This window comes from Streptomyces sp. NPDC049040 (assembly GCF_043197715.1).
Classification (GTDB): domain Bacteria; phylum Actinomycetota; class Actinomycetes; order Streptomycetales; family Streptomycetaceae; genus Actinacidiphila.
In genome coordinates this window covers 649,159-705,073 of record NZ_JBICTO010000002.1, presented here as the reverse complement: position 1 = coordinate 705,073, position 55,915 = coordinate 649,159, and the positions used below count along the sequence as shown (strand labels likewise).

At 73.4% G+C, this 55,915-nt stretch carries 49 protein-coding genes and 1 pseudogene (1 of these 50 cut by a window edge); 23 read left to right on the top strand and 27 right to left on the bottom strand.

The window, feature by feature from the left end:
* The 6 genes from panB to ACGFMP_RS08020 form a co-directional block, all read left to right on the top strand.
* A protein-coding gene (gene panB / locus ACGFMP_RS08045; protein ID WP_393671028.1) for a 3-methyl-2-oxobutanoate hydroxymethyltransferase crosses the window boundary here: on the top strand, positions 1-530 show its 3' portion. The gene continues 367 nt to the left of window position 1, outside the view; 530 of the gene's 897 nt are visible here — the last part of the coding sequence; its start codon lies beyond the left edge, outside the window; it ends in the stop codon at positions 528-530.
* A gap of 155 nt (positions 531-685) precedes the next feature.
* Positions 686-1,222 (top strand): hypothetical protein, encoded by a 537-nt coding sequence (locus tag ACGFMP_RS08040; RefSeq protein ID WP_393671027.1) that lies wholly within the window; start codon positions 686-688, stop codon positions 1,220-1,222.
* A complete protein-coding gene (locus ACGFMP_RS08035) occupies positions 1,222-1,830 on the top strand; it encodes a sigma-70 family RNA polymerase sigma factor (RefSeq protein ID WP_393671026.1) in 609 nt (202 codons plus the stop codon). The genes ACGFMP_RS08040 and ACGFMP_RS08035 overlap by 1 nt, the downstream gene beginning before the upstream one ends.
* Positions 1,827-2,510: an anti-sigma factor family protein gene (locus ACGFMP_RS08030; RefSeq protein ID WP_393671025.1), complete on the top strand. Its 684-nt coding sequence runs from the start codon at positions 1,827-1,829 to the stop codon at positions 2,508-2,510. The genes ACGFMP_RS08035 and ACGFMP_RS08030 overlap by 4 nt, the downstream gene beginning before the upstream one ends.
* Before the next feature lie 136 nt (positions 2,511-2,646).
* Positions 2,647-3,669, top strand: a complete 1,023-nt coding sequence (locus ACGFMP_RS08025) for an ATP-binding cassette domain-containing protein (RefSeq protein WP_393671024.1) — start codon at positions 2,647-2,649, stop codon at positions 3,667-3,669.
* Positions 3,666-4,499 (top strand): ABC transporter permease, encoded by an 834-nt coding sequence (locus ACGFMP_RS08020; protein WP_393671023.1) that lies wholly within the window; start codon positions 3,666-3,668, stop codon positions 4,497-4,499. Before ACGFMP_RS08025 ends, ACGFMP_RS08020 begins: the two co-directional genes overlap by 4 nt.
* A gap of 22 nt (positions 4,500-4,521) precedes the next feature.
* Here the strand turns inward: ACGFMP_RS08020 and ACGFMP_RS08015 are convergent, their stop codons facing one another.
* The gene (locus tag ACGFMP_RS08015) at positions 4,522-7,923 is read right to left on the bottom strand and encodes a BTAD domain-containing putative transcriptional regulator (RefSeq protein WP_393671021.1); all 3,402 of its coding nucleotides are present in this window, start codon (positions 7,921-7,923) and stop codon (positions 4,522-4,524) included.
* Positions 7,924-8,048: 125 nt separating this feature from the next.
* On the opposite strand from ACGFMP_RS08015, the gene ACGFMP_RS08010 reads away from it, so the two are divergent.
* Complete coding sequence (locus ACGFMP_RS08010; RefSeq protein ID WP_393671019.1) at positions 8,049-8,834, top strand: site-2 protease family protein; 786 nt, start codon at positions 8,049-8,051, stop codon at positions 8,832-8,834.
* 33 nt (positions 8,835-8,867) lie between these two features.
* Here the strand turns inward: ACGFMP_RS08010 and ACGFMP_RS08005 are convergent, their stop codons facing one another.
* Positions 8,868-9,047: a hypothetical protein gene (locus tag ACGFMP_RS08005; RefSeq protein ID WP_393671017.1), complete on the bottom strand. Its 180-nt coding sequence runs from the start codon at positions 9,045-9,047 to the stop codon at positions 8,868-8,870.
* A 137-nt stretch (positions 9,048-9,184) separates the two neighbouring features.
* Between ACGFMP_RS08005 and ACGFMP_RS08000 the strand changes: the two genes are divergently transcribed.
* Positions 9,185-10,144 carry an NADP-dependent oxidoreductase gene (locus ACGFMP_RS08000; protein ID WP_393671016.1) on the top strand — a complete coding sequence of 320 codons (960 nt, stop codon included), beginning with the start codon at positions 9,185-9,187 and terminating at the stop codon, positions 10,142-10,144.
* A 336-nt stretch (positions 10,145-10,480) separates the two neighbouring features.
* On the opposite strand, the gene npdG is transcribed toward ACGFMP_RS08000, so the two are convergent.
* The 3 genes from npdG to ACGFMP_RS07985 all read right to left on the bottom strand — a co-directional run bounded on the left by npdG (position 10,481) and on the right by ACGFMP_RS07985 (position 13,498).
* The gene (npdG, locus tag ACGFMP_RS07995; RefSeq protein WP_393671015.1) at positions 10,481-11,197 is read right to left on the bottom strand and encodes an NADPH-dependent F420 reductase; all 717 of its coding nucleotides are present in this window, start codon (positions 11,195-11,197) and stop codon (positions 10,481-10,483) included.
* An 81-nt stretch (positions 11,198-11,278) separates the two neighbouring features.
* The gene (gene ddaH, locus ACGFMP_RS07990; protein ID WP_393671014.1) at positions 11,279-12,148 is read right to left on the bottom strand and encodes a dimethylargininase; all 870 of its coding nucleotides are present in this window, start codon (positions 12,146-12,148) and stop codon (positions 11,279-11,281) included.
* A gap of 696 nt (positions 12,149-12,844) precedes the next feature.
* A complete protein-coding gene (locus ACGFMP_RS07985; protein ID WP_393671013.1) occupies positions 12,845-13,498 on the bottom strand; it encodes a heme oxygenase (biliverdin-producing) in 654 nt (217 codons plus the stop codon).
* 217 nt (positions 13,499-13,715) lie between these two features.
* Here ACGFMP_RS07985 and ACGFMP_RS07980 point away from each other — a divergent pair, with 217 nt between their 5' ends.
* Positions 13,716-14,432: a bifunctional DNA primase/polymerase gene (locus ACGFMP_RS07980; protein WP_393671012.1), complete on the top strand. Its 717-nt coding sequence runs from the start codon at positions 13,716-13,718 to the stop codon at positions 14,430-14,432.
* Between the two features lie 16 nt (positions 14,433-14,448).
* Here ACGFMP_RS07980 and ACGFMP_RS07975 read toward each other — a convergent pair whose 3' ends face one another.
* Together ACGFMP_RS07975 and map are read right to left on the bottom strand one after the other, a co-directional pair.
* Positions 14,449-15,414, bottom strand: a complete 966-nt coding sequence (locus ACGFMP_RS07975; protein WP_393671011.1) for a hypothetical protein — start codon at positions 15,412-15,414, stop codon at positions 14,449-14,451.
* A 66-nt stretch (positions 15,415-15,480) separates the two neighbouring features.
* Positions 15,481-16,338 (bottom strand): type I methionyl aminopeptidase, encoded by an 858-nt coding sequence (map, locus tag ACGFMP_RS07970; protein ID WP_393671010.1) that lies wholly within the window; start codon positions 16,336-16,338, stop codon positions 15,481-15,483.
* 77 nt (positions 16,339-16,415) lie between these two features.
* Between map and ACGFMP_RS07965 the strand changes: the two genes are divergently transcribed.
* The 3 genes from ACGFMP_RS07965 (at position 16,416) to corA (ending at position 19,398) form a co-directional block, all read left to right on the top strand.
* Positions 16,416-16,628 (top strand): hypothetical protein, encoded by a 213-nt coding sequence (locus ACGFMP_RS07965; protein WP_393671009.1) that lies wholly within the window; start codon positions 16,416-16,418, stop codon positions 16,626-16,628.
* Between the two features lie 119 nt (positions 16,629-16,747).
* Complete coding sequence (locus ACGFMP_RS07960) at positions 16,748-18,289, top strand: phytoene desaturase family protein (protein WP_393671008.1); 1,542 nt, start codon at positions 16,748-16,750, stop codon at positions 18,287-18,289.
* Positions 18,286-19,398, top strand: a complete 1,113-nt coding sequence (gene corA / locus ACGFMP_RS07955) for a magnesium/cobalt transporter CorA (RefSeq protein ID WP_393671006.1) — start codon at positions 18,286-18,288, stop codon at positions 19,396-19,398. Before ACGFMP_RS07960 ends, corA begins: the two co-directional genes overlap by 4 nt.
* Before the next feature lie 42 nt (positions 19,399-19,440).
* Here the strand turns inward: corA and ACGFMP_RS07950 are convergent, their stop codons facing one another.
* A complete protein-coding gene (locus tag ACGFMP_RS07950; protein WP_393671004.1) occupies positions 19,441-20,463 on the bottom strand; it encodes a small ribosomal subunit Rsm22 family protein in 1,023 nt (340 codons plus the stop codon).
* Positions 20,464-20,984: 521 nt separating this feature from the next.
* Between ACGFMP_RS07950 and ACGFMP_RS07945 the strand changes: the two genes are divergently transcribed.
* Positions 20,985-22,316: a sugar transferase gene (locus tag ACGFMP_RS07945; protein WP_393671371.1), complete on the top strand. Its 1,332-nt coding sequence runs from the start codon at positions 20,985-20,987 to the stop codon at positions 22,314-22,316.
* On the opposite strand, the gene ACGFMP_RS07940 is transcribed toward ACGFMP_RS07945, so the two are convergent.
* Entirely contained in the window at positions 22,313-23,329 is a 1,017-nt protein-coding gene (locus ACGFMP_RS07940) for a GDP-L-fucose synthase family protein (protein ID WP_393671003.1), read from the bottom strand. The genes ACGFMP_RS07945 and ACGFMP_RS07940 overlap by 4 nt on opposite strands.
* Positions 23,330-23,407: 78 nt before the next feature.
* Here ACGFMP_RS07940 and gmd point away from each other — a divergent pair, with 78 nt between their 5' ends.
* The 4 genes from gmd (at position 23,408) to ACGFMP_RS07920 (ending at position 28,400) form a co-directional block, all read left to right on the top strand.
* Positions 23,408-24,421 carry a GDP-mannose 4,6-dehydratase gene (gene gmd, locus ACGFMP_RS07935; protein WP_393671002.1) on the top strand — a complete coding sequence of 338 codons (1,014 nt, stop codon included), beginning with the start codon at positions 23,408-23,410 and terminating at the stop codon, positions 24,419-24,421.
* A gap of 174 nt (positions 24,422-24,595) precedes the next feature.
* Positions 24,596-26,815, top strand: coding sequence for a LamG-like jellyroll fold domain-containing protein (locus ACGFMP_RS07930; protein WP_393671001.1), 2,220 nt, complete (start codon positions 24,596-24,598; stop codon positions 26,813-26,815).
* Positions 26,812-27,570, top strand: coding sequence for a hypothetical protein (locus tag ACGFMP_RS07925; protein ID WP_393671000.1), 759 nt, complete (start codon positions 26,812-26,814; stop codon positions 27,568-27,570). The genes ACGFMP_RS07930 and ACGFMP_RS07925 overlap by 4 nt, the downstream gene beginning before the upstream one ends.
* Positions 27,570-28,400, top strand: coding sequence for a glycosyltransferase family 2 protein (locus ACGFMP_RS07920; RefSeq protein WP_393670999.1), 831 nt, complete (start codon positions 27,570-27,572; stop codon positions 28,398-28,400). Before ACGFMP_RS07925 ends, ACGFMP_RS07920 begins: the two co-directional genes overlap by 1 nt.
* On the opposite strand, the gene ACGFMP_RS07915 is transcribed toward ACGFMP_RS07920, so the two are convergent.
* Entirely contained in the window at positions 28,366-29,532 is a 1,167-nt protein-coding gene (locus ACGFMP_RS07915) for a glycosyltransferase (protein ID WP_393670998.1), read from the bottom strand. The genes ACGFMP_RS07920 and ACGFMP_RS07915 overlap by 35 nt on opposite strands.
* A 283-nt stretch (positions 29,533-29,815) precedes the next feature.
* On the opposite strand from ACGFMP_RS07915, the gene ACGFMP_RS07910 reads away from it, so the two are divergent.
* Positions 29,816-31,240: a hypothetical protein gene (locus ACGFMP_RS07910; RefSeq protein WP_393671370.1), complete on the top strand. Its 1,425-nt coding sequence runs from the start codon at positions 29,816-29,818 to the stop codon at positions 31,238-31,240.
* Here the strand turns inward: ACGFMP_RS07910 and ACGFMP_RS07905 are convergent.
* From ACGFMP_RS07905 to ACGFMP_RS07895, 3 genes are all read right to left on the bottom strand, one after another.
* Complete coding sequence (locus ACGFMP_RS07905) at positions 31,209-32,477, bottom strand: hypothetical protein (RefSeq protein WP_393671369.1); 1,269 nt, start codon at positions 32,475-32,477, stop codon at positions 31,209-31,211. The genes ACGFMP_RS07910 and ACGFMP_RS07905 overlap by 32 nt on opposite strands.
* Before the next feature lie 263 nt (positions 32,478-32,740).
* A complete protein-coding gene (locus ACGFMP_RS07900) occupies positions 32,741-34,417 on the bottom strand; it encodes a lipopolysaccharide biosynthesis protein (protein WP_393670997.1) in 1,677 nt (558 codons plus the stop codon).
* On the bottom strand, positions 34,414-35,679 hold the full coding sequence (locus ACGFMP_RS07895; RefSeq protein ID WP_393671368.1) for a glycosyltransferase: 1,266 nt from the start codon (positions 35,677-35,679) through the stop codon (positions 34,414-34,416). Before ACGFMP_RS07895 ends, ACGFMP_RS07900 begins: the two co-directional genes overlap by 4 nt.
* 236 nt (positions 35,680-35,915) lie before the next feature.
* On the opposite strand from ACGFMP_RS07895, the gene ACGFMP_RS07890 reads away from it, so the two are divergent.
* Positions 35,916-36,392, top strand: coding sequence for an adenylyltransferase/cytidyltransferase family protein (locus ACGFMP_RS07890; RefSeq protein WP_393670996.1), 477 nt, complete (start codon positions 35,916-35,918; stop codon positions 36,390-36,392).
* Here the strand turns inward: ACGFMP_RS07890 and ACGFMP_RS07885 are convergent.
* Complete coding sequence (locus ACGFMP_RS07885; RefSeq protein ID WP_393671367.1) at positions 36,370-37,068, bottom strand: CDP-alcohol phosphatidyltransferase family protein; 699 nt, start codon at positions 37,066-37,068, stop codon at positions 36,370-36,372. The two genes, ACGFMP_RS07890 and ACGFMP_RS07885, sit on opposite strands and share 23 nt — an antisense overlap.
* A gap of 257 nt (positions 37,069-37,325) precedes the next feature.
* Here ACGFMP_RS07885 and ACGFMP_RS07880 point away from each other — a divergent pair, with 257 nt between their 5' ends.
* Together ACGFMP_RS07880 and ACGFMP_RS07875 are read left to right on the top strand one after the other, a co-directional pair.
* Positions 37,326-38,123 (top strand): polysaccharide deacetylase family protein, encoded by a 798-nt coding sequence (locus tag ACGFMP_RS07880; protein WP_393670995.1) that lies wholly within the window; start codon positions 37,326-37,328, stop codon positions 38,121-38,123.
* Complete coding sequence (locus ACGFMP_RS07875) at positions 38,123-39,349, top strand: beta-propeller fold lactonase family protein (RefSeq protein ID WP_393670994.1); 1,227 nt, start codon at positions 38,123-38,125, stop codon at positions 39,347-39,349. Before ACGFMP_RS07880 ends, ACGFMP_RS07875 begins: the two co-directional genes overlap by 1 nt.
* 5 nt (positions 39,350-39,354) lie before the next feature.
* Here the strand turns inward: ACGFMP_RS07875 and ACGFMP_RS07870 are convergent, their stop codons facing one another.
* The 3 genes from ACGFMP_RS07870 to ACGFMP_RS07860 are packed head-to-tail and all read right to left on the bottom strand — an operon-like array spanning position 39,355 to position 41,965.
* Complete coding sequence (locus ACGFMP_RS07870; RefSeq protein WP_393670993.1) at positions 39,355-40,458, bottom strand: serine hydrolase domain-containing protein; 1,104 nt, start codon at positions 40,456-40,458, stop codon at positions 39,355-39,357.
* Positions 40,424-40,618 carry a hypothetical protein gene (locus ACGFMP_RS07865; protein ID WP_393670992.1) on the bottom strand — a complete coding sequence of 65 codons (195 nt, stop codon included), beginning with the start codon at positions 40,616-40,618 and terminating at the stop codon, positions 40,424-40,426. Before ACGFMP_RS07865 ends, ACGFMP_RS07870 begins: the two co-directional genes overlap by 35 nt.
* Before the next feature lie 42 nt (positions 40,619-40,660).
* On the bottom strand, positions 40,661-41,965 hold the full coding sequence (locus ACGFMP_RS07860) for a multidrug effflux MFS transporter (RefSeq protein WP_393670991.1): 1,305 nt from the start codon (positions 41,963-41,965) through the stop codon (positions 40,661-40,663).
* A 70-nt stretch (positions 41,966-42,035) separates the two neighbouring features.
* On the opposite strand from ACGFMP_RS07860, the gene ACGFMP_RS07855 reads away from it, so the two are divergent.
* A complete protein-coding gene (locus ACGFMP_RS07855; protein WP_393670989.1) occupies positions 42,036-43,049 on the top strand; it encodes a Gfo/Idh/MocA family protein in 1,014 nt (337 codons plus the stop codon).
* Positions 43,050-43,057: 8 nt separating this feature from the next.
* On the opposite strand, the gene ACGFMP_RS07850 is transcribed toward ACGFMP_RS07855, so the two are convergent.
* The 9 genes from ACGFMP_RS07850 to ACGFMP_RS07810 form a co-directional block, all read right to left on the bottom strand.
* Positions 43,058-43,369, bottom strand: coding sequence for a 4a-hydroxytetrahydrobiopterin dehydratase (locus tag ACGFMP_RS07850; protein ID WP_393670988.1), 312 nt, complete (start codon positions 43,367-43,369; stop codon positions 43,058-43,060).
* A 64-nt stretch (positions 43,370-43,433) separates the two neighbouring features.
* The gene (locus ACGFMP_RS07845) at positions 43,434-44,645 is read right to left on the bottom strand and encodes a cytochrome P450 (RefSeq protein ID WP_393670987.1); all 1,212 of its coding nucleotides are present in this window, start codon (positions 44,643-44,645) and stop codon (positions 43,434-43,436) included.
* Positions 44,642-45,292, bottom strand: a complete 651-nt coding sequence (locus ACGFMP_RS07840) for an ATP/GTP-binding protein (RefSeq protein ID WP_393670986.1) — start codon at positions 45,290-45,292, stop codon at positions 44,642-44,644. Before ACGFMP_RS07840 ends, ACGFMP_RS07845 begins: the two co-directional genes overlap by 4 nt.
* Positions 45,270-45,683: a DUF742 domain-containing protein gene (locus ACGFMP_RS07835; protein WP_393670985.1), complete on the bottom strand. Its 414-nt coding sequence runs from the start codon at positions 45,681-45,683 to the stop codon at positions 45,270-45,272. Before ACGFMP_RS07835 ends, ACGFMP_RS07840 begins: the two co-directional genes overlap by 23 nt.
* On the bottom strand, positions 45,680-46,105 hold the full coding sequence (locus ACGFMP_RS07830) for a roadblock/LC7 domain-containing protein (protein WP_393670984.1): 426 nt from the start codon (positions 46,103-46,105) through the stop codon (positions 45,680-45,682). Before ACGFMP_RS07830 ends, ACGFMP_RS07835 begins: the two co-directional genes overlap by 4 nt.
* Complete coding sequence (locus tag ACGFMP_RS07825; RefSeq protein WP_393670983.1) at positions 46,102-47,454, bottom strand: ATP-binding protein; 1,353 nt, start codon at positions 47,452-47,454, stop codon at positions 46,102-46,104. The genes ACGFMP_RS07830 and ACGFMP_RS07825 overlap by 4 nt, the downstream gene beginning before the upstream one ends.
* A gap of 192 nt (positions 47,455-47,646) precedes the next feature.
* Positions 47,647-48,879: an ROK family protein gene (locus ACGFMP_RS07820; protein WP_393670982.1), complete on the bottom strand. Its 1,233-nt coding sequence runs from the start codon at positions 48,877-48,879 to the stop codon at positions 47,647-47,649.
* Between the two features lie 59 nt (positions 48,880-48,938).
* Positions 48,939-49,547, bottom strand: a complete 609-nt coding sequence (locus ACGFMP_RS07815) for an ATP-binding protein (protein WP_393670980.1) — start codon at positions 49,545-49,547, stop codon at positions 48,939-48,941.
* A gap of 398 nt (positions 49,548-49,945) precedes the next feature.
* Positions 49,946-53,116, bottom strand: coding sequence for a GH92 family glycosyl hydrolase (locus ACGFMP_RS07810; RefSeq protein WP_393670979.1), 3,171 nt, complete (start codon positions 53,114-53,116; stop codon positions 49,946-49,948).
* 252 nt (positions 53,117-53,368) lie between these two features.
* On the opposite strand from ACGFMP_RS07810, the gene ACGFMP_RS07805 reads away from it, so the two are divergent.
* The gene (locus ACGFMP_RS07805) at positions 53,369-55,417 is read left to right on the top strand and encodes an ATP-binding protein (protein ID WP_393670978.1); all 2,049 of its coding nucleotides are present in this window, start codon (positions 53,369-53,371) and stop codon (positions 55,415-55,417) included.
* A gap of 169 nt (positions 55,418-55,586) precedes the next feature.
* Here ACGFMP_RS07805 and ACGFMP_RS07800 read toward each other — a convergent pair.
* Positions 55,587-55,915 (bottom strand): annotated as a pseudogene (locus tag ACGFMP_RS07800) (hypothetical protein); the annotation flags it as partial.

Here is a 55,915-nt window from a genome sequence, read left to right as displayed (position 1 = left end):
ACCAGGAAGGCCCGGTCCAGGCACTGCGCAGCGCCACCCGGCTGGTCAAGGAGGCCGGGGTCGGCGCGGTGAAGCTGGAGGGCGGCGAGCGGTCGCTGCCGCAGACCGAGACGATCGTGCAGGCCGGCATCCCGGTGATGGCGCACCTCGGGCTGACCCCGCAGTCGGTGAACACGCTCGGCCACCGGGTGCAGGGCCGCGGCGAGGAGGCGGCGCACGTCCTGATCAGGGACGCGAAGGCGGCGCAGGACGCCGGTGCCTTCGCGGTGGTGCTCGAACTGGTGCCGGCCGAGGTGGCGGCCGAGGTCACCCGCTCGCTGCACATCCCGGTGATCGGCATCGGGGCGGGCCCCGACACCGACGCGCAGGTGCTGGTGTGGACCGACATGGTGGGCCTGACCGGCGGGAAGGTGCCGCGCTTCACCAAGCAGTACCTGAACCTGCGGCAGACCCTCGGCGACGCGGCGAAGGCGTACGCGGAAGAGGTCGTCGGCGGGGCCTTCCCCGCCGAGGAGCACACCTTCCACTGACTGCGGCCCGGCGCCGGCTGCGGCGGCAGTCCTGACACTTCGGCGTTTTTCCGAAAGTGCCGTGGTTTCTTTTGAGACAACCTGCCGCCGGGTCCGTATGTGCCGGTGAGCCCCGCCCTCCAGACGGCGGCCACCGGCACACACGGGAAGTCACGATGACCCTCACCACTCGCCGCGGTGCGCTCACCGCGAGCGTCCTCACAGCAGGCCTGCTCCTCGCCGTCTCCGGGTGCGGCGCCTCCGGCTCCTCGGACTCCGCGGGCTCCTCCTCGGCCTCGTCCTCCTCCGGCAGCTCCGCCGGCGGCGCGGGGACCGTGCACACCGTGACCGACGCCACACTCGGCAGCATTCTGGTGAACGGCAAGGGCTTCACGCTCTACCGCTTCGACAAGGACACGGACAACCCGCCCGCCTCGCACTGCGCAGGCACCTGCGCGGCGCTGTGGCCGGCCGCACCGGCCGCCGACGCCGCGTCGGTCAAGGGCGTCGACCCCGCTCTCGTCGGCAGCATCACCGGGGCGGGCGGCGTGAAACAGCTCACCATCGGCGGGTGGCCGATGTACACGTACTCCGCCGACAGCAAGGCCGGAGACACCGGCGGCCAGGGCGTCATGGGCATCTGGTGGGCGGTGACACCCACCGGTGGCAAGGCCGCCGCGACCGCGCCGGCCTCTGGCTCCGACGGCTACTGATGTCCCGGCAGGCTGCACGCGAACTCGACCGGGCGCGCCGGGTAGGGCAGGATGCGCCCGTGGAAGGACCACCACCCGGACCTTCGGGGCCTGCGGGCTCGGCCCCGGAGGAGGAGCTGATGCGGGCGCTGTACCGCGAGCACGCGGGCGCGCTCTACGCCTACGTACTCCGGCTCGTCGCCGGCGACCGCTTCCTGGCCGAGGACGTCGTGCAGGAGACCCTGCTGCGGGCGTGGAAGAGCGCGTCCCGGCTCGACCCTGCCGCCAGGTCGCTGCGGCCCTGGCTGGTCACGGTGGCCCGGCGCATCGTCATCGACGGCCACCGCAGCCGCCAGGCCCGCCCGCCGGAGACGTCGCCCGCGGGGCTGGACCAACTGCCCGCCAATGACGAGATGGAACGCTCGCTGCGGCTGATGACCATCTCGGACGCGCTCCAGGACCTGTCGGACGCGCACCGGGAGGCCCTGATCGAGACGTACTTCCGCGGCCGGACCGTCAACGAGGCCGCACAGGAGCTGGGACTGCCGGCCGGGACCGTGCGGTCCCGGGTGTTCTACGCGCTGCGCGCCCTGCGGAACGCGCTGGAGGAGAGAGGGGTGACCTCATGAACCCGCACATGGACGTGGGCGCCTATCTGCTCGGCGCGCTGGACGACGACGAGATGGCGCGGTTCGAGGCGCACCTCGTGGAGTGCGAGCTGTGCGGGCAGGAGCTGGACGAGCTCAGCGGTGTGGTGCCGGTACTCGAAGAGCTGCGGGCCGACGGTCTCGGCGTCGCGGAGCTGCCCAGCGGCGACGCCATGCTCGAACGGCTGCTCGCGCAGGTCGCGGGCGAGCGCCGGGCGCACCGCCGGCGCCGGCTGGTCTCGGTCGCCGCAGCCGCGGTCCTGGTCGTCGGCGGTCCCGCGGTCGCCGTGCTGGCCGCACAGGACAACGGCGGCGGCTCCCCCGCCGCGGTCCAGAGTTTCGGCTCCGACCAGCACCGGGCCTCCAACCCGGCGACCGGTGTCTCGGCCGTCGTCGCGGTCACCGACAAGGGATGGGGCAGTGCGGTCGACCTCCGGCTCACCGGCGTGCACGGCCCATTGACCTGCAGTCTCATCGCGTTCGGCGGCGACGGCAGCTCTCAGACGGTGGCCACCTGGTCCGTGCCCTCCGCCGGCTACGGCACCGACACGCAGCCCGCGCCCCTCACCGTCCACGGCGCGGCGGGCCTGCACGCCTCCGGCATCACCCACTTCGACGTCCGCACCGACACCGGGGCCCTCCTGGTCACCGTCCCGACCTGACCCCGCCCCTCCCGACCTGGCACCGCACCGCTCCGACGTCGCCTGAGCGGTCCGGGGACGGCCCCGACACCGGACCGATACGGGCTGTCGGTGGGATGTCGGTGCCGTGTCGGGAGGGCAGGGCATCGTTGGGGACATGACGACGCGACCGAAGGAAAAAGGCGCCGCCGTCGAGGTACGGGGGCTGGTCAAGCACTACGGCCAGACCAAGGCACTCGACGGGGTCGACCTCGATGTACGGCAGGGGACGGTGCTCGGGGTGCTCGGGCCCAACGGGGCCGGGAAGACCACCCTGGTCAGGGTGCTCTCCACACTGGTCAAGCCCGACGCGGGCACCGCGAGGGTGGCCGGCTACGACGTGCTCAGGCAGCCGCGGCAGCTGCGCCGGGTGATCGGCCTCACCGGGCAGTACGCCTCGGTGGACGAGAAGCTGTCCGGCCGGGAGAACCTCTACATGATCGGTCGGCTGCTCGACCTGCCGAGCAGGGAGGCCAAGTCCCGGGCGGACGAGCTGCTCGAGCGGTTCTCGCTGACCGAGGCGGCCAAGCGGCCCGCGATGCAGTATTCGGGCGGCATGCGCCGCCGGCTCGACCTCGCGGCGAGCATGATCGGGCACCCCGCGGTGCTGTATCTGGACGAGCCGACCACAGGGCTCGACCCGCGGACCCGCAACGAGGTGTGGGAAGAGGTCCAGCGGATGGTCGCGGAAGGCGCGACCGTACTGCTCACCACGCAGTACATGGAGGAGGCCGAGCAGCTGGCCGGCGAGCTGACGGTCATCGACCGCGGCAAGGTGATCGCCAACGGCAAGGTGGCGGAGCTCAAGGCGAAGGTCGGCGGCCGGACGCTGCAGATCGCGCCCTCGGACCCGGCGATGCTCGGCGCGATGGCCGCGGCCGTCGGCGAGGCGGGCCTCGACGGGATCGCCGGGGTACGGACCGACCCGGCGGCGGGCACGGTCCTGGTGCCGATCCTCACCGACGAGCAGCTGACCGCGGTGGTGGGCCTGCTGGCGGCACGCGGCTTCGGCATCGCCCACATCGGCACCCATCTGCCCAGCCTGGACGAGGTGTTCCTGGCGATCACCGGCAAGAAGGCCGCCCCGCAGACCGCGGCGGAGCCCGCGCTCGCGGACGACAAGGAAGAGGTGACGGTATGACCACGGCCACGGCCGCCTTCGACCGGCCGGCCAAGGCCATCACGGCCGACGAGGGCCGGATCGGGCTGCGGGCGAACCTGCGGCACATCGGCGCCCTGGCCCGGCGCAACATGCTCCAGATCAAGCAGGACCCGGAGTCGATGTTCGACGTCCTGCTGATGCCGATCATCTTCACCCTGCTGTTCGTCTACGTCTTCGGCGGCGCCGTCTCCGGCAAGGGCAACCAGCAGGAGTACGTGAACTACGTGGTGCCCGGCCTGATGGCGATGATGGGCATGAACATCGCGATGGCCGTCGGCACCGGCATCAACGACGACTTCAAGAAGGGGGTCATGGACCGGTTCCGTACGATGCCCATCGCACGGTCCTCGGTACTGATCGCCAAGATCGTCGTCGAGCTGGGCCGCATGATGATCGCCACCGTGATCCTGCTGGGCGTGGGGTTCGCGCTCGGCCTGACCGTCCACACCGATGTGCTGCACCTGCTCGGGGCCGTCGCCCTGGCGGCCGTCTTCGGCGCCTCGCTGATGTGGATCTTCATCCTGCTGGGTCTGACCATGAAAACGCCGCAGGCGGTTCAGGGGGTCGCCATGCTCGTGCTGATGCCGTTGCAGTTCGGCAGCTCGATCTTCGCCAAGCCCACCACGATGCCGGGCTGGCTCGAGGGATTCACCAAGGTCAATCCGCTGTCCAACCTGGCGGACGCGGCCCGCGCGTTGATCAACGGCGGCCCCGTGGCCCACTCGGTGTGGATCACGCTGGCCTGGGCGGTGGGCATCACCGCGGTGACCGCACCGCTCGCGGTGGCGCGCTTCCGCAAGAAGACCTGACGGGCGCCGCGCCCGGCGGCTCTCAGACCACGTCGCGCATCAGGGCGACGGCCTCGTCCGCATCGAGGCCGTCGCCTTCCGCATACGCGGCGGCGTAGCCCTCCTCCCCCAGGACACGCAGCAACCGGTCCTTGGAGCGGGCCAGTTCGAGGGCCTCCGAGGGCGGCACCACTGACGGGCGGAGCCGGTCGTGGGCGTTGGAGAGGATCGCGGCCCGGCGCGCGCGGGCCTCGGCGACCGGGGAGGAGGCGCCCTGCTCGGCCAGCACCCCGAGCAGCTCGATGGTGCCGGGCGTGAGCAGGATGCCGAGCCGCGGGGTGATCACGTGGGCCAGCGGGTGCGCGGCCAGCACCCCGACGCCCTCCTCCATGAGGGCCAGGCCCGCCTCGGGTTCGCCGAGCGTGCCGACCAGATAGCCCTTCAGGCCCATCAGCATGCCGACGACGAAGCCGGGCTGGCCGACGGCGGCCTCGCTGTCCAGCATCGTCTCCTCGACCAGCGCCAGCGCCTCGGCGGCCTTCCCTGTGTGGCTGAGCGCACCGGCGAGCAGGATCCTGCCGTAGAAGCCGGCGCCGTCGCTGTCGTGGCCGAAGCGCCCGGCGTCGTCCACGCCCTCCCAGAGCTTGCGCATGCCCTCCTCGACCCGGCCGGCGTTGACCAGCGAGTCGCCGAGCCTGACGGTGAGGACCGGGACCCGCTGGTGGGAGCCGATCTTGCGGGCCAGCTCGATGCCCTGGACGCAGCACTCGGCGGCGTGCGCCCAGTCGCCGGCGTTGCTCGCTGCCTCGGCCTCCGCCGACAGCGTCTCCGCCATGCCCCACTCGTCGCCGAGCCGCTCGAAGATCCGGCGGCTCTCGCCGACGTCGAGGAGCGAGTCCGCGATGCGCTCGATGACGTCGTTGTTGACCTTCGCCCGAAGTTGCAGCGCGAACGCCAGCTCCCAGTCGCGGTGGTGGCGGCGGCAGGCGTCCACGGTCTCGTCGACCAGGACGGGCAGCTGGTCGAACCGGCCGGTGAAGAAGGCGCCGTAGGGCCGCAGGATGCCGGGTACGCGTGCCGACTGCGGGAGGTGCGGCGGGTAGTTGGCGATCATGGACTCGCCCAGGCCGGCCATGCTCGGCTCCGTCCACCACTCCGTGTCGTTCTCGTTGGCGGCCAGCTGGATCACCCGCACCCAGCGGCGGGCCTCGATCAGCTGCTCGGGGCTGAGCGGCGGCGGGTCCTCCAGCGGCCCGCGCTCGATCGGCTCGGTGATCGGCGGCCCGCCGAAGGGGTCCTCGCCGAGCTCGCTGACCTGCTTGGGCCAGTAGCGCCGCTCGGAGGCGTAGTTGCGCACCTCCCAGAACCAGGCGCAGCCCAGCACCAGCAGCAGCGCCTCCTCCTCGTCCCCGCCGTCCACCGCCCGGCGCAGTGCGGCCCGCAGGTTCTCGTGCTCGCGCTCCAGCCGCTCGAACCAGACCAGCTGGCCCGCCTTCCGCAGCAACGGGTCCGCGATGCGGGCGTATTCGCGGAAGTACGTCATGTGCCGCCGCTCGACCGCGGCCCGCTCGCCCGACTCGTCCAGCCGCTCGGCGGCGTATTCGGAGATGGTCTCCAGCATCCGGTAGCGGTCGCTGTCCGCGGTCAGTTCGGCGAGGACCAGCGACTTGTCGACCAGGGAGGCCAGCAGGGCGGCGACGTCGGGGGCGTCGATCGGCGACGGCCGCCCCGGCCGGCCAGGGGCCGCGGGATCCTCGGCGGGCAGGTCCGTGCAGATCGCCTCGACCGCTTCGAGGGTCCAGCCGCCGCGGAAGACCGCGAGCCGGCGCAGCAGGGTGCGCTCCGGCGGGTCGAGCAGGTCCCAGGACCAGTCGACCACGGCCCGCAGGGTCTGCTGCCGGGGCAGCAGCGTGCGGCTGCCGCCGGTGAGCAGCCGGAAGCGGTCGTCGAGCCGGTCGGCGAGCCCGCGCGGGGACAGGCTGCGCAGCCGGGCCGCGGCCAGCTCGATCGCCAGCGGCAGCCCGTCGAGCCGGTGGCACAGCTCGGCGCAGGCAGCCGGGTCGTCGTCCACCGAGAAGCCGGGGCGGGCGGCGGCTCCCCTGTCGGCCAGCAGCCGCAGCGCGGTGGGTTCCGGCAGCGGGTCGAGCGGGCGCACCAACTCCCCGGGTACGCCGAGCGGTTCACGGCTGGTGGCCAGCACCGCCAGGCCGGGGCAGTCGGCGAGCAGCCGCTCGGCCAGCGTGGCCGCCGCGTCGATCACGTGCTCGCAGTTGTCCAGCACGAGCAATATCTCGCGAGGCGCGAGGTGGTCGGCGAGCCGGCGCAGCGGGTCCTTCGCCTTGGTCTCGACGGCGATCGCCGTCTCCGCCGCGCCGCCGTGCAACTGGGTGTCACGCAGCCCGAGCGAGCTGATCACGGCCTCGGGGAGGGTGCGGGGATCGCTGACCGGGGCGAGTTCGGCATACCAGACGCCGTCCGGCCAGCGCCCGGCGACCAGGTCGCCCGCCTCCTGCGACAGGCGGGTCTTGCCGGTGCCGCCTGGGCCGGTGATCGTCACCAGCCGGGCCCGCGACAAGTCGGCCCCCACCGCCGCGATCTCGGCCTCCCGGCCGACGAAACTGGTCAGCCGGGCACGCGCGTTGCCCCCCGGCCTGCCGGTGCCGCCGCCGGGCCGCGGGCGGGTGACGGCCCGTCCGTCCGGGTGGTCGCGGTGGTCCCGGCGGTCCTCGGGATTGAGCAGTTCGGCGTGCAGCGACCGCAGTTCAGGGCTCGGGTCGGCCCCGAGCCCGTCGGCCAGTGCCCGGCGCACCGACTCGTAAGCCGCCAGCGCGTCCGCGGTGCGGCCGGCCGCGCGCAGCGCGCGGATGTACAGCGCGTGCAGCGGCTCGTCCAGCGGGTGGTCGGCGGCCAGGCCCGCCAGCTCGGGCAACACGTGGGCGGCCCGGCCGAGTTCGAGCTCCGCGGTCAGCCGCAGCCGCCGGGTGTCCAGCCGCAGGGCCTCGCTGCGCACCGCCGCGGTACCGCGGTCCGGCAGGTCGGCGAGCGCGGGGCCGCGCCACAGCGCGAGCGCGTCCGCGAGCAGCCCCGAGGCCTTCACCGGGTCGGCGTCGGCCAGCGCCCGCGCGCCCTCGTCGGCGAGCCGCTCGAAACGGTAGAGGTCGACGTCGTCGTGCGCGGCCGCCAGCCGGTAGCCGCCCTCGACCGAGCCGACCGCGTCGTGCCCCACCGCCCTGCGCAGCCGCCCGACCAGGGCCTGGAGCGCCCCGGTGGCCCCGGCCGGCGGGTCACCGTCCCACACCTCGTCGATCAGCACGTCCGCGGTGACCACCCGGCCGGGCCGCAGCGCGAGCGCCGTGAGCAGCGCACGGAGCCGGCCGCCCGCGAGGGCGACCGGCTCCCCGTCGTCCCGCAGGGCCTGGGTGGTGCCGAGGATCGTGTATCGCACCGCACCATTCTTGCGGAGTCGCCTCGGCGGCGGCGACCAGCCGGCCGCCCCGCATGGGATGATCGGGCGCCCGGGGCGCCGACGTCCCCCGGGGCACGTCACCGTCCGGAAGCTGGAGCACTCTCATGAGCGTCACGCCGATTCGTCAGGCCCGCGGCAGCGGTGCGCGCGGGGTCAGCCCCGTCTTCCTCGGCATCGCGGCGGTCATGGCCGTGTCCGGGTGGGCGGTGTGGAGCGGGTTCGCCTCCGACGCGGGCTTCGCGGTCTTCCTCTTCGTCGTGTCCGGCTGGGTCGTCTCGCTGTGCCTGCACGAGTACGCCCACGCCAGGACCGCCCTGCACAGCGGCGACATCACCGTCGGCGACAAGGGCTACCTCACCCTCAACCCGCTGAAGTACGCCAACGCCGCGCTGTCGATCATCCTGCCGGTGATCTTCGTGATCATGGGCGGCATCGGGCTGCCAGGTGGCGCCGTCTTCATCGAGCGGGGCCGCATCCACGGCCGGTGGCGGCACAGCATGATCTCGGCCGCGGGCCCGCTGACGAACGTGCTGTTCGCCGTCCTGCTGATGCTGCCCTTCACCATGGGCGCGCTCGACAGCTGGCCGCAGACGTTCCTGGTCGCGCTCGGCTTCCTGGCGTTCCTCCAGGTCAGCGCGGCCTTCCTCAACCTGCTGCCGATCCCGGGCCTGGACGGCTACGGCATCTGGGAGCCGTGGCTGCCCTACAGCGTCCGCCGCCAGGCGGAGGTCTTCGCGCCCTTCGGCCTGATCGCCACCTTCGGGGTGCTCTACATCCCCGCGGTCAACGAGAAGTTCTTCGAGGGCGTCTACCACGTGATGGGCTGGTTCAAGGTGCCGGGCGTGGCCGTGGACTACGGCTACTGGCTCTTCCGCTTCTGGAAGCACTGACCCCCGGAGGCAGGATCCGCGGCCGCCGGGACCTCAGGCGGCGCTTCCGGACTCCGCCCGGGCCTTGCGGCGGTAATACCACCACATGTTGCTCGACGCGCCCGCGAGCAGCACCCACACCACGCCGAGCCAGTTGCCGTTGACGAAGGACACGACCGCGGCGGCGACGGCGAGCACGCAGACGACGAGTGCGTAGAGGGCGAGGCGGGGCATGGGGTGGACGGCTCCTGTCCGTGCGCGTACGGCTGGCTGCGCCCATTGTCCCCCATGGGCCACGGCGGGGAGGCGGGCGGCCCGCGGAGCCGGTTGACTGGACACGACAGCGCCACCGGATCGGAAAGGACGTCCCTGTGGACACCACCATGCACGCGGTACGCGGCCACCGGCGCGGCGGGCCCGAGGTACTGGTGTACGAGGTCGCCCCGCGCCCCGTGCCAGGCGACGGCGAGGTGCTGGTCGAGGTGCGGTCGGCGTCGATCACCCCGGACGAGCTGACCTGGGACGCCACCTGGACCGACCGCCTGGACCCCGGCGGGGAGCCGAGGCTGCCGGCGATCCCGGCGAAGGAGGTGTCGGGGGTGGTCGTCGCGGCCGGGCCCGGCGCCGACCGCGAGGGGGACCCCGCGGTGGGCGACAAGGTCTTCGGGCTGATCCCCTTCAACCGGGACGGCGCCGCCGCCGAGTTCACCGCGGTGCCGGCCGCGGCGCTGGCCCCGAAACCGGCGGGCCTGGGCTTCGACGAGGCCGCCGCCCTCACCCTGGCGGGGCTGACCGCGTGGCAGGGCCTGGTGCGGCACGGCGGCCTGCGCGAGGGCGGCCGGGTCCTGGTGCACGGTGCCGCGGGCGGCGTCGGCTCGCTTGCCGTGCAGATCGCGGTGGCGCTCGGCGCCGAGGTGATCGGCACCGCGGGCGCCGACCACCTGGACTTCGTCCGCGGACTGGGCGCCGCCCGCGCCCTCGACTACCGGGCGGAGCGCTTCGAGGACGTGGTCGACGAGGTGGACGTGGTCTTCGACACCGCGGGCGGCGACACGCAGCAGCGCTCCTGGCAGGTGCTACGGAACAGCGGGGTCCTGGTGAGCATCGTGTCCCCGCCGCAGCGCGAGGGCGGGGACGGCCACGGGCCGCGCGGGGCGTTCTTCGTGGTCGAGCCGGACCGCGACGGCCTGGTCGAACTCACCCGGCTGGTCGACGCCGGGCGGTTGACCGTGCCGGTCGACCAGGTGGTGCCGCTGTCCGGCGCGGCAGCCGCGTATGCCGCGCTGGAGAAGCGGGGCCGCCGCGGCAAGGTCGTCCTGCGCGTCGCCTGAGCCCGGCACCGAACCGGCACCGCGGCACGCGCGCACCCGGGCGCACCTGCCGCCGCGGCGTCGGATCACACCCCGAACGCACCCGCACGGGCCGTCCGCGGGCACCAGGCCTGCGCGGGCCCGCCGCGGCAAGGTCGTCCTGCGCGTCGCCTGAGCCCGGCACCGAACCGGCACCGCGGCCCGCGCACGGGGGTTGCACCTGCCGCCGCGGCGCCGGATCACACCCCGAACGCACCCGCACGGGCCTGTCCGCGGGCACCAGGCCTGCGCGGGGCCGCGCAGGCCTGGTGCCGCCCCGGCACGGGACCCCGTGGCGGGCGGGCCCGCCACGGGGGCTCAGACGTCGGTCAGGCGCAGGCCCGCGTGGGCCTTGTAGCGGCGGTTGACCGAGATCAGGTTGGCCACCAGGGACTCGACCTGGTGGGCGTTGCGCAGGCGGCCGGCGAAGATGCCGCGCATGCCGGGGATGCGGGCGGCAAGCGCCTGCACGATGTCGGTGTCGGCGCGGACCTCGCCGAGCACCATCACGTCGGTGTCGATCTTCTCGATCTCCGGGTTGGTCAGCAGCACCGCCGACAGGTGGTGGAAGGCGGCCGTGACCCGGGAGTCGGGCAGCAGCGCGGCGGCCTGCTGGGCGGCGCTGCCCTCGTCGGGCGTGAGGGCGTACGCGCCCTGCTTGTCGAAACCGAGCGGGTTGACGCAGTCGACGATGAGCTTCCCCGCCAGCTCCGTGCGCAGCGACTCCAGGGTCTTGGCGTGGCCCTCCCACGGCACGGCGACGATCACCACGTCGCTGCGCCGCGCGCACTCGGCGTTGTCCGCGCCTTCGACGCCGAGGCCGAGCTCCGCGGCGGCGCCCCGCGCCCGCTCGGCGTCGCGCGAGCCGATGATCACCTGCTGGCCGGCCCTGGCCAGCCGGTAGGCCAGGCCGCGGCCCTGGTCGCCGGTGCCGCCGAGTACCCCGACCACCAGGCCCGACACGTCGGGCAGCTCCCGGGGGTCCTTGACCGGGGCCTTGGCAGGGGCGGTCTTGCTGTCGTCAGCGTTAGTCATGACGGCGATCCTGCCAGGTGCGGGGCGGTACGGCGCCGGGTGCCCCGCCCGGGTGGCGGGGATCACCCGGCGCGGCGGGTGTCAGGCCCGCGGGGCGGGCCGCAGCTCCATCGTGCAGCACTTGACGCTGCCGCCCGCCTTGTGGAGTTCCGACATGTCGACGCCGACCGGCGCGTAACCGCGGTCCCGCAGCGGCCCGATGAGCCCGGTCGCCTCCCGCGGCAGCAGGACGTTCAGCCCGTCGCTGACGGCGTTGAGCCCGAGGACGGCCGCGTCCTCGGCCGAGGCGAGCAGCGCGCCGGGGAAGAGCCGGGCGAGGACGGCCCTGGAGCCCGGCGAGAAGGCGCCGGGGTAGTACATGATCTCGTCGGCGCCGTCGTCCAGCACGGCCAGCGCGGTGTCGAGGTGGTAGTAGCGCGGGTCGGTCAGTTCCAGGCTGATCACCGGCCGTCCGAAGAACTCCTGCGCCTCGTCGTGCGCGAGCGGGCTGCTGCGGAAGCCCTGGCCGGCGAGCAGCCAGGACGAGGTGACGGCGAAGTCCCCCTCGGCCTCGTTGACGTGCTCGGGCTCCCGTACGTCCGCGAAGCCGGCCGCGCGCGATCTGAACCAGGCGAGGTGCGCCGGGGCCTCGGCGGCCCGCTCGGGGTTGGCGAACCGCGCGCCGAGCACCCGGCCGTCCACGACGGTGGCGCCGTTGGCCGCGAAGACCATGTCGGGCAGACCCGCGACGGGGTCCAGGATCTCGACGGTGTGGCCGAGGGTGCGGTAGCGGTCGCGCAGGTCCTCCCACTGGAAGAGCGCGAGGGCCGGGTCCACCGGTTTGTCGGGGTCCATCCACGGGTTGATGGAGTAGGCCACACGGAAGTGCGCCGGGGGGCACATCAGATACCGGCGGGGTGTCGCAGTGCGCAATGAGGGCTCCTCGTGGTGGTGAGTGTGCCTGGGGTGCACAGTGCCGTCCCGCGCCGGACGGTCGGCCCGGCGGGGGAACGTACTTAGGAGGATTGTGCGCCTGGTCGGGCTTTTCGAGGCCTGACTTCGCGCAGAAGCCGCGGATTGCCGCAGATGTTGCGGCCGTTCCGGCCATGACGGCCGTGTCATGGCGCCCGAGCGGGCGGCTCGTCGACCGCCCCGCAGGCAGGACGGGCGGCAGGACCGGCGGCCCCCCGGCGGCAGGACCGGCGGGCGGCCCGCGGGCAGGACCCGCGGGCAGGACCCGCGGGCGGCCCGGCGGAAGGACCGGCGACCGCCCCGCAGGCAGGACCGGGGGCAGGACCGGCGGGCGGACCGGCGGAAGGACCGGCGACCGCCCCGCGGGCAGGACCGGCGGCAGGACCGGCGGGCGGACCAAGGGCAGGACCGGCGGGCGGACCAAGGGCAGGACGGGCGGGCCCTCCGGCGGAAGGACCGGCGCGCCCGCGTCCCGGCAGCCGCGGGCGGTGCCTGGTCAGGCGCCGCCGGCCGCCCGCCGCGGCCGCGGCGTGAACCCCGCGCCCTTCGGCTCACCCGTCGTATACGTTTCCCGGGAAAACGGCCTGCCCGCGCCCGCCCGCGCCCGCTCACGCGCAGTCGCGCCGCCGACCGCCGCCGACCGCCGTCCCGGGCGGCACCGCGGCGCTCGGCCCGCCAGGACCGGCCGCCCCGGGCTCAGGCGGTGCGCGGGAAGGCCTCGCCCAGCGCAGCGAAAAGCGCGCTGTTCAGCGCGAACGCGACCCGGCACTCCTCCACCACCCGCTGCCGTTCCAGGTCGTCCACCGGCAGCTCGTCCAGCAGCTTGCGGTAGTCCCGCTTGAAGGCGGCCGGGTTGGCGATGTCCTCGAAGACGTAGAAGCGGACGCCGTCCCCTTTGTGCGGCAGGCCCCACGTCTTCTCCGCGATGCCGCGGATCACCTGGCCGCCGGAAAGGTCACCCAGATAGCGGGTGTAGTGGTGCGCGACGTAGCCGGCGGGCCAGCCGGCCGCGGTCTCGGTGATCCGGGCGGCGTAGCGGGCGGTGGCGGGCAGCGGTGACGCCCGCTGCCGCCAGTCCTCGCCGAGCAGGTGCCCGAGGTCGCGTTCCAGCGCGGCCACTCTGAGCAGCTCGGGCTGGACGAACGGCCCTGCCACCGGGTCCTCGGCGAGTCCTGCGGCCCCCTCCTCCAGCGCCCGGTAGACGAACCACAGCTGCTCGGTGTACCGGGCGTATGCAGCGACGCCGAGCCGGCCGCCGAGCATGTCGGCCATGAAGGCGGAATTCTCCGCCTCGGTGTGCTGCTGCCTGCTCGCGGCACGGATGACGGCGGAAAAGGGCTCGGCGGGCATGGGGCCTCCGGTTCGTGGCGGGCGGACCGCTGGTCGACGGCCCGATCCTGGCAACTTAGGCATACCTAAGTCAATGGCTTGCCGACATGCCGTCGGGAACGCCTTCCGGGGGAACACTTCCACCCCGGGTGGGTGTTCATTCCCGGCAAGAGGGAGGATGTCCTCCACCAGCCGCGTACCGTGGACACCGCGGGACGGGGGCGAGGGAAGGAGCTCGATGGCAGGCAAGAGCAGGTTGTCCGAGTGGGTGCGCCGCCGCACGGAGGGCACTTCTGCTGCCGCCCGGGCAGCGGAGCCGGACCTGCGCCGGGACCCTCTGGTCAAGGCCGCCGCCATCGCGGGCTTCCCGGTCGCGCCCGCCGCGCACCCGGCCAACTTCGGCTGTTCCTGCGAGCGCATCGGCTGTCCGATCCCCGCCGTCCACCCGGTCTCGCTCGCCTGGCAGACGCAGGCCAGCACCGACCGGGACAAGCTCGACCACTGGCTGCGCACCGACCCGCTGGCCAACTTCGTCACCGCCACCGGCATCGCCCACGACGTCCTGGACGTCCCCGCCGAGGCCGGCAGGCTCGCCATCGAACGGCTGATCGCCGACGGCGCCACGCTCGGCCCGGTCGCCGCCCGCGCCGACCGGCTGCTGTTCTTCACCGAGACCCGCGGCAATCCGGCGGACGAGGACGAGTGGTGGCCCTGCGAGCTGGACAGCCACCCCGAGACCGCCGACGAGCACCCCGGTATCCGCTGGCACTCCCGCGGCAGCTACGTGCTCCTGCCGCCTTCCCGGCTGCCCTCGGGCCACACCGTCGAGTGGCTGCCCCAGCACGGTCCCGACCTGCCGCTGCCCGACCCGCTGCCGGTGCTCGACGTGCTGTCCGACGCCTGCGCCCAGTTCTCCTACGAGCCGGAGCGCGAACCGGCCACCTGGCTGCGCTGACCCGCTGCCCTCGGTCCTACTCGCCCTTGGCCGAGACCAGGCCGACGACCCGGCTGAGGAAGACCACCTTGCCGCCGCCTGCCGCCGGGACGGTGGCCGCCTCGTCGCCGAGGCGGGTGAGGGTGACCGACGTGCGCGGGGTGCCCGTCATGAGGGCCTTGGTGTCCGCGTCCATCGCGAGTTTGTAGCCGGTCCTGAAGGTGGCCCTCGACTGGTGGTGCGACGCGAAGAAGACGAGCGCCCCGCCGTCGGCCGTCCGCAGCGCGACGGGCGTGAGGTCGCCGCCGGAGGCGGCCTGGTCGACGTACTGGGTGACCGAGTTCGCGGTCTTGGCGTGGGCGTTGCGGTCGCTGCGCAGCTGCGAGGTGGACGGCCCCTCGGCGAAGACGTCGCTCGCGCCGCTGCCGCCGAGGTAAGCAGCGTACTCGGCGCTCAACTTGCCCGGCTGCACCAGCAGGTCGGTGCCGGCGATGCCCAGGGCGATCGGGTGGCCGGCCTTGTCACGGGCGAATTCCGGTAGGTCCGCGGTGGCGATCGACGCGACGTACGACGCCTTCCACGGCAGGCCGGCGGCTGACCGCCGGAAGACCAGCAGCCAACGCGCCCCGGTGGCGCGGTTGGTGGCGGTGTCGGCGACGAAGTACTTCGGCCAGCCGACCTGCCGGGGTATCAGGTACCGCGAGTCGGAGAAGACCAGCGGCCGGTAACCGGGGTTGCCTGCCGGGTTGTTGGTGTGTTTGGCGCGCAGACCTGCCTCGTCGGTCGTGCCGAGCGCGCCCGACTCGACCGCGGTGACGCCCTTGGCGTCGTACGTCCTGCCGATCCGGTTGTTGACCGCGGCGAAGTTCGCCAGCACCCGGGCGGCCTCGCCCTCGCCCACCGAGGGGATGTTCTCCCGCTCGCCGTGCACCGTCATGCAGCCGGCCAGCGGCAGCGTCAGCGCGATGGCGGCGGCCCCGAGGCACAACCTGCGGCGGTACATGGCGCGTCGGCTCCTCAACAAGTCATCCGCACAATCGCCGCCACCCTACCCGCCGCGGCCCGGCTCTCACGGCAGGGTCAGGATCTCCGCACCGTCGTCGGTGACGACCAGGGTGTGCTCGAACTGGGCCGTCCGCTTGCGGTCCTTGGTGACGACCGTCCAGCCGTCGTCCCACACGTCGTACTCGTGGGTGCCGAGGGTCAGCATCGGCTCGATCGTGAAGGTCATGCCGGGACGCATCACGGTGGTCGCCCGCGGGTCGTCGTAGTGCGGGATGATCAGGCCCGAGTGGAAGGACGTGTTGATGCCGTGGCCGGTGAAGTCCCGGACCACGCCGTAGCCGAAGCGCTTCGCGTAGGACTCGATGACCCGGCCGATCACGTTGATCTGCCGGCCGGGCCTGACCGCCTTGATGGCCCGCGCCAGCGACTCCCTGGTGCGCTCCACCAGCAGCTGCGACTCCTCGTCGACCTCGCCGACGAGGTAGGTGGCATTGCAGTCGCCGTGCACGCCGTGGATGAACGCGGTCACGTCGAGGTTCACGATGTCGCCGTCGCGCAGCACCGTGGAGTCGGGGATGCCGTGGCAGATGACCTCGTTGAGCGAGGTGCACAGCGACTTCGGGAAGCCGCGGTAGCCAAGGTCGGACGGGTACGCGTCGTGGGCGATCATGTACTCGTGCGCGATCCGGTCCAGCTCGTCGGTGGTCACCCCGGGCGCCACGGCCTTCGCCGCCTCCGCCATCGCCTGCGCGGCGATCCGCGACGCGACCCGCATCCGGCCCACGGTCTCCGCGTCCTGCACTTCGGGGCCCGTGTAGGGCGCCGGTCCTGGCTTCCCCACGTATTCGGGGCGCGGGATCGAGGCAGGCACCTGCCGTACGGGGGAGAGCTTGCCGGGGACGAGCAGCGACTGACCAGACATACCGACGAGTGTATCGGCGCACGATCGGGCAGGCTGGCCGCATGGGGCTCCGCCCGGCGCGACGACAGGAGAGGCAGATGGCAGTCTTCCGAGTGAAGAAGCCGGCAGGCAAGCCGGGCGAGTGGTTCTACTGCATCGAGCACAAGCGGGCCGAGGAGGGCCCGGACTGCCCGTCCAAGAACCGCTTCGGGCCTTACGCCTCCAAGGCGGAGGCGGAACACGCGATGGAGCGGGCGGCGGAGCGCAATCTCGAATGGGACACCGACCCCCGCTGGGACGACAAGTCCTGACCGCCCTTCCGGCCCCGGGACCCGCCTGCGCACCGGGGCCGTCCGCCGGTGCGGTGCACGGCACCTGACGGCGCGGGCTGGTCCACCGTGATCCGCCGGACAGGCCCTATGGTGCTCGGATGGCATACGACGTGGTCGTGGTGGGCGGCGGGCACAACGGGCTGGTGGCGGCGGCCTACCTGGCCAGGGCCGGCCGCACCGTACTGGTGGTCGAGCGGCTCGGCGCGGTCGGCGGCGCCGCCGTGTCGACCCGGGCGTTCGACGGGCTCGACGCCCGGCTGTCGCGGTATTCGTACCTGGTCAGCCTCCTGCCCAGGAAGATCGTCGACGACCTGGGCCTGGACTTCGCGGTCCGGCGGCGCCGGATCTCCTCGTACACGCCCTACGGGGACGCCGGGCTGCTGGTCGACGCGCAGGATCCGGCGAGGACCCGCGACGGCTTCGCACGGCTGACCGGGTCCGACCGGGAGTACGAGGCCTGGGAGCGCTTCTACGCGATGACCGGCCGGGTGGCGCGGGCCGTCTTCCCGACGCTCACCCGGCCGCTGCCGAGCCGGGCGGAACTGGAGCGCCGGGTGGGCGACACCGAGGCCTGGTCGGCGCTTTTCGAGCGGCCTCTCGGCGAGACCGTGGAAGCGGCCTTCGCCGACGACGTCGTGCGCGGCATCGTGCTGACGGACGCGCTGATCGGCACCTTCACCCACGCGCACGACCCGTCGCTGCGGCAGAACCGCTGCTTCCTCTACCACGTGATCGGCGGCGGCACCGGCGACTGGGACGTGCCGGTCGGCGGCATGGGCGCGTTCACCGACGCGCTGGCGGACGCGGCATGGGCGGCCGGCGCGGAGATCGCCACCGGCACCGAGGTGACCGGTCTCGCGGCCGACGGGGTACGGGCGGAGCTGACCTTGGCGGACGGCCGCATCGTCGGGGCACGGGACGTCCTGGTCAACGCCTCCCCCTACACGCTGGCCGGCCTGCTCGGCGAGCAGCGGCCCGAGCCGGCTCCCGAGGGCGCCCAGCTCAAGGTCAACATGCTGCTGCGCCGCCTGCCGCGGCTGCGGGACGGCTGGGTGGACCCGCGGGAGGCCTTCGCCGGGACCTTCCACGTCGCCGAGGGCTACGACGGGCTCCAGGCGGCGTACGAGCAGGCCGCGGCCGGCCAGGTGCCGGACGCGCCGCCGTCGGAGATCTACTGCCACAGCCTGACCGACCCGTCGATCCTGTCCCCGGAACTGGCCGGCCGCGGCACGCACACCCTCACGCTGTTCGGCCTGCACGCGCCCGCGCGGCTCTTCGCGGCCGACCCCGCGGGTGCCAAGGAGGCGCTGCTGCGGGCCACCCTGGCGCAGCTTGACGCGGTGCTCGCCGAGCCGCTGGAGAACTGCCTGGCGCTGGACGCGCGGGGGCGGCCCTGCATCGAGGCGAAGTCGCCGCAGGACCTGGAGCACGAGGTGGGGCTGCCCGGCGGGCACATCTTCCACCGCGACCTGTCGTGGCCGTACGCGGGGGACGAGGTGAAGGACACCACAGGCAGGTGGGGCGTGGGCACCTCGTATGCGAACGTCTACCTGTGCGGCGCGGGCGCGGTCCGCGGCGGCGGGGTCAGTGGTGTCCCCGGGCACAACGCGGCGATGGCGGTACTGGAGAAAGCACGATGAAGCAGCACAGGACCACGGCGGTGGCCAGGCGGGCGATCGGCCGGCAGTGGCGGCGCGGCGGCCGGTGGCACACCCTGGAGAGCGCGGAGGGCGTGCCCGAGCAGCGCCGCTGCACAGCGGACGTCGTGGTGGACTGCGCGGTGTACGAGGAAGGCTGCCGGACGGCGTCGCTGCCGCCGCAGCAGGCGCTCGACGAGGCACGCAAGCGGGGCGGCTTCGCGTGGATCGGGCTGCACCAGCCGGAGGCCGAGCACCTGGCGGAGATCGCCGAGGTCTTCGGGCTGCACCCGCTGGCGGTCGAGGACGCGGTGCAGGCGCACCAGCGGCCGAAGCTGGAGCGCTACGGCGACACGCTCTTCCTGGTGCTCAAGACGATCGTCTTCGTGGAGCACGAGAAGCTGACCGCGACCAGCGAGGTCGTCGACACCGGCGAGCTGATGATCTTCCTCGGTCCTGACTTCGTGGTCGTCGTCCGGCACGGCAGCGCTCCCGGCCTCGCCCGGGTGCGCTCGGCCCTGGAGGCCAGGCCCGACATGCTCAGGCACGGCCCCGCCGCGGTGCTGCACGCCATCGCCGACCAGGTCACCGACGACTTCCTGGACGTCGCGGACGCGGTCGAACTCGACGTGGACACCCTGGAGTCCGACGTCTTCTCCACCGCCCACGGCGACGACGCGGAGCGGATCTACCAGCTCAAGCGGGAGCTCATCGAGTTCAAGCACGCCGTCTACCCCACGACCCGCCCGCTGGAGCGGCTGACGGAGGGCGCGGACGGGCTGATCGGCACGGAGATGCGGCGCTACTTCCGTGACGTGTCGGACCACCTGTCGCATGTGAAGGAGCGGCTGACGGCGTACAGCGAGCTGGTGGACGGCCTGCTGGCGGCGAATCTCAGCCAACTCGCCGTGCAGCAGAACGTCGACATGCGGCGGATCAGCGCCGCCGCGGCGATCCTGGCGATCCCGACGATGATCGCCGGCTTCTACGGCATGAACTTCCGCCACATGCCTGAGCTGGGCTGGAGGTTCGGCTACCCCTTGATGGTGGGCGTGACGGCGGTGCTGTCCGCGGTGGTCTACCGCGCCTTCCGCCGTATCGGCTGGCTCTGAAGGCCGTACCGCGATCCGGCTGCCGCGCGGCCGCGACTGCTGCTACGGCTGCGGGGTGCCGTCCTCCCCGCTGCCGGCGGCCGGGGGCCAGGGGTCGCCCCACTCGGTGTCGCGGGCCGCGCGGTAGTCGGCGCCCTGCCGCTTGCTCACCGTCGTGCGGGTCAGCGCCGGGGGGCGCACGCACAGGTCGAGCAGGACCAGCCCCTTGCGGATCTGCGGGTGCCGCACCACCCGGGCGTCCGCCGGCCCGGCCGGGAACCTGGCGGCGGCGACGTAGCTGAACTTCTCGTCCTCGTAGGGCAGCGACGCCCCCTTGATCTGCCGGTGCAGGGCGGTGCGCTGCACCCGCGAGGCGAAGTGGCACCAGTCGTCGCCGGTGACCGGGCAGGTGTCGTCGTGCGGGCACGGGGCGAGGACGCGCATCCCGGCGGCGATGAGCCGGTCGCGGGCGGCGATGACCCGGGCGTACCCCTCAGGGGTGCCCGGCTCGACCACGACGACCGCCCCGCCTGCGGCCTCTGCGGCGGCGGTGACCAGGGACTCCCGGTCGGCGGCGGGGAGTTCGCCGAGTACGTAGGAGACGGTGACCAGGTCGGTCCGCGGCAGCCGGGGCGTGCCGCCCAGCGGCTGCCTGGTCCACTCGGCGTCGCGTACGGCAGGGGTGTGCGCGGCCTTCGCCAGGGCGGCGCCCAGGGTCAGTGCGGCCTGGGACCAGTCCAGCACGGTGCTGCGGTGCCCCGCGTCCTGCCAGGCGTCGGCGACCGCCCACGTGGCGGCCCCGGTTCCGCCGCCGAGGTCGAGGTGGGTTTGCGGGCTCCAGTCGCCGGAGCGCAAGCGGAATGCGCCGAGGGCCGTTCTGACAGCGGCATAGGTGGCGGGCATCCGGTACGCGGCGTAGGCGGCGACATCGGCCGCGTCGCGCAGGATCGGCGCGGCGGTCGGGGTCGTCCCGCGGTAGCTCACCATCAGCCGCTCGACCTGCGCGGATGCCGCGCTCGGGGCGGTGGACCGCAGCTGGTCTGCGAGAGCCGCACGCAGGTCGTCGGGAAGGGGCACGGTAGGCACAAGCCCCAACTGTAAGGGGCGTTGACTCGCGTAACGCCACCCTTACACTGTGTGGCCAACCGCGCGCCATAGCTATGTTAACTCGGTCATAACATCGGCTCGAATATGCGTAAACCACAGCGGAAGGAAGGCCTGTTGGCCTAGCGTTCGCAAATACCACGGCGAGCCGCCACTTGGGGAAGTGGAAGGGCGTCGAAGGTCGCGAGGTGCCTGGGGGGTCCATGCGGCGTGTCGAAGCACAGTCGGCGATACCAGTGATACCCGTTGCAAGTGAGCGGAGAACCGGGCGGAACGGAAATCCGCTCGGGTTCGGAGCACAGGGACAACCGGCCTCTGCCGCCGGCACGCTCGGCGCGCCTGTGCCACTGCCCCGCTCCCGGCGGCGAGACCGCCAGGAGCACGGGCGCGTGGCGGCGGCAGGCCGGCGCGGCCGGCAGCAGGGGTACGGCCGGAAGGCCGCCTGGTACCTGCCGGTCGCGCTGGCCGGGGACGCGCTGGGCGCGGGTGTGCCCACCGCGGTGATGCTGCAGGTGAGCCACCAGTCGCACCCGCTGCTGTGTGCGCTGGCCGCCGCCGTCGCCTGGCCGGCGGTGAGAGCGGCGCGGCGGCGCTACACGGCGGGCGCGCTCGGCGAGAGCCGCGGCAGCCTCCAGGTGCTCGGCGACTGGATGGTGCTGCTCGGGGTGCTCGCGGTGCTGCGCACCGCCGTCGGCGAGGTCGCGGAGCCCTCGTCGGCGCTCGCCGGGCTCGCCTGGGCGCCACTGCTGACGACGGTCTGCCGCCGGGTCACCTACCACCGGCTGATCGCCGCCCGGCGCGAGGCGCACGCGGTGCGCCGGGTGCTGGTCATCGGTGAACCGGGCGCCGCCGACCATGTGGTGGGACATCTGGCGTCCAGGACCGAGCACGCGTACGTGGTCGTCGGGGTGGTCCCGGTGGGCAGCGCGAAACTCGAGTGCGGGGCGCCGGTGACCGAACGGCTCGGCGCGCTGGCCCCGGCGGCGCACGCGGACGACGCGGCGGCCGTACTACGGGCGGCACATGAGCACAGCGCGGAACTGGTGCTGGTGGCGCCGGGGCCGCGGCTGCCGGCCGAGCGGCTGCGCCGGCTGTCCTGGCGCCTGCACGACGCGGGGCTGCCGGTGGCGCTGCTGCCGGGCCTGATCGACGTGCAGGTGAGCCGGATCGGCCTGGACGCCACGGCCGGGCTGCTGGTGCTGCACATCGCACCGCCGGTCAGGCACGGGGTGCAGGTCGGTCTGAAGACGGCGCTCGACAAGACGGGCGCGGCGCTCGGACTGGTGCTGCTGGCACCGCTGTTCTGCGTGGTCGCGGCGGCGATACGGCTCACCTCGCCGGGTCCCGCCTTCCACCGGCAGGTGCGCTGCGGCCAGCACAGGACGCACTTCACCATGTGGAAGTTCCGCACGATGGTGGCCGACGCCGAGGCCCGCAAGGCCGAGTTGGAGCGTACGGGCGCCAACGAGCACGACGGGCTGATGTTCAAGATGCGGCGCGATCCGCGGATCACCGCGGTCGGCCGCTTCCTGCGGCGCTGCTCGCTGGACGAACTGCCGCAGCTGGTCAACGTGCTGCGCGGCGAGATGTCGCTGGTCGGGCCGCGGCCGCCGCTGCCGGAGGAGGTCGACCACTACGACGAGACGGCGCTGCGCCGGCTCGCGGTCAAGCCGGGCCTCACCGGGCTGTGGCAGGTCAGCGGGCGCTCCGACCTGTCGTGGGACGAGACGCTCGCGCTCGACCTGCGCTACGTGGACAACTGGTCGCTGGCCGGCGACCTGGACGTCATGGCCCGCACCGTGCGGGCCGTGGTCGACGGCCGCGGGGCGTACTAGTGGGCGGCAGCCGGCTCATCCGGGCCCGGGTCCGGCTCAGACCCGGCGCCCGGGGCCGCCGCCTCGGCCCCGGCCTGCGCCCGCCACAGTCCGTGGACGGCCGCGACCCCGTCGCGCAGGGCGATGCCGGGGCGCCAGCCAAGCGCGAACAGCCGGGAGACGTCCAGCAGTTTGCGCGGGGTGCCGTCCGGCTTGGTGGTGTCCCAGCCGATGCCGCCCTGGTAGCCGACGACCTCGGCGACGGTCTCGGCGAGCTCCCTGATGGTCAGGTCCTCGCCGCAGCCGACGTTGACCGGCTCGTCGGCGTCGTACTCGCGCAGCAGCAGCGTGCAGGCCGCGGCGAGGTCGTCCACGTGCAGGAATTCGCGGCGCGGGGTGCCGCTGCCCCACAGCGTCACCTCGGGCGCACCCTCCCGCGCGGCCTCGTCGAAGCGGCGGATCAGCGCGGGCAGCACATGCGAGGTGGCCAGGTCGAAGTTGTCGCCGGGACCGTAGAGGTTGGTGGGCATCGCCGATATGTAGGCGGCGCCGTACTGCCTGCGGTAGGACTGCACCTGCACGATCCCGGCGATCTTCGCCAGCGCGTACGCCTCGTTGGTCGGCTCCAGCGGGCCGGTCAGCAGCGCGTCCTCGCGGATCGGCTGCGGGGCGAACTTGGGGTAGATGCACGACGACCCGAGGAACAGCAGCCGGCTGATCCCGGCCGCGTGCGCACCCGCGATGACGCTCAGCTGGATCCGCAGGTTGTCCTCGAGGAACTGCACGGGGTGGGTCGAGTTGGCCATGATCCCCCCGACCCTTGCGGCGGCGAGCACCACCGCGTCCGGCCGGGTCTCACGCAGCCAGGCGGCGGTCGCCGCCGCGTCGCGCAGGTCGAGCTCCGCGCGGGTCCGCACCAGCACGGGGTGACCCTCGGCGGTGAGGCGGCGGACCACCGCCGAGCCGACCAGGCCGCGGTGCCCCGCGACGAAGACCCGGGCACCGTCCGGCAGTAGTTCCGTCATGAACAGCATTGTGTCAGCACACTTTGGCTGTTCGGGCATTAATTCCGCATTCATACGGACCTGAACCGAGAGCAGTTGGGGGAACGCATGGGCAAGACCGCGCTCATCACCGGCGTGACCGGGCAGGACGGCTCCTATCTCGCCGAACTGCTGCTGGAGAAGGGCTACACGGTGCACGGCTTGGTGCGCCGCTCCTCGTCGTTCAACACCGAGCGCATCGACCACATCTACCAGGACCCGCAAGCCGCAGACCGGTCCTTCGTCCTGCACCACGCCGACCTCACCGACGGTGTCGCCCTGGTCAACCTGCTGCACGACCTGCGGCCGGACGAGATCTACAACCTCGGCGCCCAGTCCCACGTCCGGGTGTCCTTCGACGCGCCGCTCTACACCGGCGACGTGACCGGTCTTTCCACCCTGCGGCTGCTGGAGGCGGTACGCGCCAGCGGCACCGAGGCGCGGATCTACCAGGCCTCGTCCTCCGAGATGTTCGGGTCGGCCCCGCCGCCGCAGAGCGAGCACACCCCTTTCCACCCGCGGAGCCCCTACGGCTGCGCGAAGGTCTTCGGCTTCTGGGCGACGGTCAACTACCGCGAGGCGTACGGGATGTACGCCGTCAACGGCATCCTGTTCAACCACGAGTCGCCGCGCCGCGGTGAGACCTTCGTGACCCGCAAGATCACCCGGGCGGTGGCCAGGATCAAGGCGGGCCTGCAGGACCGGCTGTACCTGGGCAACCTGGACGCCGTGCGCGACTGGGGCTACGCACCCGAGTACGTGGACGCCATGTGGCGGATGCTCCAGCGCGACGAACCGGAGGACTACGTGGTGGCGACCGGCGAGGCCGCCACCGTACGGCAGTTCGTCGAGGTCGCCTTCGGGCACGCGGACCTGGACTGGCGGGAGTACGTCCGCTACGACCCCAAGTACGAGCGCCCCAGCGAGGTCGACGCGCTGATCGGCGACGCGTCCAAGGCCCGGGACCTGCTGGACTGGGAACCGAAGGTCCGGGTCGCCGACCTGGCCGGAATCATGGTCGAGGCCGACATCCGGCAGGTCGCCGACCAGCTGGCGGGCGCCACCATACGGATCGACAGATGACCCGGCGCGCGCTCCGGGCTCCACGGTCGACAGATGCCCTGATGTCAGGCGACTTCACCGTACTTCACCGGTTTCGGCAAAAAGCGAGACTGCGGCAAGCGGAACGCCCTACTGTGCCGTGCACCACAACGGCCGGTCACGGCCGTTGCACATCATGGGCCTGGGGGGCAACTCATGCGTAAATGGCCGGTGTTCTCGGCTGCCGCCGTGCTGGCAGCCGCGACGCTGGGAGCACTGTCGTCACCGTCGGCGACCGCACTCCAACCACCTGTCGGCCTGACCGCCGACAACCTCGGCACCTATCAGACCAACGGCGTCGTCTGGGCGATGGCCCAGGCGAACGGCATCGTCTACACCGCGGGGACCTTCTCCGCGATCCGACCGGCCGGATCCGCGGCCGGCACCAACGAGACCGCGGTGGCGAACTTCGCCGCCTTCGACGCGGCCACCGGACAACCCGCGGGATGCCGGCTGAACTTCACCGTCGGCTCCAACAACGCGACGGTACGCGCGCTGGCGGTCTCGCCCGACGGCCACACGCTCTACGCCGGCGGCTTCTTCGGCCAGGTCAACGGGGTCGGGGTGAGCAGCCTCGCCGCTATCGACCTGGACACCTGCGCGGTGAGCAACACCTTCCACCCCGGGGTGGCGGGCACGGTACGGGCCATCCAGGCCACCGCCGACACCGTCTTCTTCGGCGGCGACGTCACCTCCGTCAACAGCCAGCCGAGGGGCCGCTACGCGGCGGTCGGCACCGACGGCTCACTGCTGCCGTGGGCGCCCAACGCCGACAACCCGGGCCGCGCGCTCGGGCTCACCCCCGACGGCCAGGACGCCATCCTGGGCGGCGACTTCAACACCGTGGACGGGGTGAACTCGCACTCCATCGCGGTGGTCGACACCACGACAGGCGCCCTGGTCAAGGCGTATCCGACCGGCTTCATCGACGCGACCTCGGTGACCAAGGACATCGTCGTGGACGCGGCGAGCAACAGCTTCTACGTGGCCAACGAGGGCACCGGCGGCGGCGTCTTCGACGGCCGGATCAGGATCAGCCTCACCGACTTCAACCAGGTGTGGCGGGACAACTGCCTCGGCGCCACCCAGTCGCTCGCGGTCCACCAGACCGTGCTCTACAGCGGCAGCCACGCGCACGACTGCTCCAGCATGGGCGAGTACCCCGACTCGGTGCGCAAGCACCTGCTGGCCGAGTCGGTGGACGACCCGCACCTGCTGGCCTGGTTCCCCGACACCAACGACGGCATCGGGGAGAAGATCGGCCCCCGGGTGATGGCGCTGTCGTCCTCCGGCGGCACCGACTACCTGTGGGTGGGCGGCGAGTTCACCACCGTCAACGGCACGGCCCAGCAGGGCCTGACCCGCTTCGCCAGCGGTCCCGACACCGGGGCGCCGACCCTGCCGCAGACGTCGGCGACCAGCATCGATCCCGGCTCGGTGAAGGTCAGTTGGCAGTCGAGCACCGACACCGACGACGGCCTGCTGACCTACCGGGTCTACCGCAACGGCGGCAGCACCCCGGTCTACACCGTCACCGGCAGCTCGCTGCCGTGGATCAGGCCGCAGCTCACGTACACCGACACCGATGTGACCCCCGGCGTGAAGTACACCTACCGGGTCTCGGCCAGCGACGGCACCAACACCAGCGCGCTGTCCCCCAACGCCTCGGCCACCGTGCCGGCGTCGGCGGAGGCGTACCCGGCCCAGGTGCTCGCCGACGGGGCGAGCCTGTACTGGCGATACGACGCGGCCTCCGGGTCGTACAACGCGGACTCCTCGACCGGTGACGACAGCGGGATCAGCGTCGGCGGTCCCGTGCACGGCGTGACGCCGGGCGCGGTGCCGGGATCCAAGGCCTACACCTTCAACGGCTCGTCGCAGTGGACCTACAGCGACCGGCTGCACCCCACGCCCACCCAGTACAGCATCGAGACGTGGTTCAAGACGACCACCACCTCGGGCGGCAAGCTCATGGGCTTCGGCAGCAACTCCACCCACCCCAGCGGCAACTACGACAAGCACATCTACATGGCCAACAACGGCCGGCTGATCTTCGGCGTCTACACCGGTGCCACCCGGATCGTCACCACCCCGGGTGCCTACAACGACGGCAACTGGCACCATGCCGTGGCCACCCAGGGCCCGGGCGGGATGCGGCTGTACGTCGACGGCGTACTGCGGGCCGCCGACCCCACGGTCACCACCAGCCAGAACTACCAGGGCTACTGGCACATCGGCTACGACAGCCTGGGCAGCTGGCCCTCGGCTCCCGCGAGTTCGTACTTCGCCGGCTCGATCGACGAGGCCGCCGTCTACCCGACGGTCCTCACGCCGGCGCAGGTCGCGAACCACTACGCCCTCGGGACCGCCGGGTGACACTCCCCCAGAGCTTCGCCCGGGGGTTGCCCCGGCGTCGCCCGGCAGCTGCCGCCGCCGTCCTCGTGACGGCGGCGGCAGCGCTGCTGCTCGGCGGCTGCGGCTCCGGCGGCGCCACGGCCGGGGACCGCCCGGCGACCGCCGCCCAGGTTCCGGCCGGCGCCCGCTCCGGCACCCCTGGCGCCGCACAGGACAGCGCCGCGCCCGCGCCCGCCACCGAGGCGCCCGGGTCCGCCGCCGACGCCCCCAAGGTGCCCGACGCGCGGCTCACGCCGCCCGGCGGCGGCACCTTCACCCGGAAGCAGAAGACCTACCTGTCGGGCCGGGTGCCCAAGGGCACCGACCCCGTCGCGGTGCTTGAGGGCGGCCAGGAGATCTGCGAGCGGCTGACCCGTACCGCGAAGGTCGACAAGGACGCGGCGGCCGGCGCGATCGTCACCGGCGACATCAGCATGTCGGGTGCCGCCGCGGCCGTCGGCGCGCTCTGCCCCGACCAGCAGCCCGTCATCGACGCCGCACGGCGCGGCTTCGCCGACGGGACCTTCACGGTGGCGGGCACGGCCGTGCCGGGCACCTCGGTGGCGCCGGGCAGCTACCGCGCGCCGCATCCGTCGCCGTCCTGCTCCTGGCGGGTGACCGGCGCGAACGGCGCCACCCTGACGTCGGGCGGCACGGCCCGGCTGACCGTACCGGCCGCCGCGCGCGGCGTCACGTCCAGCGGGTGCTACGCCTGGCTGGCCACCGGAGGGACCTGATGGACAAGCTGCCGCTCGTCGTGGCGATACCGACCAAGAACGAGGCCGAGAACATCGCCCGTACGGTGTCGTCGGTCATCGACCACGTCCAGGCCGTCGTCGTGGTCGACTCGAACAGCACCGACGACACCTGCAAGATCGCCGCGGAACTCGGCGCGGAGACCGTCGACTACACCTGGGACGGCCGCTACCCCAAGAAGAAGCAGTGGTGCCTCGACCAGGTGCACCCCGAGATCCCGTGGCTGCTCTTCCTCGACGGCGACGAGACGCCGAGCCCCGAACTGCTCGGCGAGCTGCGGTCGGTGTTCGCCGCGGGGCCGCCGTCGGTCGCGGCCTTCGACATCCCGCTGGGCTACTGGTTCGCCGGTCGGCGGCTGCGGCACGGCTACACCATCGTCAAGCGCGCCCTGATGGACCGCACCCGCTGCCGTTTCCCCGAGGTCGGCGACCTCGACGCGCCGGGCATGGGCGAGCAGGAGGGCCACTACCAGCCGGTGGCCGAGTCCGCCGCCCGGCTGCGCTCCCCGATCGAGCACGAGGACCTCGACCCGGTGCGCACCTGGTTCGACCGGCACAACCGCTACTCGGACTGGGAGGCGTGGCTCGAACTCAACCCGCAGGTGAAGGAGCAGATCAGAAAGGTCAAGACCCGGCAGGGGCAGCTCTTCCACAAGGTGCCCTTCAAGCCGCTGGTGTCCTTCGGCTACGCCTACGTCTACAAGCGCGGCTTCCTGGACGGCCGGGCGGGCCTGGACTACGCCCTGGCCATGAGCTTCTACCGCTGGCAGATCGGGCTCAAAACCCGCGAACAGCGCCGCCCGGCGTCATGACACCGGCGTAGACGCCGAGCAGCGTGTCGACGACCGCGTCGATCGAGAAGCGGTCGTCGACGAGCTGCCGGGCGGCCCGCGAGGCCTGCTCGTTGGCGGCCGGGTCGAGCAGTTCCAGGATCGCCCGCGCGACCAGCGGGCCGTTGTCGGCGTCGGGCAGGCTGTCGGTCACGCGGCCCGCCCCCGCCGCCGCCACGTCGGGCGACAGGCCGCCCGTGCGGGCCACCACCACGGGCAAGCCCACCGACATCGCCTCCAGGATCGACACCGCGAACGGCTCGACCACCGAGGGGAGTACGTACACGTCGGCCGCCCGCAGCCGGGCCAGCACCTCGTCGTGGCCGAGCGCGCCCACGCACTCAAGGGACCCGGCGACCCCCAGATCCGCCGCCAGCTTCCGCATCGGCCCTGTCAGGTCACCCGTGTCGGGTCCCGCCAGCACGAATCTGGCGTCCGGGTGCTCCGCGAGCACGGCCGGCATCGCGTTGACGAAGTCCTCAGGCCGCTTGCGCTTCTGCACCCGGGCCAGGTAGAGCACCGTCGGCGGCCGGTCGCCGCGCGGCGGGCGCGCCTCTTGCGGGGTGACCCCGTTGACCAGCCGGTGGAAGGTCCGCAGCGGGGTCGTCGGGACGACCGCCTGGACGCCCTCCCGCTCCATCTCCGTCAGGTGCAGGATCGCGTCCGCCTTGCGCAGCACCCGCTTCATGCCCAGGAGGTCGACGGCCTTCGCGAACAGCTTCTCGGTCGGGTCGATCATGCCGTGCGTCTGCACCACGAGGGGGACGCCCGCCTCCAGGGCGATCAGCGCGAAGGGCAGCGTGATCAGGTCCCGCATGAGGTGGACGTGGACCACGTCGGCGCCCTTCACCATGCGGCGCGCCCTGGCCAGCAGCGCGGGCGAGGTGATGCCGCTCACCTCGAACGCGGGCAGCACGTGCCGGGCCTGGTGCACGAAGGACGGCACGCCTTCCACCTCCGTGGGGAGGGGGCCGGTGAACTTGTCGCCCAGCGTGGCGATACGGGCGTCCACCTGCTTGCGGCGCAGGCCCGCGCACAGGTTCAGGGCCACCCTGGTGGGGCCGCCGAAGTCGTTCGTGGGCGTGTGCAGCGTGACGACATGCAAGACCCGCATGCGCTCTCCCTTCCCCCCGGGTGCCCCCAGGCACCGCTCCCCCGCAGCCTATCCGGGTACGCCCCGCCCCGCGCCCCTTCCGCCCTTTTGTCACCACGACCCGCGCAACGCCCGCCGCACCCGCGAAGCCGACAGCCGGGGCGCCTCTCCAGGGCACCCGGAACCGCGCGACAGCCCACCGCGGACGGGCAGCCCGAATAGACTCGGAACCCGGGGAGGGGGTGGAGGCGTGACGCTCAGCGCGAGCCCGCGTGCGGCGCAGCCCGCGAGGGCGACGGCTTCCGTGCCCCGCGCGGCACTGTCCCGCGCGCTCGCCGTGCCGCTCGCCCTCGCACTGGTCGGCCTGCTGCCCGGTTACGTCGTCGGGCAGCCCGGCACCGGCGTCCGCGACGCGGCGTACTGGCTGCAACTGACCCTGACCGTCTACTCCGGCGGCCGGCTCGCCGCCATGGTCCTGACCCGCAGGCGCCGGCTGATCCAGGGCGCCTTCTGGCTCTTCGTCTACGTGGCCATGGGCGTCGCACCGCTCGCCCAGGAGGTGATCGGCCAGGTCCCCACCCCGGTGGTCGGCCCGCGGTCCGACACCACGACCGCGATCGTCCTCGTCCTCGTCGGCTGCGTCGCCTTCGACGTGGGCGCCCTGCTGGCCCGGCACCGACCGGCTGCCCGGGTGCGCCGGGCGCGCCCGTCCGCCCAGGTGTCCCGCCGCAGGCTGTGGCTGCTGATCGCGGTCGCCTACGTGGGCAGCGCGATCTCCATCCTCAAACTCGGCGGCCCTGCCGTCTTCTTCAGCAGCCGGCAGGCGATCAGCGAGTCCGTGCAGTCCAGCGGGCTGGCCGGCGGCGGCGACAGCCACGTCGGCTCGGCCTTCATCCGCGGCTTCGGGACCGTACCCGCCCTGCTGGCCATGCTGTTCCTCGTACGCTGGATGATCACCTCCCGGGTGGCCCGGCGCACCCCGCTGGCGATCGCCGCGCTCTGCGGCCTCGTGGTGATCAACGCGATCGTCAACAACCCGGTGTCGAACCCGCGTTACTGGTTCCTGACCGTCGTGTTCTCGCTGCTGTTCACCGCCTTCCCCAGGAGCCCGGTGATGTACAGGACGGCCCTGGTGACCGGGGTGGTCGCGGCGCTGCTCCTCTTCCCCTTCCTCGACCGCTTCCGCTACGACTCGGGCGGCTACCACCCGGTGCAGTCCACGTCGGTGCTGGAGCCGCTGACCATCAAGGACTACGACCAGGTGGGGATGTTCGCGAACACCCTGACCTTCGTGCACTCGAGGAAGGGCCACGCCCACGGGCGGCAACTGGCCGCCGATGTCTTCTTCTTCGTGCCGCGTTCCGTGTGGCACGGCAAGCCGCTGGACTCAGGTGTGCAGGTCGGCCAGTGGATGGGCATGACCAACACCAACCTGTCGTCCCCGCTGTGGGCCGAACTGTGGCTGGACTTCGGCCCGGTGGGGATGACCGGCGGATTCCTCGCACTGGGCTACCTGTGCGCGCGGGGCGACCGGCGCTACGCGCAGCGGACCGTGGAGGACGGCAGGCCCGGCACGGTGATGGCGGTGGTGATCCCGCTGGTGTGCGGGTATTCCTTCATCCTGCTGCGCGGCCCGCTGCTCCAGGCGTCCGGCCGGATCGGCATCGCGGCCGTGTGCCTGGCCCTGGTCACCACCTTCAGCGAGGACCGGCGGAAGATCCTGCGGTGACCGCCTCGCCGGTGCCGCCCTGGGCCTGCCGCCCGGCGGCGGGCACCGGGCGGCGCCGGACGGCGGCGATCCGCAGCCACAGGGCGGCCGCCTTGAGCGCGGAGCCCAGGCACAGGCCCCAGGCCGCTCCGTAGACACCGTCGATCCGGTAGCCGCCGAGCATGAAGGCGACCGACGCGAGGGAGAAGGCCACCTGGATCGGCAGTGTCGCCTTCGGCTGCAGCACCCGCAGGGTGAGCAGGGCGCTGGTGCCCAGCGCGATGCCCGCGTACTGGCTGCCGGACGCGGCGAGCAGCCCGGAGGACGCCGCCCAGGTGTCGCCGAGGAGTTGCCTGCCGACATGGTCGGGCAGCAGCATCAGCACGATCGTCCAGACCACCGCCACCCAGGCGAGGGCGACGGCCAGCACCGCGGTGGCCCGGACCTTGCCGTCGGTGCCGCGTACCCGGTTGAGCAGCGGCGGCCCGAAGGCGGTGGCGGAGTTGAACAGGACGTTCATCGGGCCGAAGAGGGTGGTGGCGCCGCGCAGGGCGCCGACCGCGAGAGGCGCGGCGAACAGGCCGAGGCCGACCACGGCCAGCTGGCTGGTCGCATTGCCGACGCCGAACTCGATCACGAACCGCTGCCCGAGGTGCCCGCGCCTGACGAACTTCCGCAGGTCCGTCCGCGCTCCCCTGACCCGCGGCCACAGCAGCGCGGCGGCCACCACCAGCGCGGGCAGCGCGGACAGCCCCCACACCGCCACCAGCCGCTGCGGCCCTGCCCCGTGCGGCTGCACCGCCAGTGCGGGCACCGCCACCAGCAGCCGCACGGTGTCGCCGACCAGGGCGTAGTGCGGCAGCCGCAGCGCGGAGAAGCAGTAGCGCAGGCCGTCCTGGGTGAGGACGATCGGCAGCACCAGGCCGAGCACCGCGAGGCCGTGCGCGGTCGCGCCGTCCGCCAGGCTCAGCCCGGCGGCCATCGTGAGGCCGATCGCGGTGGAGGCGACCGCGGTGAAGGCGGCCGCGGAGCGGCAGGCGGCCCGTACCCGTTCGGTACCGCGCTCCAGCACCAGCGCCTGGCCGACGTAGGACACGCCGACACCGAGTAGCACGGTGAAGATCATGTAGACCATCGAGAAGACCGAGAAGCCGGCCGCGGTGGACAGCCGGGCGGCGACCACCAGCACGATGATGTTGGTGAAGGCGGCCACGCCCTGGTCGGCTACCGAGCTGACGATGGCGGCCTTGGAGCCGATGCCCGCGGAGCTCCGCTCGTGGACGCCGTCGCCGTCGCCGTGCGGGTCGGCCTCCGGCGCCTCCTCGGGCACGCCGGACGCGGGCACTGCGGGCATGGGCGTACCGCCCGGCGGGTCGGCCTCCGGGGCATCCTCGGCGACGCGAGCCGACACCACGGGGGCGCCGGACACCGCGGACGCGGGCGTACCGCCCGGCGGGTCGGCCGCCGGCGGGTCGGCTGGGGAGGCCCCGGCCGCGGCGGGATGCCGCGGGGCGGGGCCGGTCAAGGGACCGGGTGGCGCTCCGGCGGGGTGCTGGTCGCCTCGCGCGGCGGTTCGCCGTCGCGCGGGGCGGTGGGCGCCGGGGGCCCGGCCGGCCGGGAGGACCGCCGGAAGCCGAAGCGGCGGGTGCTGCCGGCTTCCGCGGAGTGCAGGACGACGCCGAGGACGGCGGCGCCCGCGGCGTCGATGAGTTCGCGTACGCGTTCCAGGTCGACCCGGTGCACCGCCCGCGGGTCGCACACCACGACGACGCCGTCGACGCGGTCGGCCAGCGCGACGGCGTCGGCGTAGCCGAGGACGGGCGGCGCGAGGACGACCACGACCGAGCCGGGCTCGTCGGCCTCCGCGAAGAGCCGCCCGGCAGGGGCGGAGGTGAGGGCGCGGGCCACATTGCGCACCCGGCGTCCTGGCACCAGGTCGAAGGAGCCGGACTCCCCCGCGTCGATGGGCATTTGCAGCCCCGCGGGCCAGCCGCCCTCGCCGAGGCCCGGCGCTCTGGCCCAGCCGGGCCTCGCGCCGTCCGCCGTGCGCAGCCGGCCGGACAGCCCGGGGGTGCGCAGGTCGGCCTCGACCAGCAGCACCTCCATGCCCATCTCGGCGAAGGACGCGGCCAGGTTGACGGCGACTGCCGCGGGGGTCTCTCCGGTGCCGCGCGGGGCGACGACCAGCAGGCGGCGCCGCTCGGAGAAGCGCTTGTCGTGGGTGAGCCGGAAGGCGACCGCCCGGTACTCCTCCGCGAGCCGCCCGTCGCCGCGGCCGCCCGCCAGCAGCCCGTCCCTGCCGCCGGCCGCCGCGGCCCGGCCGCGCAGCCGGGGCAGGGTGCCGAGCACGGGGGCGCCCAGCGCGCGGGTGACCTCGCTCTCGCTGCGCACGGTCGGGTCGAACACCAGGCGCACCCAGGCGCCGAGCAGTCCGAGTGCGATGCCGACGCCGCCGCCGAGGCCGAGCATCATCGGCAGCCCCGGGCCCGAGGGCGCCTGCGGCGGCACTCCCGGCTTGATGATGATGCCGGGTGTGGTGTCCAGGGCGCGCAGACCGCTGATGTCGGCGTTGAGTTCGGTGATCCGGCTGAGCAGGTTGGTCTGCGAGGAGACCAGGGTGCCGACGATCTGGTTGGTCTTGGCGTGCTCGATCTGGTCGAGCAGGTCGTTGCGCTGGGTGACCATGGGGTCCAGTTGGGACTGGTAACTGGTCACCATGCGCTGGACGGTGGCCTTGGTCTGCGCCTGGCGGTCGTCGAGGTAGGCCTTCATGAAGGCGTTCACCCAGTCCGCCGCGTGCCGGGCGCTGTCCGCGGCGCAGGTGAAGCGCAGCACCAGGGTGTTGGGCGGGTTGGTGACCTGGAGGCAGCGCGACATCACCGCCACCTCGGCGCCCGTGGCCTTGGCCGCCGCGTCGGCGACGGTGCTGCTGAGCGCGCTCTGCCGTTCCGTGCCGATGTCGATGTTCTTGTCGGCGGTGGCTCCGGCGACGAAGGGATCCTCTATGGCGGCCTTGACGCGTACCTCGCTGGTCGCGGTGTAGGTGTCGGCGCCGCTGAAGGCGAGGTAGGCGCCGCCGAGCAGGCCGACCAGCAGGCCTGCCACGATCAGTGCCCGGTAGCGGATCAGCTGGCGGAACTGGTCGCGCAGCAGGTCGGGTTCGTCCGGTGCCTGCTCCGTGCGCGTCACGTCGGTCACTTGGCCTGCGCCCCCTCGTCTTCCCCGGTCCCGGGCTCCGCCGCGGCCGTCGTCGTCTCCCGCGGGCGCTCGCCCAGTGCTTCCGCGAGCAGCGCGTCGATCCGTGCGAGGCCGGCCTCGCGGCTCAGGTGCTCCCGTACGTAGACCGGCCCGCGCGCCCCCAGCGCGTCGGCCCTGTCAGGATCATCGGCCAGTGCGCGCACCGCGTCCAGCAGCGCGCGCGGATCCTCCGGGGGGACCACGACCCCGGCGCCCGAGCGTTCGACCTCCTGGGCGGTGCCGCCGGCCGCGGCCACCGAGGCGAGCACGGGGCGTCCCGCGGCGAAGTAGGAGGTGAGCTTGGACGGGATGCTCATGTCCAGCACCGACGCCCGCTGGGTGACGGCGAGCACGTCGGCGGCCGCGAGCACGTCGGGGAAGTCGGCGTCGTCCGCGGGCGGCGCGAAGCGGAGGTTGGGCAGGCCGCCCGCCGACTCCCGCAGTTTCTCCCGCTGGTTGCCGTCGCCCATCAGGACGACCTGGAGCGCGGGGTCCAGCCTGGCGGCCGCCACCAGGACTTCGAGGCCCTGCTTGAGGCCCATGTTGCCGGAGTGCAGCAGCACCGTGTGCTCAGGCCGCCAGCCGAGCCGGGCGCGCATCTCCTCCCGGGGGCGCGAAGGGCTGCGGACGTGCGACCAGTTGGGCACCAGCCGTATCCGGTCCTCGGGCACGCCGAGCGCGGCGACCTTCGGCACGAACGTCTCGTGGATCACGCCGACCAGGGTGGCTCTGCGCAGCGCGTAGGACTCCGCGGCACCGGCCACGGCGGCGACCCTGCCGCCGCCGCGTATGCCGCTCTGCGCGGCGGCGGCGCCCATCAGGTCCTGGACCACGGGCACATACGGCACCCCGTGCCGGCGGGCGAGCCGGGCGCCGATGATCCCCCCTGCCAGGCTGGGCAGTTGGGCGACGACGGCGTCCGGTCTGCCCATCGCGGGCGGCACGCACAGGCCGTGCCCGAGCACCGACGCCTCGAACAGCGCCCGGCGCAGGGCGGTCTGCCGCGGCGGGACCGTGTGGCGGCGCCTGTGCACCGTCACGCCTGCCCGCTCCTCCTCGGTGCGCCACACACCCGCGTACGCGGGGTCGACCCGCCAGGCGGGGTAGTGCGGCATTCCCGCGAGTACGTGCACCTCGGCGCCGCCCGCCGCCCAGTGCTCGGCGATCTGGGTGGCGTAGGGGCCGATTCCGGCGTGCTCGGGTGCGTAGTTGGTGGAGACCAGCAGCAGTCGGCGGCGCGTGCCGGAATCGGCCACGGAGTGTTCCTTCCCCCCAGAGACGAACAACTGCCCACACTATCCGTTCACCGGGGCATCACGCCCGTGCTTGCCGATCGTCGCATCCCGGCAATCGGACTTCGCGATTCACCGGCTGGGCGCGCGGTGGCCCGGCTATCGTCTGAGACTCCGCAACGCCTGGGAGCGTTGTACGGTTTTCCGTGCGACTGGGGGGTCGTGTCATGACACATCGGGTCAGCGCACAACAGGTCGGCACACATCGGGTCGGCTACGCACCGGGGGTCTACGACCTCTTCCACGTCGGCCATCTCAACATCCTGCGGCACGCGCGCAGCCAGTGCGACTACCTGGTGGCGGGGGTGGTCTCGGACGAGATGGCGCAGCTCGCCAAGGGCCGCAGCCCCGTGGTGCCGCTGGTGGAGCGGCTGGAGATCGTCCGCAGCGTGCGCTTCGTGGACGCCGCGTTCGTGGAGACGGTCCCGGACAAGGTGGAGACCTGGCGGCAGGTCAGGTTCGACGTGCTGTTCAAGGGCGACGACTGGCGCGGTACGGACAAGGGGCTGCGCCTGGAGCGCGACTTCGCGGCGGTGGGGGTGGAGATCGTGTACTTCCCCTACACCGTGCACACGTCGAGCACCCAGTTGCGCCGGGCGCTCGACGTGCTGGGCGAGCCGGTCAGACCCTCCGAAGCTCTCTGAACCACTTGGTGAGGAAGGCCGCGAGGAAGACGGCGTGCACGGCGAAGAGCGCGAGGTAGCCGTAGCGGAAGGCGTCCTGGCTGCCGAGCAGCAGGAAGACCGCGCAGAAGACGCCGTAGTCGACCGGGAGCAGGGCGACCGCCCGCAGCCGTGAGGGGGCGGCGGGCGGCGCCGCGGCCTTCGGCTTGAGCTTGTCGGTCAGCAGCCCGCCGAAGAAGATCATGACGGCCGCCAGCTGGAAGCCCAGCGGGAGCAGCAGCCAGCCGTCGCCCGGCAGGGCGAAGTGCCGGTGGAAGGTGATCAGCACGGCGGCGTGCACCGCGGTGATCTTCGCGCAGTCCACCACGTGGTCCAGCCACTCCCCCGCGGGTCCGCCGGTGCCGAGCAGCCGGGCGAGCTGCCCGTCGGCGGAGTCGAAGGCGAAGCCGACCGCGAGCGCCGCGTAGACGGCCAGGGCCAGCCACCACGAGGGCGCGGCGATCGCGAGGGCGGCGATGCCGCCGTAGCTGAGGGCGGCGCTGACGAGGGTGACCTGGTCGGGTGTCATCCCGGCGCGGTAGGCGCCCGCGGCGAGCACGCGCCCTGCGGGCCTGTTCACGTACCGCGAGTAGAGCGAGACGCCCTTGGCGGTCTTCTGCGCGTCGGCCAGCCGGTGCAGCGCTTCGCCGTATCGCAGCGGCCTGGCCGCCGCGGGGGCGTGCTCCGCGGGCCCGCCGGACGGCGCCGCGGGCGCCGGGTCGGCCGGTGTCGGTATCACGTGCGCCCTCGTCTCCCCTAGGACAGGCCCGCCGTCCGCGGCGGGCCCTGGGGCCGCCGCGGGCGGGACGCGAAGGCCCATGATGGCAGGGGCGTGCCGCCGCCGATGCGGCATCCGTGGGACGCGCGGCGCCACCGGTGGGATGAATCGGATATTACGCCTTAAAGTGGGCGCCAATGTCGATCTCTCGCCGCAACCTCCTCCAGGTGACCGCCTCCGAGGCGCTGCTGTCCGGCTGCACCGGCGGCAGCGCCCCGCATGCGGGGCCGGACCCCGCGATGCCGCCGCCCGCGGCCGGGGCGGCGTCCGCCGCGCGCAGCGGGGCGCCCGCCACGGTCACCCCGGTGGCGCCGCTGCCTCCGCTGCCGCCGGGGCTGCCCGACCAGATCGAACACGGCCCGCGCACCCGCCCGCAACTGGCCCTGACCTTCCACGGCCAGGGCGACCCCGCCCAGGCCGAGGTGCTGCTGACCGAGGCGGAACGTTTCGGCGCCCGGGTCACCGTGCTGGCCGTCGGCGACTGGCTCGACGCCTACCCGCAGCTCGCCGCCCGGGTGCTTGCGGGCGGCCACGAGCTGGGCAACCACACCCAGACGCACGGCGACATCGGTGCCATGGACGCCGCCGCGGCCACCGCCGAGATCGAGGGCTGCGCCGGCCGGCTGCGCCGGCTGACCGGCAGCCCGGGCCGCTGGTTCCGGCCTTCGCAGGCCCGGCTCACCACCCCGCTGGTGGTCTCGCTGGCCAGGAAGGCCGGCTACCCGCACCTGCTGTCGTACGACGTGGACCCGCTGGACTACACCGACCCGGGCGCGGAGGCGGTCCGCTCCGCCGTGGCCGCCAAGGCCGGACCCGGCTCTGTGGTCTCGCTGCACTTCGGGCACAGCGGCACCGTCGCCGCGCTGCCCGGGATCCTCGACGACCTGCACCGCCGCGGCCTGCGCGCGGTCACGACCTCGGAGCTGCTGAGCTGATGCGCCGTCACCTGAGTCCCCTCCGCCGCGCGGCCGTCACCGCCGCGGTCGCCGCCGTCGCCGTGCTGGCCGCCGGATGCGGCGACAGCGGCACCCGGTCGCTCGCCCCCTCCCCCGCGCAGGCCGCCCTGGCCGCGCAGGCGGCCGCCGCGCAGGCCGCCGTCAAGGCGCAGCGGCGCGCGGCCGCAGCCCACCCGGGGCTGGCCGGCATGCCGCCGCTGGTGAACCAGAAGGACGTCTACGCCGCCGACCGCCCGAACGCGCTGTCGCCCGTGGTCCGCGGCTTCCCCTCGCTGGTCTACGTGCCGAACACCGAGTCGAACACCGTCTCGGTCATCGACCCGAAGACGTACAAGGTGGTCAGGACCATCCCGGTGGGCCTCCAGCCGCAGCACGTCGTGCCGTCCTGGGACCTGCGGACGCTGTGGGTCAACAACGACGTCGGCAACAGCCTCACCCCGATCGACCCGTCCGACGGCCACGTCGGCGAGGCCGTCTCCGTCCACGACCCCTACAACCTCTACTTCACGCCCGACGGCAAGTACGCGATCGTGATGGCCTCGCTCGACCGGCAGCTGGTCTTCCGCGACGCGCACACCATGGCGATCAGGAAGATCGTCCCGGTGAGCTGCTACGGCGTGAACCACGCCGACTTCTCGCCCGACGGCCGCTACTTCATCGTCAGCTGCGAGTTCTCCGGCGAGCTGCTGAAGGTCGACACCGCGGCCATGAGGATCATCGGGCAGCAGCGGCTGCCGATGGACGGCGCGATGCCGCAGGACGTCAAGATCTCGCCGGACGGCAGCACCTGGTACATCGCCGACATGGTCGCCAACGGGGTGTGGACGATGAACGGCGACACCTTCTCCAAGCCGGTGCTGCTGCCCACCGGCAAGGGCGCCCACGGCCTCTACGTGTCACGCGACTCGAAGTACCTCTACATCACCAACCGCGGTGAGGGCTCGGTCTCCCTGCTGGACTTCGCCACCGGCCGGCTCAGCGCGAAGTGGCACATCGACGGCGGCGGCAGCCCCGACATGGGCGGCGTCTCCGCCGACGGCAAGGTCCTCTGGCTGACCGGCCGCTACGACGCCGAGGTCTACGCCCTCGACACGGCCACCGGCCGCACCCTGGCCAAGATCCCGGTCGGCGCGGGCCCGCACGGGCTGGCCGTCTACCCGCAGCCCGGCCGCTACTCGCTGGGCCACACCGGCATCTTCCGCTGACCCCTTCAGCGCACCGGGGCCGCCCTCGCCAGCCGCGAGGCCGCCCTCGCGCGCGGGACACTGCCCTGGCGGTGGCGGACCGGGTGGACGGTGTTGGCCAGCAGGACGAGGTACGAGCCGGTGGCCGGGTCGATGACCAGGCTGGTGCCGGTGAAGCCGGTGTGGCCGAACGTGCCGCGGCCGGCCAGCTCACCCATGAACCACGGCTGGTCGGTCTCGAAGCCGAGACCGTCGAGCAGCGGAAGGGTGCCGTCGAGCAGCGCGGTGGCGAAGACCGCCAGGTCCCACGCGGTCGAGAAGAGGCCTGCGTGGCCCGCGACGCCGCCCATCGCGTAGGCGTTCTCGTCGTGGACGGTGCCGTGCACCATGCCCCGGTCGAGCTTGCCCCACGGGCGCCGCTGGTCCTCGGTGGCCGCGATGCGCGGCAGCCAGGAGGGCGGCGGGGCGAAGCGGGTGGCGGCCATGCCGAGCGGCGTGGTGATGCCGTCGGCGACCAGCCGGTCGAGCGGCCGGCCGGTGACCTGCTCCAGCAGGGTCTGGGTGAGCAGCAGATTCAGGTCGGAGTAGCAGCGCCGCTCGCCCGGCGGCGTGAGCGGCTGCTCGGCGGCGAGGGCGGCCGCCCGCTCCCCGGGTCCCGGCAGGTCGTAAAGCGGCAGCTCGGGACGCAGCCCCGAGGTGTGGGTGAGCAGGTGGCGCAGGGTGATGCCGGGCACGAGACCGGGGACGTACGCCGTGATCGGGCGGTCCGGGTCCAGGGCGCCGGCCTCGACCTGCTGGACAGCGGCGACAGCGGTGAAGAGCTTGGTGAGCGAGGCCAGGTCGAAGACGGTGCCGGGCCGCATCGGCACCCGCTCCGCCGCCGGAAGCTCCACCCCGCGGCCGGCGCCGCCGTCGTACGAGCGGTAGCGCACCGCCCAGCCGACCGCCTCGTGCAGCGCCACCACCGGGCCGCGCCCGGCCAGCACGACGGCCCCCGCGCACCACGGCAGCGCCGCCTCCCCTGCCGGCGCCGGCTCCAGCGCGGCGGCCAGCTCCGGGACGATCAGGCCGATCTCGTCGGCATCGAGGCCCGCCTCAGGGCAGGTACCTCTCGACAGCGGCGGGGCCATTTTCCTCCAGATCCTTGCGGGCCTTCTCGATCAGTTCCGGTGTGCAGTCCCGCCCGGAGGCCATGACCAGGTCCTCCGGGTCGACACCGGTCTCTGACCCCGTGTGCAGCGAGCTGTCGGCTGTCTTGAACGCCCAGGTGCGTTCGTCCGGATCGGACATCGCTTCCTCCTGATGGCCAGGCGACGTGATCGCCTGTTCGGCCTACGGTCCCTCCACGGTACGTCTGCCCGGCACGCAGAGCCCGACGAAGGCCGCGCAGGCGATGAGCGTGCAGGTCAGCTGGGTCACGGCCATGGGTACCGCGGTGCCGTCGCCCGCGACTCCCGCGAGCGGCGCGATCAGCGCGCCGATCAGGAAGGACGAGGTGCCGATCAGCGCGGAGGCCGATCCCGCGTTGCGCTTGGTACGCAGCAGCGCCTGGGTGTTCGTGGTGGGCAGCACCAGGCCCATGGACGCCATCAGGACGAACAGCGCGGCCGCGATCTCGGCGAGCGAGGCCCGGCCGAAGACACCGGTGGTGAGCAGCACGAGCGCCGCGGAAGCCGCGGTGATCAGCACCAGGCCGACCCCGAGCACCCGGTCCATGGAGACCCGTCCGACGAGCACCTTGCCGTTGAGCTGGCCGATGCCGACGATGCCGATCGAGTTCAGGCCGAACAGCAGGCTGAAGGTCTGCGGCGAGGCGCCGTAGATGTCCTGCACCACGAAGGACGACGCGGACACGTAGGTGAACAGTGCCGCGAAGCCGAAACTGCCGGCGACGACGTACCCGGTGAAGACCCGGTCGGCGAGCAGGCCGCGGAAGGCGCTGAAGGTGCCGGCCAGCTCACCGGTGTGGCGGTGCTCCGGCGGCAGGGTCTCGCCCAGCCAGCGCCACACCACCGTGGTGAGCAGGATGCCGATGGCCGTGCACACCACGAAGACGCCGCGCCAGTCGGTGAGCCGCAGGATCTGGCCGCCGATGACGGGGGCCACGATCGGGGCCACGCCGGAGATGAGCATGAGGGTGGAGAAGAAGCGGGCCATCTCCACCCCGTCGTAGAGGTCCCGGACGACGGCCCGGGAGATCACGATGCCGGCGGCGCCGGCCAGGCCCTGGAGCAGCCGGAAGCCGACCAGCAGCGGGGCGGTGGGCGCGAAGGCGCAGACGGCGGTCGCCAGTACGTAGACGACCATGCCGATCAGCAGCGGCTTGCGGCGCCCGAAGCGGTCGCTGAGCGGGCCGACCACGAGCTGGCCGAGCGCCATGCCGGCCAGGCAGGCGGTCAGGGTGAACTGGACGGTGGACGAGGTGCTGTGCAGGGCGTCGGTGACCTGGGGCAGCGCGGGCAGGTACATGTCCATGGACAGCGGCGGCAGCGCGGTGAGGCCGCCGAGTACCAGGGTGACGAGCAGTCCGACGCGGGCCTGGCGGCCGGCGGCGGGGGTGAGGGTGGCGAAAGGGGTCGGGGCGGTGGCCTGAGCAGCGGATCTCGGACCGGCGTCCTGCACGGTGGCACTCTCCATCAAGGGTCGTTGAATCGTTGCCTATTCTTTCAGTGATCGGGGACAGCCGAGACCAGGTAGTGGGGCATTGATGAGTGACGTGAAGCGCACTGTGCGCTGGGGCATTCTGGCCACCGGCGGTATCGCCGCGACCTTCACCGAGGCGCTGGCCACCGTGCCGGGCGCCGAGGTGGTGGCGGTCGGATCGCGCAGCGCCGAGGGCGCGAAGGCCTTCGCCGAGCGGTTCGGGATCCCGCGGGCGTACGGCAGTTGGGCCGAACTGGCCGCGGACGACGGCGTGGACGTCGTCTACGTGGCCACCCCGCACTCCGCGCACCGGGCGGCTGCCGGGCTGTGCCTGGAGGCCGGCAAGGCGGTGCTGTGCGAGAAGGCGTTCACCCTGAACTCGCGCGAGGCCCGCGAGCTGGTGGAGCTCGCGGAGGACCGCGGGCTGTTCCTGATGGAGGCCATGTGGACGTACTGCAACCCGCTGATACGCCACCTGGCCGCGGTCGTCGCCGACGGGGCGATCGGCGAGATCCGCAACGTCTCGGCCGATTTCGGCTTCGGCGGCGACTTCCCGCCCGAGCACCGGCTGCGCGACCCCGCGCAGGGCGGCGGCGCGCTGCTCGACCTGGGCGTCTACCCGGTGTCCTTCGCGCAGCTGCTGCTCGGCGAGCCCGACACCGTACAGGCCTGGGCGCACCTGACCCCGGAGCGCGTCGACGACAACACCGGGATACTGCTCGGCTGGAACGACGGCGCCGTGGCGACCCTGACCTGCACCTTCACCGCGGACACCGGTGCGCCGGCGACGATCACCGGCACCGCGGGGCGGATCGAGATCCCCGAGGGCTTCTTCAACCCCGACCGCTTCGTCCTGCACCGCCAGGGCGAGACCCCGCACACCGTGCACTTCTCCGAGGTCACCGACGACGGACTCGACCGCGGCACGATGCGCTACGAGGCCGCCGAGGTGACGCGCTGCCTCCAGCAGGGGCTGACCGGGTCCCCGCTCGTGCCGCTGGCCGGCACGCTGTCCGTGATGCGCACCCTGGACACCATCCGGGAGCAGATCGGGGTCCGCTACCCGGGGGTCGACTGACCTGGCGGCTAGCGGGCGCCGTGGCCGGGCGCGACGGCGGCGATGCGGTCGGCCAGGTCGAAGTCCTTCCCGGTCAGCCGCCCGCCGGCCGCGTGCGTGGTGATCTCCGCGCGCAGCGTGTCGTAGCCGAGGGTGAGGTCGGAGTGGTGGTTCAGCTCGGCCTGGATCCCGGCGATGTGCAGGGCGAAGATCGCCGCGGGCAGGTGCGCGAGGTGGTACGTACGGTGCAGCGTGCGTCCGTCCTCGCTCACCGCCCAGCCGTCGAGGCCGCCGAGCCGGGCATCGATCTCTTCCGCTGACAGCGGTTCCGCGTAAGGCATGCCCTCATCGTCCCACCGAGCCGGTGCGACGGCGCGTCGTGCGGCCCCGGTGCCGGTCGCGGCACTACTCAGCCGCGGACACCGGCTTGGGGGCCCAGGGGGTGAAGTGGACAGGCAGGGTCGTCAGGGAACGCTGGAAGAGGCCCGGCCGCCAGCGCAGGCCGTCGGCCGGGCGGGCGAGCCGCATGTCGCACAGCCGGCTGGTGAGCTGCTCCACCGCCGAGATCGCGATCAGCAGGGCCGGCTGCCGGGCGGGGCAGCTGTGCGGTCCCGCGCTCCACGCCAGGTGCGCGCTCTCGCTCGCCCCCCACGCGTCTGTCTCGCCGCCCGGCGAGGACTGGCTGTTGGCCGCCGCGTAGGAGACCAGCACCAGCTGGCCGGCGCGCAGGCCGACACCGTGGAAGGTGGTGTCGTACCGCACGTAGTAGCCGGTGGACGTGGACTGCGGCGGATTGCGCCACAGCACCTCGTTGATGGCCTCGTGGGCGGTCATGGCGCCGGCGGTCACCGAGCCGTCGTAGCGCGGGTCGGCGAGCATGTGGAGCAGGGTGTTGGCGATGAGGTTCGCGGTGAACTCGTAGCCGCCGGCGAAGGTCACGGCGATCTGCATGACCGTCTCGGCGTCGTCGAGGCCGGCGGGGTGCTGGATGAAGTACGAGGTCAGGTCGCGTCGCGGGCGCGCGCGGCGCTCGGCGACCAGGCCGCCGATGACGTTGGTGAGGTCGGTGGACGCGTCCATCGAGTCGGCACCCGCTGCGAACATGGAGCTGATCTTGTCCGTCAGCAGCTCGCCCTCGGCGTCGGGGACGCCGAACCAGGTGTTGAACACCCGCAGCGGCAGCTGCCTGGCGTAGCCGGCGACCAGGTCGGCGCTGCCCGCGGCGGCGAAGCGGCCGATGAGCTGGGCGGCGGCGTCGGCGACCTGCGTCTGGAGCAGGTGCGGGCCGAGCAGGCCGAGGCTGTCGCCGATGACCTTGCGGTACCGGGAGTGGGTGTCGCCGTCGGTGAAGACCGCGGCCGGGCGGTAGGCGAGCACCGAACGCACCGGGGAGTCCTCGGGGATGGTGTCGGGCCAGGGCCGCGGGTCCTTGGAGAAGGTGTGGGTGTCGCGCAGCACGTCGAGCGCGGCCTGGTAGTCGGTGACCAGCACCGCCTCCGCGCCGGGGGCGATCTCGACCCGGGCCAGCGGCCCCTGGCTGCGCAGCTGCTCGTAGTGGCGCCCGGGGTCGGCGGCGAAGTCCTCGCCGTACATGGCGGGCAGCGTACCGGCGGTCATGGCGCGTCCTCGGGCAGTCGGGTCAGTACGTACTCGGCGAGCGCGATGAGGGTGCCGATGCTGTCGCGGCGGTTGCGGGCGTCGCACTGCACCAGCGGGGTCTCGGGGGCCAGGTCGAGGTGCTTGCGCAGCACCTCGTCGCTGTGCGCGGGCGCGCCGGGGAAGCGGTTGACGGCGACGGCGTAGGGCAGGCCCTGCTCCTCGACCATGTCCATCACCGGGAAGGAGTCGGCCAGCCGCCGGGTGTCGGCCATCACCAGGGCGCCGAGCGCGCCGCGGGCGATGTCCTGCCACAGCGGGAAGAAGCGCTCCTGGCCGGGGGTGCCGAACAGGTAGAGCACCAGGTCGCCGGGGACGGTGAGCCGCCCGAAGTCGACCGCGACGGTGGTGGTGGACTTCTCCGGCAGGCCGCGCAGGTCGTCGAGGCCCGCGCTCGAGGTGGTCATCACCTCCTCGGTGTGCAGGGTGGGGATCTCGGAGAGGGTACGGATGAGGGTGGTCTTGCCGACGCCGAAGGGCCCGGTCACGACCAGCTTCATCAGGGTCTGCCCGGTCGCGGGCAGGTAGCGGACCGGGCCGGGGCGCGGCTCTGACCGCGGTTCCGCGGCCGGCGCGGTCGCCGGTTCAGGGGAGGGCACGGAGTCCAACGAGCAGCCTCTCGATGAGCGTTCGGTCGATCTCTTCGGCCTTGGGGACCGGGGACCGGGCGAGCAGGTGGCCGCCGCCGACCAGGTCGGCGGCCAGGAAGACGGTGGCACTGACCGGCAGGCCCAGGTGGGCCGAGCACTCCACCACGGTCAGCGCGCCGGGGCGCAGCAGCGTCCACAGCCTGCGGTGCTCCGGGCCGAACTCCAGCTCCGGCGGCTGCTGGTCGGTGGACACCAGCAGTGTGAGCCGGTCGAAGTCGGAGGTGCCACGCGGGCGTTCCCTGCCGCCGGTGGCCAGGTACGCCGGCACCAGGCGGCGTCCCCGGCCGCCCTGCGCCCCGGGTTCCGGCGTGGCGGCGGCTCCTGAAGTGCCGGGCCGGCCGGATGTCATGGCCGGCCGGCTGCGTCCGGCTCGCGGGCGGGGGCGCTCATCGCCCTGGCGAGCGCGGCGACCTGCACCTGCATCTGGTAGGCGATGTTCCCCAGCTGGGTGTCGGGTGCGGCGAAGACCGCGAGCGAGGTGTTCTGGCCTGCGGGCACCACGATGGCGAAGCCCTGCTCGGACTCCACCACGGTCTGCGCCAGGCGTGGCGCCTCGACGTCGGTGAAGGCGGTGGTGAAGGCGCGGGCCGAGGCGTGCAGGGTGGCGGTCATCGCGGCCACCCGCTCCGCTGCGGCCCGGTCGAGGCCGGGCGAGGAGCCTTCCAGCAGGCCGTCACCGGTTGCGATCAACGCGTGCTGGACGCCCGGCAGTTCGAGCAGCGGTTCCAGCACCCAGGCCAGGTCCTCTGCCAAGGGTCGGCGGGTGGTCATGAACGGTGTTCTCCTTGCTTGTCGCCTGCGGCGGTTCCCCCGGCCGCGGTCGTGCCGCTCCCCGCCGCGGACCTGCCGCTGCGGGTGCCGTCCTGGAGCGCGCCCCACAGCGCGCCCGCCTGCTCTGGTGTGCGCGCCACGGGCGCCTCGGCGGCCGGCGGCACCGGCGCGACCGGGCGTGCGGCGGCGGTTCTCGGGGCGCGGCGGCGCCGGGAGGGCAGTGGAGTGGCCTCCACGACCGGGCCGTCGTCCGCCGCCGGGTCCTCGGCGGGTCTGGCCGGGGCCGCGGTGTCGGCCGGGGCGGGTACCAGCACGGACAGCGTGTGCTCCTCGTCGAGTACGGTCAGCAGCTCGGCCGGCACCCGCAGCATCGCGCGGACCCCGCCGTAGGGCGACGACTCGACGTGGCAGGAGAAGCCGTACTGCCGCACCAGCCGGCCCACCACGGCGAATCCGGCCTGCGGCGGGTTGCCGAGCTCGGTCAGCAGCAGCACCTCCGGGCCGGCCAGCAGCCGCCGGGCGCGCTCCAGCGTCTCCCCGTCCATGCCGATGCCGCCGTCGTCCACCACGATCAGCGCGCCGCGCCCGCCGCTCTGCTGGATCGTCACCGGCACCGCGGTGTCGGGGTGCGAGTAAGACGTCGCGTTGGCCAGCAGTTCCGCGACCGCGATGGCCAGCGGCTCCGCGGCCCGCGCGACCACCGCGAGGCGCTGCTCGCGCAGATGGTTGGCCATCTTGATACGCGCGTAGCCCGCGACCCTGGACTGGGCTCCGATCACGATCTCGGCGAGCGGCGAGTCGCTGCGGGCCAGCCCCGGCCAGGCTTCGCAGAGCACCGCGGTCGCCTGGATGCGGCGCAGCGCCAGCTCGTTGCGGAAGTCCAGTTCGAGCAGCCGCGGGTCGTCGAGCTCGTGCTGCAGGTCCTGCAGGACGCTCTGGGTCTGGTAGAGCAGCGACTGCACCTTGGCGGTGGCACCGCGCATCGCGGCCCTGGCCGCCGCGTCGACCCGGTCGCGCTCGCCCGCCGCGGCCGTGCTGGTGGCCGAAAGCACGTCCCGCATCGCCTTGGCCAGCGTGGCGTTGGCCTCCTGCGGGTGCAGCAGGCCGGGGACGGGGGCGTGCTCGTGGGTCAGCGCCAGGACTGCGGCCGGGATCCGGTCGGCGGCGAGGAAGCGCAGTTCCTCGATGGCGATCCGGAGTTGCTCCTCGGCGTTCTTGGCCCGCACCTCCGCGGTCTGGACCGTGGTGCGCGCCATCCGCACCAGTTGGGCGTCCCGCACATGTCTGAGGCCCGACCAGACACCGCCGAGGACGGCGGCCAAGAGAAGACCGATGAAAGCAAAGAGCACGACGCGACCCCACCCCGAAACTGTCTTGAAGCGTGATTATGCCGTGGCGGAATCCCGTCACAAGGTTTGGCGTAAAAATTCGCGCTGCGTACTCGGCCGGTCACCAAGTGGTGCCGTTTCCGCCTCTGTTCGCGAAGCCGTTCGCGAACAGGCCCCGGCCCGCCCCCGGGCGGCGGCGCGCAGGGCCCGCCGCTACGCCGCCGCCGCGCGGCAGGCCGCGAGCGGGTCGTCCAGCAGCGGGGCGAAGGCGAGTTCGGCGGCGCCGACCAGCGGGGCGCGGTGGGCCAGCGCGGATCTCCTGTGGGTGTAGGGGGCGCGGCTTCGCGCCAGGCCCGTGGTGGCGCTGTACGCCTCGATCCGGTCGAAGGTCGCCTCGTAGATGTCCTGGAGGCCGCCGCCGAAGATCACCAGACGCGGGCTCAGCACGGCGGCGAGGTTGCCGAGTCCGATGGCGAGCCAGCGCGCGGCGTCGTCCAGGGCGCGCGCGGCACGCTCGTCACCGGCCTCGGCCGCCTCGACCACGCCCGACAGCGAGTGGTCGGGCGGCACCCGCAGGCCCGCCGCCTCGGTGACGACGTCCGTGCCGATCTCGGTCTCCCAGCAGCCGCGGGCACCGCAACGGCACTGCCGGCCGCCGGGGTTGACGATCATGTGGCCGATCTCGCCCGCGTAGCCGCGCTGCCCCGGCACCGGCCGGCCGCCGCAGAACAGGCCGCCGCCGACACCGACGTTCGCCGAGATGTACACGAAGTCGTCACAGCCGCGGGCCGCGCCGCGGCAGTGTTCGCCCAGCGCGCCGAGGTCCGCGTCGTTGGCGACGGCGACCGGCACCCGCGACCAGGGCGGCGCCAGGCGGCCCGTGAGGGCGGCGGCGAGCGGTTCGTCGGTCCATCCGAGGTTCGGCGCGAAGCGCACCAGGCCGTCCGCACGCCGCACCAGGCCGGGCACGGCGATGCCGACGCCGGTGCAGCGGCCGCCCGCCGTCGAGGGGCCGCCCAGCGACCCCACGAGCCCGGCCAGCCTGCCGACGGTGTCCTCGAACCCCGTGGGCCCGCCGGGCGGGGGCAGCAGGGTGCGTTCCGCGAGCACCTCGCCGCCCAGGCCCACCCGCTCCGCCCTGATCCGCTCCACGCCGACCTCAAGGGCGATCACCTGGGCGCTCCCGGGGACCGGCCGCACCACGGGCGAGGGCCGGCCGGCCGAACGGTGGGTGCGCGGGACCTCCTCGCGCACCAGCCCCGCGCCGGCCAGTACACCGACCAGGGCCGCCGTGGTGCTGCGGTTGACGCAGGTCGCCCGGGTCAGCTCCGAACGTGAGACGGCGCCCTCGGCGTGGACGTGCCGCAGCAGCACGCTGAGGTGGCGCCGCCGCACCTCGGCCTGCGGCACCTGTCCTGCCGTCGTCTCGCCCGGAGGGAAGGGCATGGCGACCTCCTCGCCGTGGGGGGTGCGCACGCTCGGCGCGCGGGAGGCGGCGGGCGCGCTCAGCCGGGGGCGCCGCCGGGGGGCACGGGCACGCTGAACTCGGCCCAGGCGAGGGTGCCCGCGGGGCCGACGTGGCGGCCGTGGGCCGACGCGAGCGCCTGGACCAGGGCGAGGCCGCGACCGCCGTCGCCGGGGTCGCGCTGAAGCGGCGAGCCGCACGGGCCGCCGTCGGTGACCTCGACGCGTACGGTGCCGCAGGGCAGCCGGGACATGTGCAGGCAGACCGCGGGCAGGGCGTGGTTGAGCGCGTTGGTGACCAGCTCCGATATCACCAGCACGACGTCGGCGGCCGCCTCTTCCGGCACCTCCCAGCGGGCCAGCACGGCCTCCGCCGACCTGCGGGCCTCCCGCCCGGCCTCCGGCCGGTGCGGCAGCGGCAGGCAGCCGATCCAGGACCCGGTCCCGGTGTCGGTGTCGACTGCGGCGTCCGTCCCGGTGCCGGGGCCTGTCCCGGCATCCGCGCCGGTGCCGGCCGCCCCGGCTCCGCCGCCGCAGGGGTGCGGGGAGCCGGCCGGCCACGCCAGACGTGACCGGCCCCGGCCCGCCCACTTCGGCGAAAGCGCCGGGTGGAGGTCCGGAAGTGCTGGGTCGGGGGTGAGGATGCGCATGTCGGTACCTGGCCTGTAGGCGGGTCCCGGTCCGCCGCCTGTCGGGCGGCGGGTCGGCACTGGGTGCGTGACGCTCCCGCGTCGGGGCCGTTCCCGTCGCCTCGTGGGGGCGCGGTCGCGGCGCACGGCCACAGGTGCGGGCTCTGCTCCACCGGTGGCCTATTTGTTGTCGATCACCACAATACGACTCATGACGAAAAAATCACCCCGGTGACCGCGACAAGATTCCGCAAGGATGCCCGGAGGGGCATCTCCGCAGGTCAGCGCGGCGTGGAAGAGGACAAAAAAGGACAGCGCCCGGTGTACCCGAGGGCCATTCCCTCCGGTACACCGGGGCTTTTCCGTCACCGTCGATCACGATCGGTGAGCGCCTGTCGCGGCAGGTCCCGCGGGTGCGGTCAGCCGGCGTCGTCCGGGCACAGGTGCAGGGCCAGGACGTTGCCGCCGGTCACGGCCACGTGGACGCGGCCGAGCGTGCCGGTGTCGCCGCTGTTGGCGACCCGGAAGTCGCTGCCGGCGTTCTCGCCGTTGTGGAAGGCCGCGTCGTCCAGTGTGAACGTGGCGGTCTTCCAGGTGTCGGTGCCGGTCTTGGCCACCGAGGGCGACTGCTTGTAGGCGCCGGCCGTCGAGTCGTACTGGAGGCTCCAGCTGCCGGTGCCGTGGTCGTAGTAGTCGATGGTGACGGTCGCGTGGTAGGCGCCCCCGGGGACGATGGTGTTGTCGATGTCGAAGTACTCGAAGGGCGAGCCTTCGGTGGTGGACCGCCCGCTGCGGCCGCCGAGGGTGACCGGCTCGGTGTGCCCGTCGCCGTTGTCGCGGAAGCGCAGCCCGCACTCGGTGTCGGTGGCGCCGAGCGTGTCGCAGGCGGTGGCGGCGCCGTCAGCGGCCGGTACGGTCACCACGACCGCGCCGCCCGGCAGCGGCGTGCCGGACGACGTACGGAAGGCGACCTTCACCGGGTGGTAGCCCGACGGGGCGTCCGCCGCGACCGAGATGGTGACGGGCACGGCGGCGCGGTCGGCGTGCCGCAGGTCGAGGGTGCCGGACGACGGGGTCACGGTGACCCCCGGTACATCCGACGCAGCGCTCCAGCGCACGGTGCCCGCGTGCCCTGCCAGGTCCGAGACGCCGACCGTCGCGGGCAGGCTGGTGCCGCCCGGGGTCACCTGGGTGCCGGTGGGGGTGAGGTAGCCGACCGCGGGCACCTCACCGGTGCGGTACGACGGCGGGGCGGCGGCGGGGCCGGTGGCCCAGTGGGTGTCGGGCCGGGTGGACAGGTCGACGTCCAGGTCGCCGCCCCTGGTGGCGAAGGAGGCGGGCAGGGCGGTGGACTCGAAGTGCCGCCCGTCCAGCCGCATTCCGGTGACGTAGGGGGCGTCGTCCGCCGCCCGCGGCGCGTCGATGGTGATCCGGTGGCCGTTGCCGAGGCTGATCACCGCCCGCTTGACCAGCGGGCTGCTCAGCGCCAGCGTCGGGGTGCCGGGAGTGGCCGGCATCATGCCGAGCGCCGCCCACACGTATTCGGACGACAGCGCGCCGTTGTCGTCGTTGCCCGGCAGCCCGTCGGGGGCGGTGGTGAACAGCTCGGTCTCGAACCGCCGGGTGACCTCCTGGGTCTTCCACGGCCGGCCGACGTAGTCGTACATCCACGGGGTGGTGGTGTCGATCTCGTTGCCCGCCCAGTCGTAGGGCTCGTTGCCGCCCGCGTTGAGCCGGCTGAAGTAGCCGTCGAGGCGCGCGGCCACCTTGGCGTTGCCGCCCATCGCGGTGACCAGGCCGGCGACGTCCTGCTGCACCGACCAGTTGTACTGCGCCGCGTTGCCCTCGTCGTAGCCGTCCTGCCCGAACGCGCCGGCCGGCGGGGTCTGGAAGCCGGGTCCCGCCGGGAAGGCGCCGTTGTCGTCGCGCGGGCGCAGGTAGCCGGTGGCCGGGTCGAAGATGTTCTGCCAGTTGTTGCCGCGCACCGCGTACTCGGCGGCCGTCGCGTGGTCGCCGATCCTCGCGGCAAGCTGCGAGATCGTGAAGTCGTCCGTGGCCCACTCCAGGGTCTCGGAGGCGCCCTGGAAGCCGTGGTCGCCCTGCGAGGTGCTGTTGTTGGGCGCGTACCCCAGGCGTACGTAGTCCTCCACGCCCGGCCGCTCCACCCAGCCCCAGCCGACCTTCTCCGACCGCGTCGCGGCCTTCTTCATGATCGGCAGGGCGTCCGCGATGTCCACGCCGGTCGCGCCGAAGGCGACGTACTGGGCGAAGAGCGGGACGCCGTTGTCGCCGTTCATGACGTTCCCCGTCATGTTCTGCGAGGGCCACTTGGGCCACCAGCCGCCCTGCTGCTGGGCGTCCCGCAGCAGCGAGTCGGCCATGTCGCCGGCCCGGTCCGGATAGAGCATCGTCTGGAGCGGGGCAAGAGACCGGTAGATGTCCCAGTCGGAGAAGGTCGCGTACTGGGTGTGCCCGCGCGGCACCCGGTGGATGGCGTCGTCGAATCCGATGTAGCGGCCGTCCACGTCGTTGAAGACGCTCGGCGACTGCAGGGACCGGTACAACGAGGTGTAGAACGTCGTCAGTTCGTCCTTGGACGCGCCGCCGACCGAGACCTTGCGCAGGGCGTCGCGCCAGGCGTCCCGGGTCTGCGCCTGGACGTGGCCGACGCTCCAACCGGGTATCTCCGCGGCCGCGTTGGCCGCCGCGCCGGACGTGCTCACGTACGACATGCCGATCTTGGCCGTCACGCTGCGGTCGGCGGAGGTGTCGAAGGTGAGGTAGGTGCCGGAGCCCGAGCCGGTCGCACTCGACGAGCCGGGCGTCACCGCGGTGCCGCCGCCGTCGCGCTGCCAGGTGCCGTGCGCGGTGAACGGGCGGTCGAAGGTGATGTCGAAGTACATCGTGTACTTGCTGTTGTTGCACAGGCCGTGCGGTGTGGTCGTCCCCGATATCTCGCGGTCGCCGATCACGTTCACCTCGGCGGCCAGGTCGCCGCCCAGGCTCGTGCCCGACTTCACCAGCAACTGCGCCTGGCTGCCAGCCGGGTAGCCGAACGACGCGATCCCGGTCCTGGCCGTCGCGCCGATGTCGACCTGTACGTCGGAGTCCGTGAGGCGCACGTCGTACGAGCCGGGTGCCGCGTGCTCGTCCTCGTGCGAGAAGTGCTCGGTGCGGCCGGCCGGATCGGCGCCGACCCCGCCGGTCACCGGCAGGATCGGGATGTCCCCGAAGGACGAGCAGCCGCCGGAGAAGTGGTCGAGGCTGAAGCCCTTGATGGTGCTGTCGGTGTAGCCGTAACCGGTCGGCGCGGAAGCGGTGTCCGGGCTGAACTGCATCATCCCGAAGGGCGCGGTGACGCCGGGGAAGGTGTTCTCCCAGTCCACTCCCTTCTGGGTGCCGATGAACGGGTCGACATAGGCGGTGGGGTCCGCGACGAGCGCGGTGCCGCCCCGCCCCGCCGTCCCGGGCGGCCCCGCCGCGAGCGCGGACGGCACGGCCAGCGCGCCGGCCGCGGCGAGCACCGCCGCGACGACGGCGATACGCCTGCGGCTGGTGGTGTGGCGGTGTTTCTCTCGGTGTCGGTACACGTGAGACCTTCCCTGTCACCCTGCACGGCTCTCCCGCGTGGGCCGAGGTTGTCAAAAAACTCCCTTGACAACGTTGTCACCCACGCGCGCCCCGAGTTTTCACCCACGCGGAACAGGCGTCAAGGGGCCGGTGAACACGGGCGGGACAACCGGCAGGCGGCACGGCGCGGGCACGCGCGCCGGCGCCTCCCGAAGCGGCCGGAACCCGCCGCTTCGCTCCGCTGCGTGCCCTGTCGGTGTCAAGCTGTTGCGGTGAAGGGCAACATTCCCCAGGAGACGACGACCTTCGTCGGTCGGACGTCCGAACTGGCCTTGCTGGAATCGCTGGTGGCCCAGGACCGGCTGATCACGCTCACCGGCGCGGGAGGCGTCGGCAAGACGCGCCTGGCCCAACGGGCCGCCGCGGGCGAGGGCTTCCGCTTCCCCGACGGCGTCTGGTGGGCGGACCTCAGCACACTTGAAGGACCCGGCCTGCTGCTCGCCACCGTCAGCGACGCGGTGGGCCTCGCCGACCACTCGCCCATGATGCCCGTCGAGGCGCTCTGCGAATGGCTCGCCGACCGGCGCCTGCTGCTCGTACTGGACTCCTGCGAGCACCTGATCGACGCGTGCGCGGCCATGGTGGCGGAGGTGCTGACCGCAGCACCGGGCGTGACCGTACTGGCCACCAGCCGCCGGCCGCTGGCGTCCAGGATGGAGCGGCTGGTGGAGGTCCAACCGCTGCCGGTGGCGGGGCCCGACGCCTTCCTGCTGTTCAGCGAGCGGGTCGCCGCCCGGCTCGGCCCGCAGCCGCTGGCCGAGCCGGGCGCGGCCGAGGCCGTCGGGGCGATCTGCCGCCGGCTGGAGGGGATCCCGCTGGCGATAGAGCTGGCCGCCGCCCAGGTCGGCCCGGCCCGGGTCGCCGAGGTCGCCGAGCAGCTCGGCTCCCGCTTCGAGGTGCTGTCGCGCGAGGGCTTCGTCTGGCCGCGGCGGCACCAGGCGCTGCGCACGGCGATCGGCTGGAGCCACGAGCTGTGCGCGCCGCTCGAACGGCTGCTGTGGGCGCGGCTCAGCGTCTTCCGCGGGGCCTTCGACCTCGCCGCCGCGCAGGCCGTCGCCGCGGGAGGTCCGCTCGGCGCCGCGGATGTCGCGACGGCACTCGACCGGCTGGCCGACCAGTCCGTCGTGCGCAGGACGTCCACGGTGGCAGGCAGCCGCTACCGGATGCTCGACACCATCCGCGAATACGGGCACGCGTGGCTGCTGGAGCTCGGCGAGGAGACCGCCACGGCCGACCGGCACGCCGAGCACTTCACCGGCGTCGCGCGCTGGGCGGAGGCCGCCTGGGTCGGCACCGACCAGCTCGCCGGCTACCGGCGGGTCGAGGACGCGCACCCCGACCTGCACTCCGCGCTCGACCACCTGCTGGTCCACGACCCCGCGGCGGCCGCGGAACTCGCCGGGCTGCTCGTCTACTTCTGGACCTGCTGCGGCCACCTCAAGGAGGCCCGCGGCTGCCTCGAGCGCGTCCTCGACGTCCACACCGCCCCCGGCCCCGCGCGCACCCGCGCGCTCATCGGCCTCGGGGCGACCGTGACCCTCCAGGGCGACTACGCCGCCGCGGCCGGGATCAGCGCCGAGGTGGCGGACGCGGTCGAGGCCGGCGGCGACCCGGAGCTGCGGATCGCCGCGGCCTGCCTGACCGGGCTGCTCGGCATGCTCACCGGGCAGCCGCAGCAGGCCCTCGACTCCGTGCGCGGGGCGCTGGCGGCCGCACCGGGCCGCCCCTTCGACTCCTCCGACCGGCTGCGCTGCAGCCTGGTCGAGGTGCTCTCGCTGACCGGTCTCGGCGCCTTCGAGGAAGGCCGGACCCGGGCGCTGGAGCTGCGCGAGCAGTGCGTGCGCGCGGGCGAACTGTGGACCCGCTCGTATCTGGACTACCAGCTGTCCATCGTCGCCCTCTTCTCGTCGGAGCCCGCCGAGGCGGTCGCGTACGCGCGCACCATGCTGGAGAGCAAGCGGCTGCTCGGCGACGCCTTCGGCATCGCGCTCGGCCTCGATCTGCTGGCCGCCGCCATGGCCGCCGACGGGCGGCCCGAGCAGGCCGCGGCCGTCTACGGGACGGGCGAGGCGTACTGGCGCAGCGTCGGGCACCCGCAGCGCGGCGCCCCGGAGCTGCGGCCGGTACGCGAGCGCTGCGAGCAGACGGTACGCGCGGCACTCGGCGAGGCCGGCTACTCCGCCGCGTACACCCGCGGCGCGACCGCGGACGGCCCGAGCACCCTGGCCGCCCTCGTCGCCGACGACCCGGGCGGTGCGTGACGCGGAACCGGGGCGCCGCGTCCGTCCGGCGGGTGTGGCGCGGGTGTGGGGGTGGTCGCGGGGGTGGGGCGGCTGCCGATTCCGGCGCGGGCGCGGGGTGAGCGGCGGCCGTACGGTCCGGCGCGGGTGCCGGGTGGCCGTACGGTCCGGCGCGGGCGCCGGGTGGCCGCTACGGACGGGCCGGTGCCAGGATCCTGGCGGTCAGGGTGCGGAGCAGCGCCTGCTCGTCGGCGTCCAGGGGTGCGGCGAGCGCCGCGAGCCGGTCGGCGATCTCGGCTGCGCCCAGCTCGGTGAGGCGGCGGCCCTCCGGGGTGAGGGCGACCAGCACCGGTGGGGCGGCTGCCGATTCCGGCGCGGGCGCGGGTACGGGGCGGCCGTACGGTCCGGCGCGGGTGCCGGGTGGCCGTACGGTCCGGCGCGGGTGCCGGGTGGCCGTACGGTCCGGCGCGGGCGCCGGGTGGCCGCTACGGACGGGCCGGTGCCAGGATCCTGGCGGTC

Excerpts from the sequence above, each read along its gene's own strand:
- ACGFMP_RS08020 (WP_393671023.1), top strand. The coding sequence starts at position 3,666 with ATGACCACGGCCACGGCCGCCTTCGACCGGCCGGCCAAGGCCATCACG.
- ACGFMP_RS08005 (WP_393671017.1), bottom strand. The coding sequence starts at position 9,047 with ATGCCCCGCCTCGCCCTCTACGCACTCGTCGTCTGCGTGCTCGCCGTC.
- ACGFMP_RS07880 (WP_393670995.1), top strand. The coding sequence starts at position 37,326 with ATGTCGATCTCTCGCCGCAACCTCCTCCAGGTGACCGCCTCCGAGGCG.
- npdG (WP_393671015.1), bottom strand. The coding sequence starts at position 11,197 with ATGACTAACGCTGACGACAGCAAGACCGCCCCTGCCAAGGCCCCGGTC.
- ACGFMP_RS07940 (WP_393671003.1), bottom strand. The coding sequence starts at position 23,329 with ATGCTGTTCATGACGGAACTACTGCCGGACGGTGCCCGGGTCTTCGTC.
- ACGFMP_RS08035 (WP_393671026.1), top strand. The coding sequence starts at position 1,222 with ATGTCCCGGCAGGCTGCACGCGAACTCGACCGGGCGCGCCGGGTAGGG.
- ACGFMP_RS07835 (WP_393670985.1), bottom strand. The coding sequence starts at position 45,683 with ATGACATCCGGCCGGCCCGGCACTTCAGGAGCCGCCGCCACGCCGGAA.
- ACGFMP_RS08030 (WP_393671025.1), top strand. The coding sequence starts at position 1,827 with ATGAACCCGCACATGGACGTGGGCGCCTATCTGCTCGGCGCGCTGGAC.
- ACGFMP_RS07845 (WP_393670987.1), bottom strand. The coding sequence starts at position 44,645 with ATGACCGCCGGTACGCTGCCCGCCATGTACGGCGAGGACTTCGCCGCC.
- map (WP_393671010.1), bottom strand. The coding sequence starts at position 16,338 with ATGTCTGGTCAGTCGCTGCTCGTCCCCGGCAAGCTCTCCCCCGTACGG.
- ACGFMP_RS07945 (WP_393671371.1), top strand. The coding sequence starts at position 20,985 with ATGCTGCAGGTGAGCCACCAGTCGCACCCGCTGCTGTGTGCGCTGGCC.
- ACGFMP_RS07870 (WP_393670993.1), bottom strand. The coding sequence starts at position 40,458 with ATGGCCCCGCCGCTGTCGAGAGGTACCTGCCCTGAGGCGGGCCTCGAT.
- ACGFMP_RS08025 (WP_393671024.1), top strand. The coding sequence starts at position 2,647 with ATGACGACGCGACCGAAGGAAAAAGGCGCCGCCGTCGAGGTACGGGGG.
- ACGFMP_RS07860 (WP_393670991.1), bottom strand. The coding sequence starts at position 41,965 with ATGGAGAGTGCCACCGTGCAGGACGCCGGTCCGAGATCCGCTGCTCAG.
- ACGFMP_RS07865 (WP_393670992.1), bottom strand. The coding sequence starts at position 40,618 with ATGTCCGATCCGGACGAACGCACCTGGGCGTTCAAGACAGCCGACAGC.
- ACGFMP_RS07980 (WP_393671012.1), top strand. The coding sequence starts at position 13,716 with ATGGCAGGCAAGAGCAGGTTGTCCGAGTGGGTGCGCCGCCGCACGGAG.
- ACGFMP_RS07930 (WP_393671001.1), top strand. The coding sequence starts at position 24,596 with ATGCGTAAATGGCCGGTGTTCTCGGCTGCCGCCGTGCTGGCAGCCGCG.
- ACGFMP_RS07915 (WP_393670998.1), bottom strand. The coding sequence starts at position 29,532 with ATGCGGGTCTTGCATGTCGTCACGCTGCACACGCCCACGAACGACTTC.
- ACGFMP_RS08010 (WP_393671019.1), top strand. The coding sequence starts at position 8,049 with ATGAGCGTCACGCCGATTCGTCAGGCCCGCGGCAGCGGTGCGCGCGGG.
- ACGFMP_RS08040 (WP_393671027.1), top strand. The coding sequence starts at position 686 with ATGACCCTCACCACTCGCCGCGGTGCGCTCACCGCGAGCGTCCTCACA.
- ACGFMP_RS07965 (WP_393671009.1), top strand. The coding sequence starts at position 16,416 with ATGGCAGTCTTCCGAGTGAAGAAGCCGGCAGGCAAGCCGGGCGAGTGG.
- ACGFMP_RS07960 (WP_393671008.1), top strand. The coding sequence starts at position 16,748 with ATGGCATACGACGTGGTCGTGGTGGGCGGCGGGCACAACGGGCTGGTG.
- ACGFMP_RS07985 (WP_393671013.1), bottom strand. The coding sequence starts at position 13,498 with ATGCCCGCCGAGCCCTTTTCCGCCGTCATCCGTGCCGCGAGCAGGCAG.
- gmd (WP_393671002.1), top strand. The coding sequence starts at position 23,408 with ATGGGCAAGACCGCGCTCATCACCGGCGTGACCGGGCAGGACGGCTCC.
- corA (WP_393671006.1), top strand. The coding sequence starts at position 18,286 with ATGAAGCAGCACAGGACCACGGCGGTGGCCAGGCGGGCGATCGGCCGG.
- ACGFMP_RS07975 (WP_393671011.1), bottom strand. The coding sequence starts at position 15,414 with ATGTACCGCCGCAGGTTGTGCCTCGGGGCCGCCGCCATCGCGCTGACG.
- ACGFMP_RS07875 (WP_393670994.1), top strand. The coding sequence starts at position 38,123 with ATGCGCCGTCACCTGAGTCCCCTCCGCCGCGCGGCCGTCACCGCCGCG.
- ACGFMP_RS07850 (WP_393670988.1), bottom strand. The coding sequence starts at position 43,369 with ATGCCTTACGCGGAACCGCTGTCAGCGGAAGAGATCGATGCCCGGCTC.
- ACGFMP_RS07820 (WP_393670982.1), bottom strand. The coding sequence starts at position 48,879 with ATGCCCTTCCCTCCGGGCGAGACGACGGCAGGACAGGTGCCGCAGGCC.
- ACGFMP_RS07855 (WP_393670989.1), top strand. The coding sequence starts at position 42,036 with ATGAGTGACGTGAAGCGCACTGTGCGCTGGGGCATTCTGGCCACCGGC.
- ACGFMP_RS07890 (WP_393670996.1), top strand. The coding sequence starts at position 35,916 with ATGACACATCGGGTCAGCGCACAACAGGTCGGCACACATCGGGTCGGC.
- ACGFMP_RS07815 (WP_393670980.1), bottom strand. The coding sequence starts at position 49,547 with ATGCGCATCCTCACCCCCGACCCAGCACTTCCGGACCTCCACCCGGCG.
- ACGFMP_RS07830 (WP_393670984.1), bottom strand. The coding sequence starts at position 46,105 with ATGACCACCCGCCGACCCTTGGCAGAGGACCTGGCCTGGGTGCTGGAA.
- ACGFMP_RS07920 (WP_393670999.1), top strand. The coding sequence starts at position 27,570 with ATGGACAAGCTGCCGCTCGTCGTGGCGATACCGACCAAGAACGAGGCC.